Annotated in this window: 52 protein-coding genes and 1 pseudogene (1 of these 53 running past the window's edge); 19 read left to right on the top strand and 34 right to left on the bottom strand. The window is 64.0% G+C overall.

Features of this window, described 5'->3' with window-relative positions:
- Window positions 1-31 precede the first annotated feature (31 nt).
- Both coaD and PF66_RS19280 read left to right on the top strand, forming a co-directional pair.
- Complete coding sequence (gene coaD, locus PF66_RS19275; protein WP_054058399.1) at window positions 32-511, top strand: pantetheine-phosphate adenylyltransferase; 480 nt, start codon at window positions 32-34, stop codon at window positions 509-511.
- Window positions 512-659: 148 nt separating this feature from the next.
- The gene (locus tag PF66_RS19280) at window positions 660-911 is read left to right on the top strand and encodes a YfhL family 4Fe-4S dicluster ferredoxin (protein WP_054058398.1); all 252 of its coding nucleotides are present in this window, start codon (window positions 660-662) and stop codon (window positions 909-911) included.
- Between the two features lie 171 nt (window positions 912-1,082).
- Here the strand turns inward: PF66_RS19280 and PF66_RS19285 are convergent, their stop codons facing one another.
- From PF66_RS19285 to PF66_RS19295, 3 genes are all read right to left on the bottom strand, one after another.
- Window positions 1,083-1,421, bottom strand: a complete 339-nt coding sequence (locus PF66_RS19285; protein ID WP_054063547.1) for a hypothetical protein — start codon at window positions 1,419-1,421, stop codon at window positions 1,083-1,085.
- A 64-nt stretch (window positions 1,422-1,485) separates the two neighbouring features.
- Window positions 1,486-2,298, bottom strand: a complete 813-nt coding sequence (gene mutM / locus PF66_RS19290; RefSeq protein ID WP_054063548.1) for a bifunctional DNA-formamidopyrimidine glycosylase/DNA-(apurinic or apyrimidinic site) lyase — start codon at window positions 2,296-2,298, stop codon at window positions 1,486-1,488.
- A gap of 34 nt (window positions 2,299-2,332) precedes the next feature.
- Window positions 2,333-3,145 carry an HDOD domain-containing protein gene (locus PF66_RS19295; protein WP_192842705.1) on the bottom strand — a complete coding sequence of 271 codons (813 nt, stop codon included), beginning with the start codon at window positions 3,143-3,145 and terminating at the stop codon, window positions 2,333-2,335.
- Window positions 3,146-3,343: 198 nt separating this feature from the next.
- On the opposite strand from PF66_RS19295, the gene PF66_RS19300 reads away from it, so the two are divergent.
- The 5 genes from PF66_RS19300 to ilvD all read left to right on the top strand — a co-directional run bounded on the left by PF66_RS19300 (window position 3,344) and on the right by ilvD (window position 10,772).
- Window positions 3,344-4,540, top strand: coding sequence for a class I SAM-dependent rRNA methyltransferase (locus PF66_RS19300; protein WP_054063549.1), 1,197 nt, complete (start codon window positions 3,344-3,346; stop codon window positions 4,538-4,540).
- Window positions 4,541-4,922: 382 nt separating this feature from the next.
- A complete protein-coding gene (locus PF66_RS19305) occupies window positions 4,923-6,014 on the top strand; it encodes a SagB family peptide dehydrogenase (protein WP_054063550.1) in 1,092 nt (363 codons plus the stop codon).
- The gene (locus PF66_RS19310) at window positions 6,014-7,195 is read left to right on the top strand and encodes an MFS transporter (protein WP_054063628.1); all 1,182 of its coding nucleotides are present in this window, start codon (window positions 6,014-6,016) and stop codon (window positions 7,193-7,195) included. Before PF66_RS19305 ends, PF66_RS19310 begins: the two co-directional genes overlap by 1 nt.
- Window positions 7,196-7,475: 280 nt before the next feature.
- Window positions 7,476-8,678 (top strand): MFS transporter, encoded by a 1,203-nt coding sequence (locus tag PF66_RS19315; protein ID WP_054063551.1) that lies wholly within the window; start codon window positions 7,476-7,478, stop codon window positions 8,676-8,678.
- Window positions 8,679-8,924: 246 nt separating this feature from the next.
- On the top strand, window positions 8,925-10,772 hold the full coding sequence (gene ilvD, locus PF66_RS19320) for a dihydroxy-acid dehydratase (RefSeq protein ID WP_054058392.1): 1,848 nt from the start codon (window positions 8,925-8,927) through the stop codon (window positions 10,770-10,772).
- A gap of 70 nt (window positions 10,773-10,842) precedes the next feature.
- Here ilvD and PF66_RS19325 read toward each other — a convergent pair whose 3' ends face one another.
- Window positions 10,843-11,898, bottom strand: a complete 1,056-nt coding sequence (locus tag PF66_RS19325) for a phosphorylcholine phosphatase (RefSeq protein ID WP_054063552.1) — start codon at window positions 11,896-11,898, stop codon at window positions 10,843-10,845.
- Window positions 11,899-12,141: 243 nt separating this feature from the next.
- On the opposite strand from PF66_RS19325, the gene PF66_RS19330 reads away from it, so the two are divergent.
- Window positions 12,142-13,533, top strand: coding sequence for an L-cystine transporter (locus tag PF66_RS19330; protein ID WP_054063553.1), 1,392 nt, complete (start codon window positions 12,142-12,144; stop codon window positions 13,531-13,533).
- A 107-nt stretch (window positions 13,534-13,640) separates the two neighbouring features.
- Here PF66_RS19330 and PF66_RS19335 read toward each other — a convergent pair whose 3' ends face one another.
- Window positions 13,641-14,153: a dihydrofolate reductase gene (locus tag PF66_RS19335; protein WP_054063629.1), complete on the bottom strand. Its 513-nt coding sequence runs from the start codon at window positions 14,151-14,153 to the stop codon at window positions 13,641-13,643.
- An 83-nt stretch (window positions 14,154-14,236) separates the two neighbouring features.
- Between PF66_RS19335 and PF66_RS19340 the strand changes: the two genes are divergently transcribed.
- Together PF66_RS19340 and PF66_RS19345 are read left to right on the top strand one after the other, a co-directional pair.
- Entirely contained in the window at window positions 14,237-15,616 is a 1,380-nt protein-coding gene (locus tag PF66_RS19340) for a DUF2868 domain-containing protein (protein WP_054063554.1), read from the top strand.
- Window positions 15,609-16,973: a GTPase/DUF3482 domain-containing protein gene (locus PF66_RS19345; RefSeq protein ID WP_054063555.1), complete on the top strand. Its 1,365-nt coding sequence runs from the start codon at window positions 15,609-15,611 to the stop codon at window positions 16,971-16,973. Before PF66_RS19340 ends, PF66_RS19345 begins: the two co-directional genes overlap by 8 nt.
- A 7-nt stretch (window positions 16,974-16,980) precedes the next feature.
- Here the strand turns inward: PF66_RS19345 and PF66_RS19350 are convergent, their stop codons facing one another.
- From PF66_RS19350 to PF66_RS19400, 12 genes and pseudogenes are all read right to left on the bottom strand, one after another.
- Window positions 16,981-18,378 carry an efflux transporter outer membrane subunit gene (locus PF66_RS19350; protein WP_054063556.1) on the bottom strand — a complete coding sequence of 466 codons (1,398 nt, stop codon included), beginning with the start codon at window positions 18,376-18,378 and terminating at the stop codon, window positions 16,981-16,983.
- Complete coding sequence (locus PF66_RS19355; protein ID WP_054063557.1) at window positions 18,375-19,376, bottom strand: hypothetical protein; 1,002 nt, start codon at window positions 19,374-19,376, stop codon at window positions 18,375-18,377. Before PF66_RS19355 ends, PF66_RS19350 begins: the two co-directional genes overlap by 4 nt.
- Entirely contained in the window at window positions 19,373-21,538 is a 2,166-nt protein-coding gene (locus PF66_RS19360; RefSeq protein WP_054063558.1) for a peptidase domain-containing ABC transporter, read from the bottom strand. The genes PF66_RS19355 and PF66_RS19360 overlap by 4 nt, the downstream gene beginning before the upstream one ends.
- Complete coding sequence (locus PF66_RS19365; protein WP_241494404.1) at window positions 21,535-22,794, bottom strand: HlyD family secretion protein; 1,260 nt, start codon at window positions 22,792-22,794, stop codon at window positions 21,535-21,537. Before PF66_RS19365 ends, PF66_RS19360 begins: the two co-directional genes overlap by 4 nt.
- A 224-nt stretch (window positions 22,795-23,018) precedes the next feature.
- Window positions 23,019-23,174, bottom strand: coding sequence for a hypothetical protein (locus PF66_RS33060; protein ID WP_160319861.1), 156 nt, complete (start codon window positions 23,172-23,174; stop codon window positions 23,019-23,021).
- Between the two features lie 228 nt (window positions 23,175-23,402).
- Window positions 23,403-23,969, bottom strand: a complete 567-nt coding sequence (locus PF66_RS19370; RefSeq protein WP_054059378.1) for a phosphonate degradation HD-domain oxygenase — start codon at window positions 23,967-23,969, stop codon at window positions 23,403-23,405.
- Complete coding sequence (locus PF66_RS19375; protein ID WP_054063559.1) at window positions 23,966-25,105, bottom strand: TIGR03364 family FAD-dependent oxidoreductase; 1,140 nt, start codon at window positions 25,103-25,105, stop codon at window positions 23,966-23,968. Before PF66_RS19375 ends, PF66_RS19370 begins: the two co-directional genes overlap by 4 nt.
- 158 nt (window positions 25,106-25,263) lie before the next feature.
- Window positions 25,264-26,286 carry a putative 2-aminoethylphosphonate ABC transporter substrate-binding protein gene (locus PF66_RS19380; protein WP_054063560.1) on the bottom strand — a complete coding sequence of 341 codons (1,023 nt, stop codon included), beginning with the start codon at window positions 26,284-26,286 and terminating at the stop codon, window positions 25,264-25,266.
- A 41-nt stretch (window positions 26,287-26,327) separates the two neighbouring features.
- Window positions 26,328-28,048 (bottom strand): annotated as a pseudogene (locus PF66_RS19385) (putative 2-aminoethylphosphonate ABC transporter permease subunit).
- Between the two features lies 1 nt (window position 28,049).
- A complete protein-coding gene (locus PF66_RS19390; RefSeq protein WP_054063561.1) occupies window positions 28,050-29,126 on the bottom strand; it encodes a putative 2-aminoethylphosphonate ABC transporter ATP-binding protein in 1,077 nt (358 codons plus the stop codon).
- A 307-nt stretch (window positions 29,127-29,433) separates the two neighbouring features.
- Window positions 29,434-30,297 carry a LysR family transcriptional regulator gene (locus tag PF66_RS19395; protein WP_054058655.1) on the bottom strand — a complete coding sequence of 288 codons (864 nt, stop codon included), beginning with the start codon at window positions 30,295-30,297 and terminating at the stop codon, window positions 29,434-29,436.
- Window positions 30,298-30,313: 16 nt separating this feature from the next.
- Window positions 30,314-32,752: a heavy metal translocating P-type ATPase gene (locus PF66_RS19400; RefSeq protein ID WP_425357906.1), complete on the bottom strand. Its 2,439-nt coding sequence runs from the start codon at window positions 32,750-32,752 to the stop codon at window positions 30,314-30,316.
- 85 nt (window positions 32,753-32,837) lie between these two features.
- Between PF66_RS19400 and cadR the strand changes: the two genes are divergently transcribed.
- Window positions 32,838-33,287, top strand: coding sequence for a Cd(II)/Pb(II)-responsive transcriptional regulator (gene cadR, locus PF66_RS19410; protein WP_054063563.1), 450 nt, complete (start codon window positions 32,838-32,840; stop codon window positions 33,285-33,287).
- 125 nt (window positions 33,288-33,412) lie between these two features.
- Here cadR and PF66_RS19415 read toward each other — a convergent pair whose 3' ends face one another.
- The 3 genes from PF66_RS19415 to PF66_RS19425 form a co-directional block, all read right to left on the bottom strand.
- On the bottom strand, window positions 33,413-34,384 hold the full coding sequence (locus PF66_RS19415; RefSeq protein ID WP_054063564.1) for a thymidylate synthase: 972 nt from the start codon (window positions 34,382-34,384) through the stop codon (window positions 33,413-33,415).
- 48 nt (window positions 34,385-34,432) lie between these two features.
- The gene (gene lgt, locus PF66_RS19420; RefSeq protein ID WP_054058652.1) at window positions 34,433-35,254 is read right to left on the bottom strand and encodes a prolipoprotein diacylglyceryl transferase; all 822 of its coding nucleotides are present in this window, start codon (window positions 35,252-35,254) and stop codon (window positions 34,433-34,435) included.
- Between the two features lie 127 nt (window positions 35,255-35,381).
- A complete protein-coding gene (locus PF66_RS19425; protein WP_054058651.1) occupies window positions 35,382-36,164 on the bottom strand; it encodes a sulfite exporter TauE/SafE family protein in 783 nt (260 codons plus the stop codon).
- Between the two features lie 109 nt (window positions 36,165-36,273).
- Here PF66_RS19425 and PF66_RS19430 point away from each other — a divergent pair, with 109 nt between their 5' ends.
- Window positions 36,274-37,020: an NRDE family protein gene (locus tag PF66_RS19430; protein WP_054063565.1), complete on the top strand. Its 747-nt coding sequence runs from the start codon at window positions 36,274-36,276 to the stop codon at window positions 37,018-37,020.
- A gap of 163 nt (window positions 37,021-37,183) precedes the next feature.
- On the opposite strand, the gene ptsP is transcribed toward PF66_RS19430, so the two are convergent.
- Together ptsP and PF66_RS19440 are read right to left on the bottom strand one after the other, a co-directional pair.
- Entirely contained in the window at window positions 37,184-39,457 is a 2,274-nt protein-coding gene (gene ptsP, locus PF66_RS19435) for a phosphoenolpyruvate--protein phosphotransferase (protein WP_054058649.1), read from the bottom strand.
- Window positions 39,458-39,478: 21 nt separating this feature from the next.
- Entirely contained in the window at window positions 39,479-39,958 is a 480-nt protein-coding gene (locus PF66_RS19440; RefSeq protein WP_026145062.1) for an RNA pyrophosphohydrolase, read from the bottom strand.
- Between the two features lie 143 nt (window positions 39,959-40,101).
- Here PF66_RS19440 and PF66_RS19445 point away from each other — a divergent pair, with 143 nt between their 5' ends.
- Window positions 40,102-40,758, top strand: a complete 657-nt coding sequence (locus PF66_RS19445) for an HAD family hydrolase (RefSeq protein WP_054063566.1) — start codon at window positions 40,102-40,104, stop codon at window positions 40,756-40,758.
- A 147-nt stretch (window positions 40,759-40,905) separates the two neighbouring features.
- Here the strand turns inward: PF66_RS19445 and PF66_RS19450 are convergent, their stop codons facing one another.
- From PF66_RS19450 to ilvA, 4 genes are read right to left on the bottom strand one after another with little or no spacing between them, the layout of a single operon-like run.
- Window positions 40,906-41,373 (bottom strand): DUF2269 family protein, encoded by a 468-nt coding sequence (locus PF66_RS19450; RefSeq protein ID WP_054063567.1) that lies wholly within the window; start codon window positions 41,371-41,373, stop codon window positions 40,906-40,908.
- Window positions 41,370-42,626: an SDR family oxidoreductase gene (locus tag PF66_RS19455; protein ID WP_054063568.1), complete on the bottom strand. Its 1,257-nt coding sequence runs from the start codon at window positions 42,624-42,626 to the stop codon at window positions 41,370-41,372. Before PF66_RS19455 ends, PF66_RS19450 begins: the two co-directional genes overlap by 4 nt.
- A gap of 16 nt (window positions 42,627-42,642) precedes the next feature.
- The gene (locus PF66_RS19460; protein ID WP_054063569.1) at window positions 42,643-43,071 is read right to left on the bottom strand and encodes a DUF2269 family protein; all 429 of its coding nucleotides are present in this window, start codon (window positions 43,069-43,071) and stop codon (window positions 42,643-42,645) included.
- Between the two features lie 54 nt (window positions 43,072-43,125).
- A complete protein-coding gene (gene ilvA, locus PF66_RS19465) occupies window positions 43,126-44,640 on the bottom strand; it encodes a threonine ammonia-lyase, biosynthetic (RefSeq protein WP_054058645.1) in 1,515 nt (504 codons plus the stop codon).
- Between the two features lie 159 nt (window positions 44,641-44,799).
- Between ilvA and rpiA the strand changes: the two genes are divergently transcribed.
- The gene (gene rpiA / locus PF66_RS19470) at window positions 44,800-45,471 is read left to right on the top strand and encodes a ribose-5-phosphate isomerase RpiA (RefSeq protein ID WP_054063570.1); all 672 of its coding nucleotides are present in this window, start codon (window positions 44,800-44,802) and stop codon (window positions 45,469-45,471) included.
- Between the two features lie 64 nt (window positions 45,472-45,535).
- Here rpiA and PF66_RS19475 read toward each other — a convergent pair whose 3' ends face one another.
- The 4 genes from PF66_RS19475 to PF66_RS19490 all read right to left on the bottom strand — a co-directional run bounded on the left by PF66_RS19475 (window position 45,536) and on the right by PF66_RS19490 (window position 49,769).
- Entirely contained in the window at window positions 45,536-46,447 is a 912-nt protein-coding gene (locus PF66_RS19475; protein ID WP_054063571.1) for an SdiA-regulated domain-containing protein, read from the bottom strand.
- Between the two features lie 107 nt (window positions 46,448-46,554).
- A complete protein-coding gene (locus PF66_RS19480; RefSeq protein WP_054063572.1) occupies window positions 46,555-47,481 on the bottom strand; it encodes an SdiA-regulated domain-containing protein in 927 nt (308 codons plus the stop codon).
- Between the two features lie 188 nt (window positions 47,482-47,669).
- Complete coding sequence (locus PF66_RS19485) at window positions 47,670-48,335, bottom strand: fumarylacetoacetate hydrolase family protein (protein ID WP_054058641.1); 666 nt, start codon at window positions 48,333-48,335, stop codon at window positions 47,670-47,672.
- Between the two features lie 39 nt (window positions 48,336-48,374).
- Window positions 48,375-49,769: an FAD-binding oxidoreductase gene (locus PF66_RS19490; protein ID WP_054063573.1), complete on the bottom strand. Its 1,395-nt coding sequence runs from the start codon at window positions 49,767-49,769 to the stop codon at window positions 48,375-48,377.
- 202 nt (window positions 49,770-49,971) lie between these two features.
- Here PF66_RS19490 and serA point away from each other — a divergent pair, with 202 nt between their 5' ends.
- A complete protein-coding gene (gene serA, locus PF66_RS19495; protein WP_017903268.1) occupies window positions 49,972-51,201 on the top strand; it encodes a phosphoglycerate dehydrogenase in 1,230 nt (409 codons plus the stop codon).
- A 64-nt stretch (window positions 51,202-51,265) separates the two neighbouring features.
- Here serA and PF66_RS19500 read toward each other — a convergent pair whose 3' ends face one another.
- On the bottom strand, window positions 51,266-51,706 hold the full coding sequence (locus PF66_RS19500) for a DUF4399 domain-containing protein (protein WP_054063574.1): 441 nt from the start codon (window positions 51,704-51,706) through the stop codon (window positions 51,266-51,268).
- A 139-nt stretch (window positions 51,707-51,845) separates the two neighbouring features.
- On the opposite strand from PF66_RS19500, the gene PF66_RS19505 reads away from it, so the two are divergent.
- Window positions 51,846-52,619, top strand: a complete 774-nt coding sequence (locus PF66_RS19505) for a transporter substrate-binding domain-containing protein (RefSeq protein WP_054063575.1) — start codon at window positions 51,846-51,848, stop codon at window positions 52,617-52,619.
- 9 nt (window positions 52,620-52,628) lie between these two features.
- Here the strand turns inward: PF66_RS19505 and PF66_RS19510 are convergent, their stop codons facing one another.
- Window positions 52,629-53,123, bottom strand: coding sequence for a DUF523 domain-containing protein (locus PF66_RS19510; protein WP_054063576.1), 495 nt, complete (start codon window positions 53,121-53,123; stop codon window positions 52,629-52,631).
- Window positions 53,123-53,755: a 2OG-Fe(II) oxygenase gene (locus tag PF66_RS19515; RefSeq protein WP_054063577.1), complete on the bottom strand. Its 633-nt coding sequence runs from the start codon at window positions 53,753-53,755 to the stop codon at window positions 53,123-53,125. Before PF66_RS19515 ends, PF66_RS19510 begins: the two co-directional genes overlap by 1 nt.
- Before the next feature lie 108 nt (window positions 53,756-53,863).
- On the opposite strand from PF66_RS19515, the gene PF66_RS19520 reads away from it, so the two are divergent.
- A complete protein-coding gene (locus PF66_RS19520; RefSeq protein WP_054058635.1) occupies window positions 53,864-54,622 on the top strand; it encodes a DUF2059 domain-containing protein in 759 nt (252 codons plus the stop codon).
- Window positions 54,623-54,724: 102 nt separating this feature from the next.
- Window positions 54,725-55,219: a GNAT family N-acetyltransferase gene (locus tag PF66_RS19525; protein WP_054058634.1), complete on the top strand. Its 495-nt coding sequence runs from the start codon at window positions 54,725-54,727 to the stop codon at window positions 55,217-55,219.
- Window positions 55,220-55,327: 108 nt separating this feature from the next.
- On the opposite strand, the gene PF66_RS19530 is transcribed toward PF66_RS19525, so the two are convergent.
- Window positions 55,328-56,503: a tetratricopeptide repeat protein gene (locus PF66_RS19530; protein WP_054063578.1), complete on the bottom strand. Its 1,176-nt coding sequence runs from the start codon at window positions 56,501-56,503 to the stop codon at window positions 55,328-55,330.
- 36 nt (window positions 56,504-56,539) lie between these two features.
- On the opposite strand from PF66_RS19530, the gene PF66_RS32800 reads away from it, so the two are divergent.
- Window positions 56,540-56,653 carry the 5' portion of a hypothetical protein gene (locus PF66_RS32800; RefSeq protein ID WP_152973058.1) on the top strand. It continues 75 nt past the right edge of the window, so the window shows 114 of its 189 coding nt (coding positions 1-114); it begins with the start codon at window positions 56,540-56,542; its stop codon lies off the right edge, out of view.

Here is a 56,653-nt window from a genome sequence, read left to right on the forward strand (position 1 = left end):
TTCCCCAACGGACTCCCACCAGGACGACGCGATGAACCGAGTGTTGTACCCAGGTACCTTCGACCCGATTACCAAGGGCCATGGCGATCTGGTCGAACGCGCCGCGCGCCTGTTCGACCACGTGATCATTGCCGTGGCCGCCAGCCCGAAGAAAAACCCGCTTTTCCCGCTGGAACAGCGTGTGGAGTTGGCCCGCGAGGTCACCAAGCACCTGCCCAATGTCGAAGTGATGGGTTTTTCCACGCTGCTGGCGCAGTTTGCCAAGGAGCAGAACGCCAACGTGTTCCTGCGTGGCCTGCGTGCCGTGTCGGACTTCGAGTACGAATTCCAGCTGGCGAACATGAACCGTCAACTGGCACCGGAGGTGGAGAGTCTGTTCCTCACGCCGTCCGAGCGCTACTCGTTCATTTCCTCGACGCTGGTTCGAGAAATCGCCGCATTGGGCGGAGATATCAGCAAGTTCGTCCACCCGGCGGTGGCCGACGCCCTGACCCTGCGCTTCAGGAAGTAACCCCGCCTGGCAGCTCCCGGGAGCTGCCACGGACGGCGCAGCTGACGCCAGCCCTGACGTACCCGCGTGCACTGCGCGCGTCAATGCGGCACAATTGGCACATCAAGTTTTCACGTTGCCCGGGCCTGCCGCCCGGGCCGGAGTGCCCATGTCCCTGATCATTACCGACGATTGCATCAACTGCGACGTCTGCGAACCCGAGTGTCCGAACGCCGCCATTTCCCAGGGCGAAGAGATCTACGTGATCGACCCGAACCTGTGCACCCAGTGTGTCGGCCACTACGACGAGCCCCAGTGCCAGCAGGTCTGCCCGGTGGATTGCATCCCGCTGGACGAAGCTCATCCGGAAACCCAGGAAGAGCTGATGGCCAAGTATCGCAAGATTACGGGCAAGGCCTGATATCCCGCGCCCCGTGGAGGATTCCATGGTGGTAGGCAAGCTGTGCGGGCCTCTTCGCGAATAAATCCGGCCCCCATAAGTGCTCGCGCCGTGCATGAGTCCTGCGAACGACGCTGACGCTGTGGGAGCTGGACTTTTCCGCGAACAGGTCGCCGCGAAGCCCCCCGCAGATCACTGATCGCCGTCGAAACCTTCCGCCGTGCAACCCAGGCACCGGGCGAAGGCCGCCTTGCCCGGGTCGACCACCAGCGCCTTGCCGGCCTTGCCCACACCGTCGACCCCGCCAAACACGGTAAAAGGCAGCGAAACCACGAACACCGCCGTGCCGACCAGGGTCGCGCCCACCAGCAGCGGCCGGGCAACCAGCAGGTCACCGATCATCGCGTAGGCTGGCGGGTTCTGGATCCGGTAGGTCGGGTCGCCGCTGGTCCCGTCTTCGGCCAGGGCCGGCAGTGACTGCAGGCCAAAGGTCAGGGCCAGCAACAAGGCCAGGGTACGAAACGGTGTCATGGCGCTATCCTTGGGCTAAGCAATGGGGGCAAAGACTCACTATAGCGCCTGCCGGCAACTCGGGTCAGCTCTGACAACGCGGGCAATACACGCTGGCACGCTGCCCCAGGCGAATCTCGCGCAAGCCGCTGCCGCAGACCTTGCACTGCTCGGCGCCACGACCATAGACGAACAGCTCCTGCTGGAAATAGCCGGGCTGGCCGTCACCGCCGATGAAGTCGCGCAAGGTGGTGCCGCCACGCTCAATGGCATGGGCCAGCACCCGCTTGATCTCGGTCGCCAGCTTCAGGTAGCGCGCCCGGGAAATACCGCCGGCCTCGCGCCGCGGGTCGATCCCGGCGGCGAACAGCGCTTCGGTCGCATAGATGTTACCCACGCCGACCACCACCGCGTTGTCCATGATGAACGGCTTGACCGCCATCGAGCGCCCACGGGACAGCTGGAACAGCCGCTCGCCGTCGAACAGGTCGGTCAGCGGTTCCGGCCCCAGCCGCGCCAGCAATTCGTGCTTGAGCGGGTCGAGACTCCAGAGCATGACCCCGAAACGGCGCGGGTCGGTATAACGCAGGGCCAGGCCCGACTCCAGCTCGATATCCACATGCTCATGCCTGGCCGCCGGCAGGCCGACCTCGACCAGGCGCAGGTTGCCCGACATTCCCAGGTGGCTGATCAGCGTGCCGACCTCGGCATTGATCAGCAGGTACTTGGCCCGCCGCTCGACCTGGACGATCCGCTGCCCGGACAGCCGCACATCCAGGTCTTCCGGGATCGGCCAGCGCAGGCGCCGGTCGCGGACGATCACGCGACTGACCCGCTGCCCTTCCAGATGAGGCGCGATACCGCGCCGGGTGGTTTCGACTTCGGGTAGTTCAGGCATGGAGATTCCCGTTCAGGAAATGGCGTGCGCCCGATCAGTGCGCACCCAGTTCGCGGATGTTTTCCCTGAGTGTCTCGAAGTCGTAGTCGGACAGGCCGACGTAGTCGAGCACCAGGTGGCCGATGGCATTCCATTCGCGGTCCTCGGTCTGGTTGCCCAGTACCCGGTGGGACTCACAGATATGCTCGGCCATTTTCAGGATCGCCAGCAGGTTCTTCAACTGGCTGTTGCGGGTCGATTCGTCGCTGAAGATCGCCAACGCGTTGTGGTGGTTGGCGATGGCGTTGGTCACGTGCTCCGGCAGGCGCCAGGACTTGGCCGTGTAGTAGCCGACCACCGCATGGTTGGTGTTGAACGCATCGTTCTCGGTGTCCACCACCCGCTTCTCGGGACCGGCATCGGCGTAGGCCCGCTCCAGCACCGTCATGTAGTCGGGGAAGCGCTTGAGCATCAGCGGGATCCCGCAATCGTGAAACAGCCCCAGGGCATAGGCCTCGTCGATGGCCTGGGAGCCGGTGCGCTTGGCCAGCGTCAGGCTGGTCATCGCCACGTCCTGGGCGGTGTCCCAGAAGCGGTTGAGGGTCACGATGGTTTCATCGGCCATCTCGCCCTTGATCGACTGCGCGTTGATCAGGTTGATGATCGAACGGCTGCCCAGCAGGGTCACCGCCCGCTGAATCGAGGCGATCTTGTTGGTCAGCCCGTAGTAGGGCGAATTGACGATCTTGAGCAGCGCACCGGAGAGCCCGGGGTCCTGACTGATCAGCCGGGCGATCACATCCAGGTCCGGATCAGGCATGTACTGCTCCATCTGCAGATCCACCATGATCTGCGGTTGAGGCGGCACGCTGATGCCTTGCAAGGCCTGCTGGATCTGTTCGGCTGAAAGTTCTTGGGACATTGGTACACACTCCGGGCGAGTCGCCGATTCTAGCGGAAAAGTGGTTCAGGATGGGTGATATGTGAACTCAATCACATGAAACTTGACGAACCGGTGAACGCCAACTCCCGTTATAATTCCGCTCTTTTTTCCCGGAGCGACGTCATGTCCCTGCCCAGCCTGCGCCTCAAAGCCAATGCCGACCGCCGCCTGCGCGCCGGCCACCTGTGGGTCTACAGCAACGAAATCGACGTGGCCGCAACCCCGCTGCACGGCTTCAAGGCCGGTGACCAGGCCATTCTCGAGGCCGCCGGCGGCAAGGCCCTCGGTATCGTCGCCATGAGCCCGAACAACCTGATCTGCGCCCGCCTGCTGTCGCGCGATGCCCGCCTGCCACTGGACAAGTCGCTGCTGGTGCACCGCCTCAACGTCGCCCTGTCGCTGCGCGAACGGCTGTTCGACAAGCCGTTCTATCGCCTGGTGTACGGCGATTCCGACCTGCTGCCGGGCCTGGTGGTCGACCGTTTCGGCGATATCCTGGTGGTCCAGCTCGCCTCGGCGACCATGGAACAGCACAAGGCCGACGTGATCGCCGCGCTGGTCCAGGTACTCAAGCCCAGCGGCATCCTGTTCAAGAACGACTCGGCGGCGCGTGATGCCGAGGGCCTCGAGCGCTATGTCGAGACCGTGTTCGGCCTGGTGCCGGAGTGGGTTGCCCTGGAAGAGAACGGCGTGAAGTTCGAGGCGCCGGTGATGGAAGGCCAGAAAACCGGCTGGTTCTACGACCACCGCATGAACCGCGCGCGCCTGGCACCCTACGTCAAGGGCAAGCGGGTGCTCGACCTGTTCAGCTACATCGGTGGCTGGGGCGTGCAGGCCGCGGCCTTCGGCGCCAGCGAAGTGTTCTGCGTCGACGCCTCGGGCTTCGCTCTCGACGGCGTCGAGCGCAACGCCGCACTGAACGGTTTCGCCGAGAGGCTGACCTGCATCGAAGGCGACGTATTCGAAGCCCTCAAGGAGCTGAAGTCCGCCGAAGAGCGTTTCGACGTGATCGTGGCCGACCCGCCAGCGTTCATCAAGCGCAAGAAGGACCTGAAGAACGGTGAGGGCGCCTACCGTCGCCTGAACGAACAGGCCATGCGCCTGCTGAGCAAGGACGGCATCCTGGTCAGCGCCTCATGCTCGATGCACCTGCCGGAAGACGACCTGCAGAACATCCTGCTGACCAGCGCCCGCCACCTGGACCGCAATATCCAGCTGCTGGAACGCGGCGGCCAGGGCCCGGACCACCCGGTGCATCCGGCGATCCCGGAAACCCGCTACATCAAGAGCATCACCTGCCGCCTGCTGCCCAACAGCTGAGTGGCTGGCGCCCCGCCCTGTACCCAGGGCGGGTGGCGCCTGGCCGGCCACTTTCCGCCCCAGTTGAAACTCCTGCGGCACTCGCCCTCCCGAAAGTGCTCGCCCACCGCAATTAACTGGATATGACCGACATATAACTCGGACATAACCTACACAACTGCTCATTGCCAACTTTCTTCATGAGCCTATTATCTGATTAATCGCCCACTATCGAGGCGATATAAACAGAAAGGAGGCACAAGCATGGAAAAGATAAAACTTGAACATAAAGTATCCGCAGGCCATCACGCGATGCTCGGAACGTCGAAATAAACCCGAGACAGGCTGGGTCGATTCCCCCATCTTCGATCCAGCCTGAAAACCGAAAAGCGGGCACAGACTCATGCATATCAATCCCGACCTGTTCATCCTGATAAAGCCACCTGCACTTGTCATCTGGAACTACAAGTCCCATGAACAGTACTCGATGGATAAACACCATGCCGACCGGCTGACCGAACTGGTCGAGAAGCCCTCCCGCTTCGATCCGCACCATCCAGTCGATTCGACCTTCGTGAGCACCGGCATCATCAGCGCAAACCCCTTTCCCAACGACCACTGGGGCTGGGACGACCTGTCGAGAATCTTCCATGTCGGCACCCGCGACCTGCCGCAGGCGAACACCCCGGACAACAGTGTCCAATGGGCACGGGACTACCTTGCCCACTGCCGGGAAGTCATGCAGCGCCAGCAGCCACCGCCCCACCGCCATGCCACCGTTCTGCACCAGGACATGATCCACCTTCCGCCGCCATTGCCGGGTCATGGCGAGAGCAACAGCGTCGACTTCACCAGCGTGCTCCTGCAACGCAAGACCTGCCGCAAGTTTTTCGACTGGCGTATTTCCCTCGAACACCTCAGCACGGTTCTTTATCTTTCCCTGGGTTATCTGAGGGAACGCGAACTGGATACTGACCCTTGCATACCGGAAGACTTTCGTGCACGTCGCAGCAGCCCATCGGGCGGCGGCCTCAATTGCAGCGAAGGTTATCTTTATATCCGTAATGTCGACGATATCGGACCGGGTTTTTATTATTATCACCCTGACAAACATGCACTGACACTTATAAGAGGCCTCGGCGTGCCATTGGCCACTTTAGTGCAAGGCCAGCACTTTATCGAAAACTTGCCATTCGGCATATTCATTACTTGCCGATTCGACAAAATGTGGTGGAAGTATCCGCATTCCCAGGGTTATCGCGTCGCCCTGCTGGAAGCCGGGCATATATCGCAAACCTTCCAGCTTACCGCCACCGCCCTGGGCCTGAAGACCTGGGTAACCGCCGCCCTGTGCGAACAGAAGATCGAGCAGGCACTGCGCCTGGAGGACCTGAGCGAACAGCCACTGCTGTTCGTCGGTGCCGGCTACAGCCATGGCGAATCGATCTGCGACGAACTTCAGGAACTGCTCAAGACCCCATCGGGAAGCCAATGATGGCGTCGACCGACACAAGCATCCGGCAATCGAGCCGCCCCCAACTGCTGCTGGTCACCGGCATATCACTGATCAGCTTTTTCCCGCTCAATGTTCTGTTGCCGGCGTTTCCAGCCCTGGCGGAGCAATTCGCCACCTCGACCGCCGACATCGCCCTGACGGTCAGCCTGTTCACCCTGGTCTTTGTCGTCTCGCAGTTGGTGATGGGGCCACTTTCCGATCGGTTCGGACGCAAGCAGGTGCTGCTGGCCTGCCTCACCCTCTCCTGCATCGGTGCCATCGGCTGCACCCTGGCCACGGACTTCGTCGCCTTCCTGTTCTTTCGCAGCGTCCAGGCACTGGGTTGCGGCTTCTTCGTCCTCGGCCTGGCGCTGGTCGAAGACCTGTTCGAGCCGCAGGAACGCATCCCTGTTCGCATTTTCTACATGAGCTTCAGCGGCCTGTTCGTCGCCCTCTCACCCCTGCTCGGCTCCTGGCTGCTGGACAGCTTCGGCTGGAGGAGCAGCTTCCATGCCTTTACCCTGGTCGCTGCCGGCCTCTTCCTGCTGGCCTTGCGGGCGCTGCCTCGGCGCTCCGCAACCGGGACCACGCAAGGTCCGGCGCCGCGCCAGTCGATGCGCAAGATCCTCGGCCATGGCGACTTCCGTCGTTACTGGCAGATCGCGGCGCTGGTGTTCTGCCCCTACTTCGCCCTGACCAGCGTCTCGCCGCTGATCTTCATGGACGGCTTGCGCCTCTCCGAATACCAATACGCCATCGTGCTGCTGATCTATGGTGCTGCCTACCTGCTGGGTGGCGTGCTGGCCACCCGGTTGCAGAAGCGCCTGGGCGTGCGTGCGCAGATCGATATCGGCCTGCTCCTGCTGGGTGCCGCCGGCCTGGCACTGCTGCTGACCCTGCAACTGGGGCTGGTCTCCACCGCCAGCCTGCTGCTGCCGATGTGCCTGAGTGCCGCGGCGGTCAGCATCACCCGCCCGACGGCGATCTCCGCAGCGATGCTGCTGTTCCCGGCGAACGCCGGCACCGCGGCGTCGGCGGGCAACACCCTCATGTTTCTGGCAGCCGCCGCCAGCAGCGCATTGCTGGCCAGGAGCGACGTCCTGCTGCTGCCGACCCTCGGCATGGGCTTCGTCATTTGCAGCCTGCTCGGCCTGCTGAGCAGCGCCAAGGCTGAACACTGAGCGCTCTCATCGACCCACCACTGCGCACATCGAGGACTGGGTGCTTGAAGCTCCTGGAATTAAACCCTCGCTGCAAAACCTCTACAGATAATCTTTATTAAATAAACATAATACCCACCGCCAAAAACAGCTATCAACGCAACCCTCTACTTCACAGCGATCATGCCTACAAAACTCATAGAAACACCCTACCAAATTACTCCGCGTGGTTAATCACCAAAAAAATCTGGCGCCTTCCAAAATAGAAAATAAAATTGACTTTAAAAAATAGGACTACTAGATGACTGACCAAAAAACGATCACAGAAAACACCAACAAGAAATCTGTCATCTCGCTACTTTTACTCATGGTATTGCTTGGTGTCTTTCCGATTGATGTTTTGCTGCCCTCCGTTCCCGCGATGGCGCTACACTTCAATCGGCCATCCGCCGACATTGCTCTCTCCATAAGCCTGTTTGCCATCGGAATATCTTTTTCCCAGCTACTCATTGGGCCCTTATCGGACAGAACCGGTCGGAAAAACCTCCTACTCTTGGGAATGATCGCATCAATGATAGGAGCCATGGGGTGCGCGCTTTCCAGCGATTATAAAATTTTCATTCTATTTCGTATAATTCAGGCACTGGGATGTGGCTGTTTTGTTCTCTCTCAGGCGCTGGTTCAAGATCTGTTTGAAGGGAAAGAACGGGACAGCCTGAGAATTATGATTGTCACCGCCAGTGGAGTGTTCATATCCATCTCACCGCTGGCTGGCAGCATTCTCCAAGAATTACTAGACTGGAGAGGCAGCTTCTATCTTTTTTTTGTTGTAGCCGCCGTTGTTTTTATTAAAACCTGCTCAACCCTAAAAGACGACTCAACGAAAAAAAACACTCAGTACTCGATCTTAAGATCTTACAGCCATATTTGCAGGGATAAATTATTCTTCGGTTATTGGCTTATAGCCGCCATTGCGTTTTCCTGTCACTTTTCCTTTATAGTGGTTTCGCCACTGATCTTCATGGAGCAGCTGCAGCTTTCCCAATATCAATTTTCAGCAATCCTTCTATTATACGGAGTCGCCTATGCAGTAGGTGGAACTCTGGCTAGAGTTGTTAGCAATCGCACAACTATCAGCACCCAGATCGCCATAGGTTTTTGTATGGTGTCCACTGCCGGACTGCTACTGATCTATATACCAAGTCGATTCAGCACATCTCCGTTAGACATACTATTACCAATGGTCATTTGCACAGTGGGAATTACGACAACCAGACCCGCAGCGACCTCCAAGGCAATGGAGCGTTTTCCCAACCATTCGGGAACCAGCGCCTCCGTTGGCAACACGCTGATTTTCATCTGTGGGGGGCTGATCAGCATGCTAATCAATTTCAGCGCTACAGATTTGCTATCGACTCTGGGTTGGACTTTTCTACTCTTGAGCATTGTCGGTTTAGGCCTGAATGCTCTGGTCCAACGCCCTGCACAAGCAATCATGGAGTGAAAAGCAACGCTTGCTCGTATACCACTCTCAACACCGCGCCCCATTCCTTCCAGCCGCCAGCGGTGTAGAATCGTCCTATTCATCGCCAGTCATCCCCCGGCGGGTTTATGAGCTCAGGCTGAGACGCACGGCGATCCCGTGCCGTTGTCGGCAGCTTTCGGACACACGGCCATTTTCCAGGTGTTCCCGAGGGTCAATAGAAGCTCACTCCCCACTTGTTACCTGATTAGCCGCCCGGAGTGCTCCATGCCTGATTACCGCTCGAAAACATCCACCCACGGCCGCAACATGGCCGGTGCCCGCGCCCTGTGGCGCGCCACGGGGATGAAAGACGCCGACTTCAAGAAACCGATCATCGCCGTCGCCAACTCCTTCACCCAGTTCGTACCCGGTCACGTCCACCTCAAGGACATGGGCCAACTGGTCGCCCGCGAAATCGAACGCGCCGGTGGCGTCGCCAAGGAATTCAACACCATCGCCGTGGATGACGGCATCGCCATGGGCCACGACGGCATGCTCTATTCGCTGCCGAGCCGCGAGATCATCGCCGACTCCGTCGAGTACATGGTCAACGCCCACTGCGCCGACGCCATCGTCTGCATCTCCAACTGCGACAAGATCACCCCCGGCATGCTGATGGCCGCCCTGCGCCTGAACATCCCGGTGATCTTCGTCTCCGGCGGTCCGATGGAAGCCGGCAAGACCAAACTGGCCTCCCACGGCCTGGACCTGGTGGACGCGATGGTCATCGCCGCCGACTCCAACGCTTCTGACGAGAAGGTTGCCGAGTACGAGCGCAGCGCCTGCCCGACCTGCGGTTCGTGCTCCGGCATGTTCACCGCCAACTCGATGAACTGCCTGACCGAAGCCCTGGGCCTGGCCCTGCCGGGCAACGGCTCGACCCTGGCCACCCACGCCGACCGCGAACAGCTGTTCCTGCGCGCCGGTCGCGACATCGTCGCGCTGTGCCAGCGCTACTACGGCGAGAACGACGACTCGGTACTGCCGCGCAGCATCGCCAACTTCAAGGCGTTCGAAAACGCCATGACCCTGGACATCGCCATGGGCGGTTCCACCAACACCATCCTGCACCTGCTGGCCGCCGCCCAGGAAGCCGAAGTCGCCTTCGATCTGCGCGACATCGACCGCCTGTCACGCAAGGTGCCGCAGCTGTGCAAGGTCGCGCCGAACATCCAGAAGTACCATATGGAAGACGTGCACCGTGCCGGCGGCATCATCAGCATTCTCGGCGAGCTGGCCCGTGGCGGCCTGCTGCACACCGACCTGCCGACCGTCCACAGCAGGAGCCTGGCCGAGGCCATCGCCCACTGGGACATCACCCAGACCGACGATGAAGCGGTGCACACCTTCTTCAAGGCCGGCCCGGCCGGTATCCCGACCCAGACCGCTTTCAGCCAGGCGACCCGTTGGGAGACCCTCGACGACGACCGCGAGAACGGCTGCATCCGCAGCGTCGAGCACGCCTACTCGAAGGAAGGCGGCCTCGCCGTGCTGTACGGCAACATCGCCCTCGACGGTTGCGTGGTGAAGACCGCCGGTGTCGACGAGTCGATCCTGGTGTTCGAAGGCAACGCGAAGATCTTCGAAAGCCAGGACAGCGCCGTGCGCGGCATCCTGGCCGACGAAGTGAAGGCCGGCGACATCGTGATCATCCGCTACGAAGGCCCGAAAGGCGGCCCGGGCATGCAGGAAATGCTCTACCCGACCTCGTACCTGAAGTCCAAGGGCCTGGGCAAGGCCTGCGCCTTGCTGACCGACGGCCGCTTCTCCGGCGGCACCTCGGGCCTGTCCATCGGCCACGCTTCCCCGGAAGCCGCTGCCGGCGGCGCGATCGGCCTGGTGCAGGATGGCGACAAGGTACTGATCGACATTCCGAACCGCTCGATCAACCTGCTGGTCAGCGACGAGGAACTGGCGGCCCGCCGTGTCGAGCAGGACAAGAAAGGCTGGAAACCGGCCGAACAGCGTCCACGCAAGGTCACCAGCGCGCTGAAGGCCTACGCCCTGCTCGCCACCAGCGCCGACAAGGGCGCGGTGCGCGACAAGGCGATGCTCGACAAGCTGGTGCCGTAAGCACCGTCGTCCAACAAAAAGCCCGGCCAAAGTGCCGGGCTTTTTACTGCCTGCTCGGAGCAACCCGGTCTTACTGGATCTCTTCCGGCTTGACGATCACCCAGTTCTGGTCCGCCGTCACCGTCAGACCTTCCTTTTTCTGGGCTTCGGCATTGCTCTTGATCATGCCGTTGAGCTGGTTCATGTACTTGTCCTTGCGGTTGACCCACAGGTGTACGCCACCCTTGGCCACGTCGACGCTGTGGAACAGCATGTAGCCATCGCTGGACGGGGTGTCGCCACCGACCAGTACCGGTTTTTTCCACTGGTCGATATAGGTCAGGATGGCCGCCTGCTTGCCGGCCATCCAGGTCGCCGGGGTCCACAGGTACGGAGTCAGTTCCAGGCCGAGGTTGGCCTTCTCGTCATACTTGCCGGCGCTGATCTGCTTGCGCGCGGTGGTCAGCTCGCCGGTCTTGCGGTCCTTGAGCAGGGTGGTCACACCGATCACGTTCTGCGGCTTGACGTTGTAGCCATACTTGGGATCGGCCGCGACCATGCGCACCAGTTCCTCGGAGGCGGCGGTCATCACGTAGACCTCGATACCGTTCTCCATCAGCTTGTTGTACAGCTCGACCTGGCCGGCGAAGACCTTCGGCGGCTGCACCTCGATGTTCTTCACCACATCGCCATCGTAATAGGTGCTCGGCACCGGCTTGCCCGACGCCATCAGTTCGTCGACGTAGCCCTTGAGCTCCTTGAGGGTGAAACCGGAGAACACCTGGGCCACCCACGGGTAGCAGACCATGTCGTCGATTTCGCAGAGGCGGTAGTAGTAGCTGAACAGGCTTTCCTTGTGGTCGGCGGTGTCCTTGAACGGGATCAGCTTCAACGACGGGTCCAGGGTATCGCGGGTGATCAGCCCCTTGTTCTCCATGTACGGCAGCAGCGACTCTTCCAGGTCGTAGCGGTAACTGGTGTTGTCCATGTCGAACACCGCGAAATTACCCTTGTTGGCATTGGCGGCGATCATCGCCTCCAGTTTCTTGGCCTGATCCTGCGGCCAGTGCTTGAGCTCGGTGGCATAGGCCTGGCCGGCAAGGCCCAGGCAGAGTGCGGCGGCGAGGAGTTTGGGGGCGAATTTCATGGGCGGGATCTTCCTGGATGAAAGTCTGTGACGCTAACAAATCCGTATGACAGTTCTCATCCGAGGACGACCGCCCGCGTCCTGATCCCGCCACCGGCATACGCCCCAGCGTCATCGGCTTATTCCAAAAGCGACAGTCGACATTCCATTTAGATATTAAATCTATATATATCAAGCTGTTAGGCTGAACGGTTCACAATCACCGCCCCAGAGTGATTGGCACTCATTGTTTCCGGAGTCTTCATGAACCTGCCGCTGATTCTCAATCTGCTGGTGTTCCTCGCCCTGTTGCTGGGCCTGGCACAAACCCGCCATACCTCCTGGAGCCTGGCCCGCAAGGTGTTGTTCGCCCTGGCCCTGGGCGTGGCGTTCGGCATTGGCCTGCATACCGTCTACGGCGACGGCAACCCGGTGCTCAAGGCCTCCATCGCCTGGTTCGACCTGGTGGGCAACGGCTACGTGCAGTTGCTGCAGATGATCGTGATCCCGCTGGTGTTTGCCTCGATCCTCAGCGCCGTGGCCCGCCTGCACAATGCCTCGGCCCTGGGCCGGATCAGCTTCCTGACCATCGGCACGCTGCTGTTCACCACCGCCATCGCCGCGCTGATCGGCATCCTGCTGACCAACCTGTTCGGCCTGAGCGCCGAAGGCCTGGTGGCCGGTACCCAGGAGATGGCCCGCCTGCAGACCATCCAGAGCGACTACGCCGGCAAGGTCGCCGACCTCAACGTGCCGCAGCTGCTGCTGTCGTTCATTCCGCAGAACCCCTTCGCCGACCTGGCCCGGGCCAAGCCGACCTCGATCATCAGCGTGGTGATCTTCGCCGCCTTCCTCGGCATCGCCGCCCTGCAACTGCTCAAGGATGACGTGCAAAAAGGCCAGAAGGTGATCAACGCCATCGACACCCTGCAGGCCTGGGTGATGCGCCTGGTACGGGTGGTGATGAAGCTCACCCCCTACGGCGTGCTGGCCCTGATGACCAAGGTGGTGGCCGGCTCCAACCTGCAGGACATCATCAAGCTCGGCAGTTTCGTGGTGGTCTCCTACCTCGGCCTGGGGCTGATGTTCGTGGTCCATGGCCTGCTGCTGTCACTGGCCGGGGTCAACCCGCTGCGCTTCTTCCGCAAGGTCTGGCCCGTGCTGACCTTCGCCTTCACCAGCCGCTCCAGTGCCGCGAGCATCCCGCTGAACATCGAGGCGCAGACCCGTCGCCTGGGAGTTCCACAGTCGATCGCCAGCTTTGCCGCCTCGTTCGGTGCGACGATCGGCCAGAACGGCTGTGCCGGCCTGTACCCGGCAATGCTGGCGGTGATGGTGGCACCGACTGTCGGCATCAACCCGCTGGACCCACTGTGGATCGCCACGCTGGTGGCCATCGTCACCCTGAGTTCGGCGGGCGTGGCCGGCGTCGGTGGTGGCGCGACCTTCGCCGCGCTGATCGTGCTGCCGGCGATGGGCCTGCCGGTGTCGCTGGTGGCGCTGCTGATCTCGGTGGAACCGTTGATCGACATGGGCCGCACCGCGCTGAACGTGAGCGGCTCGATGACCGCCGGCACCCTCACCAGCCAGATGATGAAGCAGACCGACAAACGCCTGCTGGATGCCGATGAGCATGCGGAGCTGGCACAGGCCTGAGCCCTGCATCGTCTTAGCAGAGGCTATCGCCAGGCATCGCAGTGCAGAGGGTCGTTCCCACGCTCCGCGTGGGAAACCTGCCGGGTGGTGACGCTCGGCACAATCCCTCAGACCCGCTCCCACACCTCGAAGCTGAACGCCGGCTTGTCGCCCTCCGCCGGATGCGGCTCGTCGGAAACCCGCTGCCACAGGTTCAGGTCGAATTCCGGGAACCAGGCATCGCCCGCCGGGCTCAGGCCGACCCGGGTCAGGTACAGGCGATCGGCCTGCTCCAGCCCCTGGGCATACAGCTGCGCCCCACCGATCAGCATCAGTTCACTGACGCCCTGCTCCAGCGCCCACGCCTCGGCCCGCACCAGCGCGGCCTCCAGCGACGGGAACACCTCGGCACCTTCCAACTGCAGTCCGGCCTGGCGGCTGACCACCAGGTTCAACCGCCCCGGCAACGGCCGACCGAGGGAGTCCCAGGTCTTGCGCCCCATGATGATCGGCTTGCCCAGGGTGGTGGCCTTGAAATACTTGAAATCCGCCGGCAAATGCCAGGGCATGCTGTTGTCGACGCCGATCACGCGGTTTTCCGCGAGGGCCGCGATCAGGCTGAGGGGAAGTTTGGTTTTCATGCCGAAGAGGATACCCGACACGCGGGTGCAGGCACTAGCCGCAGCGGTTATGCTTCTGGCACTCCCCCGCAACAGGATGGCGCGTGACTGAACCGACTCCCCTGCAACGCCTCTGGCTGACCGAAACCGTGCGCCTGCGCGAAGAACAGGCCGGGCCACTGGAAGACCTCGAAGCCAATCGTCGCGCCCGCGCAGCCGGCGGCGACCTGGCGACCCGCATCCAGCACCGCGCGCTCTGGCTCGCCGAGCGCGACGGCCAGCTCGCCGCCCTGCACCACTGGTTGCAGGGTGCGCGCCTGGCCCTGCTGCTGCTCGCCGTACTGGTGATCCTCAGCGGCGCCGGGCTGGCCTTCGCCGCCCTGGGCAACGGCCAGTTGCCGGTCAACGTGTTCTGGGCCCTGGGCAGCCTGCTCGGGCTGAACCTGCTGCTGTTGGCGAGCTGGGCCCTGGGCCTGTTCTTCGCCGGTGGTCACGGCGCCAGCCTGGGCCGACTGTGGCTGTGGCTCAGCGAAAAACTCGCCCGCGATGCCCAAACGGTACAACTGGTGCCGGCACTGGTGCTCCTGCTGCAACGCCGACGCCTGAACCGCTGGGCCATCGGCGTGGTCGTCCACGGCCTGTGGCTGCTGGCCCTGGCCTGTGCGCTGGTGGTGCTGCTGACGCTGCTTGCCACCCGGCGCTATGGCTTCGTCTGGGAAACCACCATTCTCGGCGGCGACACCTTCGTCGGCCTGACCCAGGGCCTCGGCGCCCTGCCCGCGCTGCTGGGTTTCAGCGTACCCGGCGAGGCCATGATCCGCGCCAGCGGCAATGCCGCTCTCGACCTGGAAAACGCCCGCCAGGCCTGGGCCGGCTGGCTGGTCGGGGGGCTGCTGGTCTATGGCCTGCTGCCCCGCCTGCTGCTGGCGCTGCTGTGTCTATGGCGCTGGCGCAGCGGTGTGCGTGCACTGGCACTGGACCCGAACCTGCCCGGCTACGCCCACCTGCGCGAACGCCTGATGCCCAGCAGCGAACGCCTGGGCATCCACGATGCCGCGCCCGCACAGTTGCCCAATGCCGAGGCCGGAGTGACCGACCAGGACAGCGCCGGCGCCTTGCTGGTGGCCGTCGAACTGGACGACCAGCGCCCCTGGCCGCCCGCCCTGCCGAAGGATGTCCGCGACGCCGGAATTCTCGACAGCCGCGAATCCCGGCAGAAACTGCTCGAACAATTGACCCGTTTCCCGCCGGCCCGCCTGGCGATCGCCTGCGACCCACGGCGCTCGCCGGATCGCGGCAGCCTTGCGCTGATCGCCGAACTGGCCCGCAGTGCCGCCGCCACCCGCGTCTGGCTGTTGCAGGCACCGCCCGGCCAGGCGCTGGACGCCGACCGCCTCGGCGACTGGCACAACGCCCTGCGACAGCTCGAGCTGCCGTTCGCCGACAGCGCTCCGCTTATGTGGCTGGAGACCGGCCATGACTAAGCCGCTGAAACTGGCCGTGGTCGGCCACACCAATGTCGGCAAGACCTCCCTGCTGCGTACCCTGACCCGGGACGTCGGCTTCGGCGAAGTCTCCCATCGCCCCAGCACCACCCGCCATGTCGAGGGTGCGCGGCTGTCGGTGGACGGCGAACCGCTGCTGGAGCTGTACGACACCCCCGGCCTGGAAGACGCCATCGCCCTGCTCGACTACCTCGAACGTCTTGACCGGCCTGGCGAGCGCCTGGACGGCCCGGCCCGCGTCAACCGTTTTCTCGACGGCAGCGAGGCCCGGCAGCGTTTCGAACAGGAAGCCAAGGTGCTGCGCCAGTTGCTGGCCTCGGATGCGGGACTGTACGTGATCGATGCCCGCGAGCCGGTACTGGCCAAGTACCGCGACGAACTGTCGGTGCTGACCAGTTGCGGCAAACCGCTGCTGCCGGTGCTCAACTTCGTCGGCAGTGCCGCCCAGCGTGAGAACGACTGGCGCCAGGCCCTGGCCCGCCTGGGGTTGCACGCACTGGTGCGCTTCGACAGCGTCGCACCGCCGGAGGACGGCGAGCGCCGCCTCTACGAAAGCCTCGCGCTGTTGCTGGAAGGTTCCCGGCCGCAGCTGGAACGCCTGGTCCATGACCTGCAAGCGCAACGCCAGGCACGCCGGCAAGGCGCCAACCGGCTGATCGCCGAATTGCTGATTGACTGCGCCGCCTGCCGGCGCCAGGTGGCCGGCGATGCCACGGCAGAAAGCAACGCCATCGCCGAACTGCGCCAGGCGGTGCGTCAGCGCGAGCAACGCTGCGTCGAGGCGCTGCTCAAGCTCTACGCCTTTCGCAGCGACGACGCGACCGCCAGCGACCTGCCGCTGCTCGACGGGCGCTGGGGCGACGACCTGTTCAACCCGGAAACCCTCAAGCAACTGGGCGTGAAGGTCGGCGGCGGGATTGCCGCCGGCGCCGCAGCGGGAGCCGGCGTCGACCTGCTGGTCGGCGGCCTGACACTCGGGGCCGCCGCCCTGGCCGGCGCCATCGCCGGCGGTGCCCTGCAGACCGCCCGCGGCTACGGCAACCGCCTGCTCGGCAAGCTCAAGGGCCAGCGCGAGCTGACGCTCGACGACAGCGTGCTGCGCCTGCTCGCGCTACGTCAGCGGCAATTGTTGCTGGCACTGGAGGCCCGGGGGCATGCGGCGCTGGAGCGCATCCAACTGGCAGCGCCCGCCGACACGACCTGGCGCGAAGGCAAGCTGCCGCCCGCCCTGCACAAGGCACGGGCCCACCCGCAGTGGTCATCGCTGAACCCGCAACCGAAGCTGAGCCAGGCGGAACGCCAGGAGCAGATCGAGACGCTGCAGCAAGACCTGTAACGGCGGCTCACTCGGGCGCCACCGACGGCCAGCCACCCCCCAGGCTCTTATACAGGGCGATGCGGTTGGTGGTCTGCGACAGGCGCACGCGGACCAGCGTCTGCCGCGCGCTGTTCAAGCCGCGCCGGGCGTCCAGTACTTCGAGATAACTGCTCAACCCGCCTTCGTAGAGCCGTTGCGCCAGCTCGGCCCGCCGCGCCTCGTTGTCCACCAGACGTTGCTGCGCAGCGAGCCGGGCCGCCAGCGGGCGATTCGAACCCAGAGCATCGGCGACCTCGCGAAACGCCTGCTGGATCACCCGCTGATACTCGACGAGGGCAATCTCGCGCTGGGCCCGGGAAAGATCAAGCTGGGAAAAGCGTCGCCCCATGTCGAAGAGCGGCAGATCCAGCTGCGGGCTGAACGACCACTCCCGGGCCTGACCGGAAAACAGCTGGCCCAGTTGTGGACTGCTCAGGCCGAACAGCCCGGTCAGGCTGATACTCGGCAGAAAGGCCGCGCGGGCCGCGCCGATATGCGCATTGAACGCCCGCAGGCGGGCCTCGGCGGCACGAATATCGGGGCGCCGCAGCAACAGATCCGAGGGCAGCCCCGGCGCGACTTCACTCAGCATCGATGACGTATCGCCCGCCCGGCCCGCCAGCCGGTCGCCATCGACGGCCGCACCCACCAAAAGCTCCAGCCTGTTCAGCGACAGGCTCAGCTCCCGTTGGGTCTGGGCCAGCTCGGCCTCCAGGCTCAGCACCAACGCATCGGCCTGGCGCAGCTCCAGTTCGTTCGCCAGGCCCAGCGCCTGGCGACGACCGATCAGACGCGCTGCGGCCCGGGCCTGCTCCAGGGACGCCTGGCTCTGTCCGCCCAACTCGACGTGGGCCAGGTATTCGTAAAACGCCGCCGCCACCTCGCCCACCAGGCCGAGCTGGGCACTCAGGACATCTTCCCGGCTGGCCGCCAGACGCTGGCCGGCCGCCTCGCGCAGGGCCCGGACCCGCCCCCACAGATCCAGCTCGAAGGCCGTGAGCCCAAGCCGGAAATGCCCCTGCTCGCGCACCAGCGACTGACCGCTGGGCGAATCGAGCGCCGAAACACCACGCCTCTGCGTCCCCGCATTGATGCCCAGTGCCGGCCACTGATCGGCCCGGGCCACACCGTGCAGCGCCCGCGCCTCATCGACACGCAACACCGCCAGACGCACCTCGCGGTTATGCTCCAGGGCCTGCTCGATCAGCCCCTGCAACTCGACATCGGCGAACATCACCCGCCACGGCGGCAACTGCGCCTCGTCATCCGTAGACTCCCGCCAGCGCTCGGCCACCGGCAATACGGGTGGCTCCTGCTCGGGGACCAGCGAGCAGCCAGCCAGCCCCACGACCCAGGCCGCCAGCAGTGCTCTGCCGATATTCACCGGGAACCACGCCGAAGCAGTTCGGCGGGCAGGCTCGCCAGCCTTTGCGCCGGGCCCTGCTGCCGCTGGAAAAATGCCTCCATGCGTGACAGGTAGAACCAGTCTTGCGGTGACTCCAGCAGAAAGCGCTCGATCGCCCTGGCCCACGACACCTGCATCTGTGCCGCCGGCGCACTGGCAACCCATTCGATCAGGTGCAACTGCCCCGGTCCGCCCAACTGCACCCGATGCCCCGCCAACAGCACATCGCAACCCAGCTTCGCGGCGAGGAACATCGGCCCCTTGACGAACTGCGCCGCGCGCCCGAACAGGTGGCCCCCGGTCGGCTCGCCGCTGCGCAGGCCTCCCATGCTCACCGGCAGGTCGGCGAAGATGATCACCCGGTCGCCGCGGCGGATCGCCCGGGCCAGCGCCAGCGCCGTGCCCGGGGCCCGGCTGTCGAGAATATCCACCTGGTGCCCGAAGGCCTCCAGGCTCTTGAGCGATGAGCGGGTGAGTTCGTCGTTGAAATTCCAGATGGGAATGACGAACCGCGTCGCCTCGGCGTGACGCTCCACCAGGCAGGCCACCGCCATCCAGTATTCGCCGGTATGGGCCAGCACCAGCAACGGAGCCGAGCGCGCCCAGAGCCCATGGGGATCGACCCAGGCGATCGAACGAATCCACGCCCGCAACCGAACCGGCCGATGACGCGGGTACAGGTGCTCCACCAGCGCACATTGCAGCCTGATCGCACTGTGGCGACAGGCCCGCTCCCGGCATTCGTCCGGCTCCAGCCCGAACAGGGCCAGGTTCTGCAGGCTGCGCGGGTAGGCGGGCCCCCGCCAGGCCACCGGCAGCCGCGCCAGCAGTGCCGGAACGACCGGCAAGCCCATGCGCACGCCCCATCGTCCCAGGCAACGGGCAGCCCCCCTGAGCAGCGCTTCGCGCAAGCGCCTGCGCAGGCCCAGCCACAGCAACCAACCGCGCATCGACCAACGCGACCGCCATTGCGTCATGTCCGACGCCTGCCCAGGGGCCGCAGGCTGCCCTGGCGCATCAGCCAGATCTGGTCGCAGGCCAGGGCCACCGCACGGTCATGGGTCACGATCACGCACAACATCGGCAAACGGCGGATGGTCTCGATGATCACATCCCGGGCGCCGGGGTCCAGATGCGAGGTGGGTTCGTCGAGCAGCAACAGCTCCGGCCGCCGATAGAGTGCCCGGGCAATCAGCAGGCGCTGTTTCTGCCCGGACGACAATTGCACCCCCATGCTCCCGACCAGGGTGTTGAAGCCATTGCTCAGGCCGAGGATACTGTCGAGCAGCCCGGCCTGTTCGACGCAAGCCTTCAGGTGCGCGGCGTCGCTGCCGTCGCTGTCCATGACGATGTTCTCCAGTACCGAGCCGGCAATGATCTCGTCATGGGCCGTGACATAGGCCACACATCGGCGATAGCGCCGCAGGCCGAACTGGCGCAGGCTCAGGCCATTGATGCGCAGTTGCCCGGCATCCAGCGGATAGAACCCGGCCAGTACCTTGAGCAGGGTGCTCTTGCCGCAGCCCGAAGGGCCGAAGATGGCGATCCGCCGGGCAGCCCCCGCCAGTTGAAAATGCAGGTGCTCGAAGGTCGGCCGGTCGAACGAGCTGTAGCGAAAGCACGCGTCGTCCAGGCGAACCCTGCGCAGGGCCTGGCCCGACTCCAGGGGGCCTGCGCTGTAGACGCTGGACTCGGTCGGTTCGGCCGCCTCGTCGACGATATCGTCGATCCGCCGCAGCTCCACCGTCACCAGGCGCAGCCCCATATAGCGGTCGACCACCTTCAGCGCGCAGCCCATGAACATGTCCTTGTAGAGCACGAAGGCGAACAGGTCGCCGACGCTGTTCTCGCCGTTGAGCACCGCCAGTGCGCCCAGAGCGCTGACCAGCAGCGAGTGCCCATGGGAAAGACCCTCGTGCACCACCTGGTTCATCGCCTGCAGGCGTTGGACGCTGGCCCGGGCGATCTCGGTGTCGGTGTGCTGGTTGCTCCAGTTCGCCAGGCGTACCGCTTCCTGGTTGTAGAGCTTGACCGACTCGATGCAGTCGAGGGTCCCCAACAGGGTCACGTTGCGCGCCGTCTCGGCTTCGATGGAGCGCTGGTGGTCGCGCTCCATCATCGGCAGGGTCAGGCCGCGTACCATGAAGAACAGCAGGCACAACAACAGCGACAGCAACGCCAGTTGCACATTGACCAGCCCCATCAGCAGCAGGAAGGCCAAGCCGAACGCCAGGTCGATGGCAATGTCCATCCAGCCGGCGGTGAAGGTCAGGAAAACCTTGTCGGTCGCCTGGGTACGCCGCAGGATATCGCCCGCCGCACGGCGCTCGAAGTAACTGGCCGGCAGCCGCAGCAGCCAGGCGATCACCCCGGTGGAGAGGTCCTGACTCAGGGCGATGCGCAGGCGGGTGTCGAGCACCGCCCGCAACCAGGCGGCGACCGTCTTGAACAGGAATATCCCGCCGAACACGTAGAGGATCAGGAACAGCAGGTCCTGGTCGTTCTTCGTCACCACCTCGTCCACCGTCAGCGAGAACAACTTCGGCGCGGCGATCGCTCCCAGATAGCCGAGCACCGACAACAGTCCCATGGGCAGCAGGTAGCGCCACAGCCAGGGGTTGCGGGACAACACCCCGGCGACACCGAACACCGCCGGCGGACGGGCCTCGATCCGCGTGGTGAAGGCCAGGCCGGGGACCATCTCCAGGGCGACGCCACTGAACATCGACAACGCCTCCTCCCAGCGGTAGAAACGCCGCCCCACCGCCGGGTCGACGATGTGTACGCCCTTGGCGCCAGCCGACTGCAGCACCACGAAGTGCATGTTGTGCCAGAACAGGATCGAGGGCGTGCGCAACTGCCGGAGCCCCTTGAGCGGGAGCCTGAGGGGGCGACAGGCGAAGCCCAGCGCCTCGCCGACCCTGATCATCTGGAACAGCGACATGCCATCCCGGGCGACCCGATAGTCCCGACGCAGTTGCCTCAGGCTCAGGGCCTTGCCGTGATAACCGGCGACCATGGCGATGGAGGCCAGGCCGCATTCGGATATTTCATCCTGGAAAATCACCGGGACCCGCCCACGCCAGCCATGCCGCGCACGGGCCAGGGCATCACGCAGCACCTGGGTGAAGCGGCTCATGCCGCCTTGTCCGCTTGACGCAGGTAATCCGGGTTGCCTTCAAACCCGCGCAGCACCGGCAGGAACAGCCACTGCATCAGGCTGAGCCGTTCCAGGCGCAACGAGCCGCTGAGGGTCATGCCGTCCTTGAGCCACTCGCGATGGATACGGGTACGCGGGTCGCTGAAGTCCAGTTGCACCTCGGCCAGGTAGGCCGGCCCCGGGTCACGATCCTCGCCACCGGCACCGGGTGCGGGCTCCAGATAGGTACTGGCACTGCTGTGAACGATATGCCCGCGGATCACACCATAGCGGGCATAAGGAAAGGCATCGACCCTGACGATGACCTCGGTGCCGGCGGTAGCGAAACCGATCGCCGCCGGGCTCACCGACAACAGCACCCGGGGGGCCTCCTGCGCCCCACCGGCGATGCGCAGCAGCATCATCGGCTGGCCGCCCTGGGCGCGCGCGCCGGGGAACACCGAAACGGCATCGACCACGCCGTCGACCGGGGACAACAGTACGTACTCCTGGCTCTTGCCCAAGGCTTCCAGGCGTTCGCTGAATTCATGGCGCTGGCGGGCCAGTTCGCTGAGCCGGCGTGTCAGCTCGTGCTCGGCCTCCTGGGCACGCTGCTCCAGTTCCAGTATGCGCTGACGGGCGCTGGCCCGGGCGAGGTCGTTGTTGGCCAGGTCCTGGATCGCCGCCTCGTGCCGCACGATCGCCTCGTTCAGTGCCGCTGCGGACACCGCACCCTCGGCACTCAGGCGCTCGTGGCGCTGCTGGTTGTCCAGGGCGATGCGCACGCGCCGCTGGATCGAGCGCTTGATGGTTGCCGTCAGTTGCAGATCCTTGTGCAGTTGCGCGATCTGCAACTGCAACGAGCGCTGGCCGGCCTGATGGGATTCGCGCGCCCGGGTCTCGTCGCGGGCGACGTCCCGCAGCAGGTTGTCCAGGCGCTCCGCACTCTGCCGGGACATGGGCCGGGTGCCGTCTTCATCGAGGTTTTCCGGCTCCAGGGCGCGGATGCGCACCAGCGGCTGATCCTTGCTCACCGACTCGCCGGCCTGCACCAGCACCTCGCGGATATGGGCCGGTCGTTCGCTGGTGATACGCACCACATCGCGGGTCTGCACCCTCCCCGGCACATCCTCCTTGCGCGCATAGTTGCCCAGCAGCAGCAACGTGATGGCGGCCATGAAGAACACCGCGACCAACCAGGCGAACAGCAGTGGCGCTAAGGCTCCCCGGGGCGCCACCTTTCCCAACTCAAGCATGACAGGACCCGTGCGGATCGCGGCGCATGCGGCCGCGTCAGAAAGAACGGCAAGGCCCAGTACAGAACCGGGCCTGGCCCACTGCCAAAAGCCGTGGTGCCGTGACGTAGGGGGTGACACAAGGAGCGGTAGGGATCGCTGGCGACCGAACGGCCAGTCAATCTTCATCCGCCCCGTTCAGGAGCCAAGCCTCGATCATTCGGCGATGCCCAAGACAGGCTTGCTCAGTTGCTGTATTTCTCCGTGACTCCCTTGAACGACTCATAGGCCACATCGATCAACAAGCCGAGCTCCGCGAGAAGACCCGAACCACGAACCTCCTCCGTCTGCTCAAGGGTCATTTCCTGCACGGTGACATCTTCAGTTTGAGTATTGCTCATGAGTAACCTCGACTTGTTTGAGAATGAGGCGGCATGGGGCGACAGGAAAGGCCTCCTGCCTGCCCGAATACCGCAAGGCCCGCGGGTCTGGAACCTTGGCAGGCCATGGGCACATTTTCAGCGAGGCGACTGCGGCGGGATATCCGAAGGTTCAACCATCTAACAGAGCAAAGACCTACACATACCTACAGACACATCTTCCATCCAAGTAGGAAGCAAGGCAAAGCCCTACAGTCCCAGCAGACTGGCCGCCTTGGCCCGCAGGATTTGCAGATCCAGCACAGGCACGCCTTCGAGCTTGGCCTGTTCATCCCACTGACGCATGCGCAGGCTCAAGTCGCACAGGGGGTCCTGCGCGAAGTCGGTGGCCTCCTGCAGGGTCATCATCCCACCCTGGTACTCCAGCGTTCGCCGACTGGCCTGGCTCAGACGCTCGTAGTACCCGGGCTCGACCAGGGTCAGATAACGCTTGGCCTGTACGTGATACTCCACCAACCGCGCCAGCCGCTCGCTGAACCCGGCACGACGCAGATAGTCCGCGCCCAGGCGTTCGTGGCTGGCGATGCCATAGCCGCCCATGCTCCGGTCCGCCGCCGTCGGCCGTGGGCAGATATGCCCGATGTCGTGGAAGAACGCCGCCAGTACCACTTCGTCGTCGCAGCCTTCGGCCATCGCCCGCTGTGCGGCCTGGGACATGTGCTCCAGTTGCGAAACCGGCTCGCCGATGTAGTCGGCGCTGCCGAACTGCCGGTAGAGGCCGAAGACCTCGTCCAGCACCTGTTCGACCCGGCTCATCGGCTCTCTCCCAGCAAGGTGGCGATATTGGCCTCGGCCATGGCCGGGCCGACGCTCATGCCGACACCGGTGTGCATCAGCGCCGCGTGCACGCCGGGCGCGGCCTGCAGGAACGAGAACGGGCCCGGCCCCTTGGCACCGTAGACGCCCTGCCAGCGCTCGAGCACCTGGACCTTGCAACCGAGGGTGTGCTCGGCCAGTTCCAGCATCCAGTTATCCACCTTTTCGGCATTGAACGGCGACGGATCGCTGCCGTAGTGATGGGAATCGCCGATGATCAACTCGCCATGGGGTGTCGGGCTGATCAGCAGGTGGATGCCGTGCTCCTGCAGGTGCGGGCTTTCGTGCTGGATCTGCGCCCGGATCGCCGCCGCTTCCGGCAGATCGGCGAAGGCGCCGTAGTGCACGCAACTGAGACCGGTCAGCACGGCGTGTTGCAGGTCCAAACCGCTGGGCAACGGGCGGGCGCGGAGCATCTGCAGGCGGCAGATGCTCGGCTGCAGGGTCGCCAGCGACTCGGCCAGCAGGGTCTGGTAGTCGTGGCCCGAACAGACCACGATCTGCGTGCCGCGGAAGGTTCCCGCGGTGCTGTGCAACTGGCCGGACTCGACCTCGCGGATCAGGGTCGAGAAGTGGAATTCGACGCCCAGCTCGCGACGCAGGTAGTCGATCAGCGTCGGGATCGCCTCGCGGGAATACAGTTGCTGGTCATCCAGGCCGTGCAGGGCGGCGCGATGATGGCTGAACTGGCCGCCGTGCAGGTCGGCCAGGGCCCGCCCCTGCAACAGTTTCACCCGGTAGCCGTGCTCGCGGGCCCGGCCGGCGCAGAAGGCTTCCAGCAGGTGTTCCTCGGCTTCGCTGCGGGCGAACAGGTAGCTGCCGTTGCGCTTGAGTTCGAAACCGGCGTGCTGCGACCAGTGGCCCCAGATCTCGCGGCTGGCGCGGGCCAGGTCGAGCATGACGCCTGGCGGCTGGCCGGTGACCAACGCCTGGCCGAAATTGCGGATCGACGCGCCCAGGGGCGTGGCGCTGCGCTCGAAGACCCGGACCTTGAGGCCGCGGCGGGCGGCGGCATAGGCGTGGGACAGGCCGAGGATACCGGCGCCGACGATGAGGATGTCGCTGTGATAGGTCATGAAGGGTCCTGAAGCAATGGCCAGGTTGATCGCTCCCACGCTCCGCGTGGGAATGCAGCCCGTGACGCTGTGCGTCACAAGAGCGGACGCCGAGCGTCCAGAGAGGCGTTCCCACGCGGAGCGCGGGAACGATCGAAGGTTCGGGCTCGGCCAGGGACTTACTGGGCAACCTTCTCCGACTTGCCGTCATAGCGCTTGCGCCATTCGGCCAGGATCTCGTCGCGGTGCTTCGAGGCCCAGGCGAAGTCGTTCCTGATCAGGCGCTGTTCGTAGTCGGCCGGCAACTCGGTCTGTGGCCTGGCGATCCCCGGCTGGGCCAGCACGGCGAAGTTTTCCTTGTACAGCGCCATGGCCGCCGGGCTGGCGGAGAAGTCGGCCAGTTTCTTCGCGGCCTCTTCATGGGGAGTGCCCTTGATCACCGCCGTCGCTTCGATCTCCCAACCCAGGCCTTCCTTCGGCAGGACGATGTCCAGCGGCGCCCCCTGGCGCTTGAGTTGAATGGCCGGGTATTCGAAGGAAATGCCGATCGGGAACTCACCCGCCGCCGCCAGTTTGCAGGGCTTGGAACCGGAGTGGACGTACTGGCCGATGTTCTGGTGCAGGTCATCCATGTACTGCCAGCCCTGCTTCTCGCCGAAGGTCTGCAACCAGGCGCTGACATCGAGAAAACCGGTGCCGGACGAGGCCGGGTTGGGCATGACGATCTTACCCTTGTACTCGGGTTTGGTCAGGTCCTGCCAGCTCACCGGCTTGTTCAGGTGCTGCTTCTGCGCCTCGACGGTGTTGAAGCAGATAGTCGCGGCCCAGACGTCCATGCCGACCCAGGCCGGCGGGTTGGCCGGATCGCGGTAGTGGTCGCCGATCTTGCCCAGGTCCTTCGGTGCATAGCTCTGCAGCATGCCCTGCTGGTCGAGGGTCGCCAGGCTCGACGCGGCCAGGCCCCACACCGCATCGGCCTGTGGCCGGGCCTTCTCGGCCAGCAGCTTGGCGGTGATGATGCCGGTGGAATCACGCACCCACTTGATGCCGATATCCGGGTTGGCCTTCTCGAACGCGTCCTTGTAGCTCTTGAGCTGCTCGGCTTCAAGGGCGGTATAGACGGTCAGTTCGGTCTTCGCCGCGAAGGCGTTGAGACTGAACAGCGAGAGGACGGCAGCGGCAAGAGTTAATGGCTTGAACATGATGCGGTTCCTTGAGGTGTAGGGCTGGGCTGGTGGACGGATCAATGGCCGGGCACGCTCTGCCGCCAGGCCTGGGTACGGCGCAGCAAGCCGCGCGAGGCCCAGGCCAGCAGCAGGGACACGCCCGCCGAGGTGAACAGGATCAGGGTCGACATGGCCGCCGCGCCGCCGACGTTGCCGGCGTCGTCCATGTTCAGCACGGCGACCGCGGCGAGGATGGTGTCGGGGCTGTAGAGGAAGATCGCCGCCGACACCGTGGTCATCGCCGAGACGAACAGGTAGCGGATGATGTCCAGCACGGCCGGCAGGCAGATCGGCAGCGTGACCCGCAGGTAGTGCCGGTACAGCGGCGTCCCGAGCGACAGCGCGGCGGCCTCGAACTCGCCGTCGAGCTGGCGCAGGGCGGTGGTCGCGGTCATCTGCGCGGTGGTCAGGTAGTGGGCGATGGTGCATACCACCAGCAGGGTCATGGTCCCGTAGAAGACATGCAGCGGGTTGCCGACGAGGTTGAAGAAGAACACGTAGCCCAACCCCAGGACCAGGCCCGGCACCGCCATCGGCACGAAGCTGAGCAGGCGCAAGGCCACGTTCAGGCCGCGCTGGCCGCGGGTCTTTTCCATCAGGTAGGCACCGCTGAAGATCAGCGCGCTACCGATCAGCGCGGTGCACAGGGCCAGGGTCAGGCTGTTGCGATAGGCCAGCCACCACCCGCCGTCTCGTCAAAGCGGTAGTGGCTAAGGGACAACGACAGGTTGTACGGCCAGAATTTCACCAGCGACGAATACACCGCCATGCCGAACACCAGCAGCAGCGCGGCGCAGATCAACAGCACGATCACCAGGTAACACGAATCCCGCGCCGGGCTGCGCAACGGCTGGAACACCTGGGCCCGACCGCTCATGGCATCGCCCTGGCGCCGTCGCAGCCAGGTATCGACGGCAAAGCTCAGCAGCGCCGGTAGCAGCAGGATCATGCCGATCAGCGCGCCACGCCCGAACTGCTGCTGGCCGACCACCGCCTTGTAGGCTTCCAGCGCCAGCACCTGGTAATCGCCACCCACCACCACCGGCACGCCAAAGTCGGTGATGGTCAGGGTGAACACCAGGCACAGGGCGGCAAACACCGCCTGCCGGGTCGCCGGCCAGGTGATGCTGCGGTAGGCCTTCCATGGGCTGGCCCCCATGCTCGAAGCGGCGTCGAACAGCCGCGCATCGGCCAGTGACAGCGCCGACAGCAGGATCATCAGCGCATGGGGAAAGGTGTAGATGACTTCACCGAGGACGATGCCCCAGAAACCGTAGATGTTGTCCGCCAACAGGCCGCGTAGCAGGCCCTGGTTGCCGAACAGGTAGACCAGGGCGATCCCCGGCAGCATCGAGGGCGCCATCAGCGGCAGCAGCGACAGGCCGCGCCAGAGGGTCTTGCCGGGAATCAGCGTGCGTTGCAGGGCATAGGCGAACAGGTAGGCCAGCGGTACGACGATCGCCGCGACGCTGATGGAAACCTTGAGGCTGTTGCCCAGCAGCCAATGGAAGTTGTCGCTGCCCAGCAACTCCCGCGCGGCGAGCCAGCCACCGCCCTGCCCGGCCTCGTTGCTGAAGCCGCGCCAGAAGATCGCCAGCAGCGGCAACAGCACCGCGACAGCCAGCAGGCCGAGCCAGAGCAGTTTGCCGCCGACCACGAACAGTCGATCCCCGAGGTCGCCGCGCCTGGCCGCCGGGGTCGATTGGCGCGGCAGCGCCAGGCCGATTGGCGCGGCCATCTCAGGCGAACACCTGGAGGCTGCGCGGGGGCAGCGCGACCCAGATATCCGGCGAGCCCAGGCGCGGCATGTCCTGCGGACCGACTTCGGCCAGCAGCGGATGGCCGGGCAGTTCGTTGAGTTCGAAGCTCATGCGGCAGCGATTACCGAGGAAGGTGATTTCCCGCACCCGCGCGGCGAACAGGTTTTCCTCATGCACCGGCGGGTTGACGCTGATCGACTCGGGGCGGCAGAACAGCCGACCGGAGCCGGCCCGCGGAGCCCCGTCGGCCAGGCGCAATTGCAGGGTGCCGACCTGGGCATGCCGGGTGCTGCGCTGCTGGAACGGCAGCCAGTTGCCCTGGCCGACGAACTCGGCGACGAACGGGGTGGCCGGCCTGTCGTAGATGTCCTGGGGCGTGGCGTACTGCTCGACCTTGCCGTTGTTCATCACGGCGATGCGGTCGGCCATCAGCATGGCCTCATCCTGATTGTGGGTGACCATCAGCGTGGTCACGCCGAGGCTGCGCTGCAGCTGGCGCAACTCGCTGCACAGGTGCTCGCGCACCCGGGCGTCGAGGGCCGACATCGGCTCGTCGAGCAACAACAGCGACGGTGCCGGCGCCAGGGCGCGGGCCAGCGCCACGCGCTGCTGCTGACCGCCGGAGAGCTGGCCGGGATACTTCTTCTCGCTGCCGGCCAGGCCGACCAGTTCGAGCATCTGCGCAACACGCTGACGCACTTGGTCACGGCTACTGCCGCTCAGGCCGTAGGCGATGTTGGCCTCCACGGTCAGGTTGGGGAACAGCGCGTAGGACTGGAACAGGATGCCGTAGTCACGGGCCTGGGGCGGCAGTTCGGAAACATTGCGCTCGCCGAGGAACAACTCGCCATCGTCCTGGCGCTCGAGGCCGGCGATGCAGCGCAGCAGAGTGGTCTTGCCGCAACCCGACGGCCCGAGCAGGCATACCAGCTCGCCGGCGGCGACGTCGAGGGAGACGTTCTCCAGTGCGGCAAAGGCGCCGAAGCGCTTCTGCACACCACGGACTTTCAGCGCGGCGCCGGGGTTGACCGGGGCGTGGGCAATCGGGTGGTTCATGGACAGACCTCATCAAGCAGATGAAGGTCATGCTAGGCAGCCAATGCGTACGTCATGTGGCAATAAGGCAAAAGCTGCCGATAGTGGTATTGGTGGATTTGGGTAGGATAAGGACTACGCAGATCTTGATCGTTCCCACGCTCTGCGTGGGTATGCAGCCCGTGGCGCTCCGCGTCACAAGAGCGGACGCCGAGCGTCCTCGCAGGTGTGCCCACGGGGACCGAGGGAACGATGGGATAGTGATGGGGTGTCTGGGCTGGCCCTTTCGAGGATAAATCCGACTCCCTCAGTTTCCGGCGCCCCTCAGTCAGAGCGGCGCCATCTCCTGCGCCAGGCCCAGGAAGGCCGCCGGCAGGCGCGCCGACTTGCGCTCCTTGAGGCAATACAGGTACTCCGGGATCTGCGGCGCGTTCTCGATGGTCAGCACCCGCAACTGTGGGTCATGGGGCACCTCCTGGCGGGCAATGATGCTGATGCCGATGTTGCGCAACACCGCCTCGCGGATCGACTCGCGACTGCCGATTTCCAGCAGCGGCCCATGACTGACCCGTGCCTCGCGCAACAGCTCTTCGGTCAGTTGCCGGGTGGTCGAACCCGCCTCTCGCATCAGCAGGCAGTACCCGGCCAGCGCGCTCAAAGGCACATGGTCATGAATCGCCAGCGGATGATTGCGATGCACCGCCAGCACCAGCGGGTCGCTGCCCAACACCCGGCGGATCAGCCGCGGGTCCTCGAGCAGTTGCGACGAGGCGGCGACATCGACCCGGTATTCCTCCAGCGCCTCCAGGACCTGCTGGGAATTGCCGATCTCCATCGACACCTCGACCTGGGGCAGGCGCTCGCGAAACGCCTTCACCAGATCGAGGATGTAGTACGGCGCGGTCGCGGCGATGCGCAAGGCGCCCTGCACCTGGCCGCTGTTGCGCAGGAAGAACTCGATATCGGCCTCCTGCTGCAGCAGCGCCTTGACCATCGGCAGCAGCCGCGCGCCGTCCTCGCTGACACTCAGTCGGCGGCCGCCGCGATAGAACAGCTCGACCGAGTACTGGCTCTCCAGGTGACGGATCTGAGTGGTGACCGTGGGCTGGCTGAGGCCGAGTTTCTTCGCCGCCAGGGTGATGCTGCCCAGGCGGGCGACCATGTAAAACGCCTTCAGCTCCGCACTCAGCACATCACACTCTCACCATCTATTTGCGCAACAGGCGCAAGCCATTGAATACCACCAACAGGCTGACGCCCATGTCGGCGAACACCGCCATCCACATGGTCGCCATACCGAAGAAGGTTACCGCAAGAAAGACCGCCTTGATGACCAGCGCCAGGGCGATGTTCTGCCTGAGGATACCCGCAGTCTGCCGTGACAGGCGAATGAAAGCAGGAATCTTGCGAAGATCGTCGTCCATCAGGGCGACATCGGCGGTTTCGATGGCGGTATCGGTGCCGGCCGCCGCCATGGCGAAACCGATCTCGGCGCGGGCCAGCGCCGGCGCGTCGTTGATGCCGTCACCGACCATGCCGACCCGATGCCCCTTGGCGTACAAGGCCTCGATGGCCTGCAGCTTGTCGGTCGGCAACAGGTCGCCGCGGGCCTCGTCGATGCCCACCTGGGCGGCGATCGCCTTGGCCGTGTGCGGGTTGTCACCCGTGAGCATGAGGGTCTTGATACCCAGCTCGTGCAACTGACGAATGGCTTCGCGGCTGCTGTCCTTGACCGTGTCGGCCACGGCGAACAACGCCAGCGGGCCGGAGCGGTCGAGCAACAGCACGACCGTCTTGCCCTGCTCTTCCAGGGCAAAGAGTTTTTCCTCCAGTGCCGGTGAGCACAGGCCCAGCTCCTCCACCAGCCGATGGTTGCCCAGGTGATAGCGCTGGCCGCCAATGTCGCCACGGACGCCACGCCCGGCCAGGGCTTCGAAGGCCTCGACCTCACGCAGTTCGAGCTGCCGGTCCCGGGCATCGCGGGCGATCGCCAGGGACACCGGGTGGTCGGAGCGCGCCGCCAGGCTGGCGGCGATCGCCGGGGCCGTCTCGCGGTGCGGCGCTTGCAGCGGCAGGAAGTCTGTCAGTACCGGCTTGCCGTGGGTGATGGTGCCGGTCTTGTCCAGCGCCAGATAGTCGAGTTGATGGCCGCTTTCCAGATAGACTCCGCCCTTGACCAGGATGCCCTTGCGCGCTGCCGCTGCGAGGCCGCTGACGATGCTCACCGGCGTCGAGATCACCAGGGCGCAAGGACAGGCCACCACCAGCAGAACCAAGGCCCGGTAGATCCAGTCGAACCAGGCACCCGCCATGAACAGCGGTGGAATCACCGCCACGGCCAGGGCCAGGGCGAATACCGCCGGGGTGTAGACCTTCGAGAAGCTGTCGACGAAACGCTGGGTCGGTGCCCGCGCGCCCTGGGCCTGCTCCACCGCATGGATGATCCGCGCCAGGGTCGAATTGCCCGCTGCCGCCGTTACCCGATAGTCCAGGGAACCGGCCTGGTTGATGGTGCCGGCGAACACCTTGTCGCCAGGATTCTTCTCGACCGGCAGGCTTTCGCCGGTGATCGGCGCCTGATCGACACTGGAAGTCCCATAGACCACCTCACCGTCCAGGCCGATGCGCTCACCGGGCCGGACCCGCACCAGAGCCCCGGGTTCGACGCGCTTGACCTCGACCTCCACCCAGTTGCCCTCCGCCTGGCGCACCGTGGCCGTTTCCGGGGCCATCTGCATCAGGCCGCCGATGGCGTTGCGCGCGCGGTCCAGCGAACGCGCCTCGATCAGCTCGGCAATGGTGAACAGGAACATCACCATCGCCGCTTCCGGCCACTGTCCGATCAGTACGGCGCCGGTCACGGCGATGCTCATCAGCGCATTGATGTTCAGGTTGCGGTTCTTCAGGGCGATCCAGCCCTTCTTGTAAGTGCCCAGGCCGCCGCTGAAGATCGAGACCAGTGCGACGATGGCCACCACCCAGGTGGGCGCGGCGTTGGTGAAGTGGATGACTTCGGCAGCGAGGGCGCCCACCCCGGAAACCACCAGCGGCCACCAGGGTTTCCTTGCCGGAGGCTGGCTGGCGGCCTGCTCGTGCGCACCCTCTTCCAGTGGCTCGGCCTGCATGCCCAAAGACTTGATCGCCTCGACGATCGGGGTGGTCGACGGCAGGTCATGGGTCACGCCGAGAATCCGGTTGATCAGGTTGAACTCCAACTGCTGGATGCCCGCCAGCTTGCCCAGCTTGTTCTGGATCAGCGTCTGTTCGGTCGGGCAATCCATGGCTTCGATGCGGAAGCGGCTCAGGCGGCCATCGACACGGGTGCCATTGCCGAGCGTGACCAGGGCCGGGGCTTCGGCGGCCGAACAGCAGCTGTGGGAATGTCCGCCGTGATCGTGGGCATGGCCGGCTTTCACTGGCTGCAGCGGCTTGCAGGCGCCCTGAGCCGGTTTATCGGCATGGCCGTGATCGTGATCGTGATCGTGATCGTGATCGTGATCGTGATCGTGATCGTGATCGTGATCAGCATGCTGATGGCCAGTGCCGGAGGTGGGCTCGAAGGTGCTCGAACAGCAGGAGCCGCCGTGCTCGTGCGTGTGCGGGTGGTCGTTGCCAGGCTGGCGCGGGGTGTGGATGGAGTCGCTCATGGGATACGTCCCTGAAAGGTGCCTGTTGCCAAGTGAACACCCTGTAGCCACTATAGGGTCAAGCACCCTTTTGGGAGATCCGGCGATGAAGATTGGCGAACTGGCGAAACTCACCGACTGCCAGGTGGAAACCATCCGTTACTACGAGAAGGAAAACCTGCTGCCGGAACCGGCGCGCAGCGAAGGCAACTACCGCCTGTACACCCAGGCTCATGTCGAGCGCCTGACCTTCATCCGCAACTGCCGCAGCCTGGACATGACCCTGGAGGAGATCCGCAGCCTGCTGAGCCTGCGCGACAGTCCGCAGGACCAGTGCGAGAGCGTGAACGCGCTGGTCGACGAGCACATCCACCACGTCAAGGCGCGGATCGACGGACTCCTGGCGTTGCAGGCCCAGTTGCTGGACCTGCGCCAGCGCTGTGGCGGCGGGCCGGAGGCGGAGCAGTGCGCGATCCTGCAGCGGCTGGAGGTCAGCGGCAGCGTGGTGCCGACCGAAGTGGAGCACTCACATGTGGGCAGGAGTCACGGGCACTGACCACCCACACCGGCGCTTTCGCGGATACATCCTGTTCCCACGGTGTCGTGGCGCACCCAGGATCTGCCTGAAGCACGATCATCGTAGGAACAACAGGGAGCGCCAGCCGCAAAGCCAGGCGCTGCTTAGACCGCCATCGGCGCCGTCAGGGGCGCATGGTGCTGATAGCCTTCCAGGCTGAAGTCGCTCGGTTCGACCTTCTCCAGCCATTCAGGCTCGTACTTGCCGGTCCTGGCGAACTCCGGCACCCGCTCGGCAATCACCAGCTTCGGCATCGGGAACGGCTCGCGGGCGAGCTGTTCGTTGAGCATGTCCAGGTGGTTTTCATACACATGGGCATCGCCGATGAAATAGGTGAACCAGCGCGGCGTGTAGCCGGTCAGGCGGCCGATCAGGCTCAGCAGGGCCGCGCCCTCGGTCAGGTTGAACGGCGTGCCCAGACCCAGGTCATTGGAGCGGATATAGAGGGTCAGGGAGATTTCCTTCGTCTCGACATTCGGGTGGAACTGGTACAGCAGGTGGCACGGCGGCAGGGCCATTTCATCCAGTTGCGCGCAGTTCCAGCCGTGGAACAGGATGCGCCGGCTGCCCGGGTCCTTGATGATGGTGTCGACGCACTGGCGTACCTGGTCGATCGCCTTGTACAGCACCACATAGGCCTGGCCGTCCTCCTCGCCCTGGGCGATCTGCCGGTAGCCCTGGGCCAGGGTCTGCTCGATGGCCGCGCGATTGCTCGCCGGAATCTGCTTGTAGGCCGGCCACTTGCGCCACTGCACACCGTAGATCTCACCGAGGTCGTCATCGCCCTGGCGGAACGGGTTGGCCAGCCACTGGGCGTTCTCGTTGGCGTTCTGGTCCCAGACCTTGCAACCCAACGCACGGAACTCGGCGGCGTTGTTCACCCCGCGCAGAAAGCCGCACATCTCGCCGATGGCGGACTTGAAGGCCAGCTTGCGGGTGGTGATCGCCGGGAAACCTTCCTTGAGGTCGTAACGCAGCATCGCGCCGGGAAAGCTGATGGTGTTCACACCGGTACGGTTGGCCTGCTTGGTGCCGTTCTTGATGACATGGGCGACCAGATCGAGATATTGCTTCATGAGTTACCTGCATCCTTGAATACGGGGCCCGCGGGCCCCGATTCGAATTTAAAGCGCGGCGTCTTTCGTTGCCGGAGTGGTCGGGTTGCGGCGATAGGCGAACCACAAAAGCGCCAGGCCACCGATGATCATCGGCAGGCTGAGAATCTGCCCCATGGTCACCCAGCCGAATGCCAGATAGCCAAGCTGCGCATCCGGCACCCGGACGAACTCGACGATAAAACGGAAGATCCCGTAGAACAACGCGAACATGCCGGAAACCGCCATGGTCGGCCGCGGCTTGCGTGAGAACAGCCAGAGGATGATGAACAGTGCCACACCCTCGAGGGCGAACTGGTACAACTGCGACGGATGGCGTGGCAACTGCGCCGGGTCGCTGAACGGCGGGAACACCATCGCCCACGGCACGTCGCTCGGCTTGCCCCACAGTTCGGCGTTGATGAAGTTGCCGATCCGCCCGGCGCCCAGGCCGATCGGGACCATCGGTGCGACGAAGTCCATCAGTTCGAAGAACGACTTGCCGTTACGCCGGCCGAACCACCAGGCCGCCAGCATCACGCCGATGAAGCCGCCATGGAAGGCCATGCCGCCCTTCCAGACCTCGAAGATCAGCATCGGATTGGCAATGTAGGCCGGCAGATCGTAGAACAGCACGTAACCCAGGCGCCCGCCGACGATCACGCCCATGGCCAGCCAGAACACCATGTCGGAGAGTTTCTCCTTGGTCCAGGTCGGGTCGAAACGGTTCAGGCGCCGGGAGGCCAGCAGCCACGCACCGCCAATGCCGACCAGGTACATCAGGCCGTACCAGTGGATTTTCAGCGGGCCGATGGCGACGGCCACCGGGTCGATCTGCGGGTAAGGCAGCATTGCGACTCCTTGGTAGAGTAGAAAATTCGGGGCCCGTTCACCCAGGCGGCAAGCGGGCCAGCGGGTCATGATGAAGACCCGCGATTAAGCCAATATTGCGCCCGGTCCGCTGAACCGGGCCTGAGGTTCAGATCAGGAACTTCATCCCGACACAGAACAATAGCCCGGCAAACAGTCGCTTGAGCAGCAACGGCGAAAGCCTGTGCGCCAGTTGCACACCGAAGCGGGCAAAAAACATACTGGTCAGGGCAATGCCGAGCAAGGCCGGCAGGTAGATGAAGCCCAGGCTGTGCTCCGGCAGCAACGGGTCATGCCAGCCCAGCAGCATGAAGCTGATGGCGCTGGCCACGGCGATCGGCAGGCCACAGGCCGACGAGGTCGCCACCGCCTGCTGCATCGGCAGGCTGCGCCAGGTCAGGAACGGCACGGTCAGCGAACCGCCACCGATGCCGAAAATCGCCGAAGCCCAGCCGATCACCACACCCGCCAGGCCCAGGCCGGCCTTGCCGGGAATCTCCCGACGACTTTTGGGCTTGAGGTCCAGTGCCATCTGCACGGAGACGATCAGGGCGAAAACGCCGATGATCTTCTGCAGGTTCGGCCCGGCAATCGCCTTGGCCGTCAGTGCCCCGAGTCCCGAGCCGAGCAGGATACCCACGGCCATCCAGGCGAAGATCGGCCAGCGTACCGCGCCCCGCCGATGATGACCGCGAATGGTGTTGATCGACGTGAAAATGATGGTGGCCAGGGAAGTGCCGACCGCCAGGTGCGTCAGGATCGAACTGTCGAACCCCTGCAGAGTGAAGCTGAACACCAGCACCGGGACGATGATGATCCCGCCACCGACGCCGAACAGCCCGGCCAGTACGCCCGCACAGGCACCCAGCAGCAAATAGAGCAGAAATTCCATGCAACCCCCGAAACAAGTCCGGCATGGTAACGGATGCATGCCGCTCGTCTCTACTGGATGACGAACGGCACCCTGCGTAAAGTGTGGGAAACCACAGAGGGATCACCTGATGTGCCTGATTGTCTTCGCCTGGCGCCCGGGCCATGCCCAGCCGCTGATCGTTGCGGCCAACCGCGACGAGTTCTACGCCCGGCCGAGCCTGCCGCTGGGGCAGTGGCCGGAAAACCCGCAAGTCTACGCCGGACGCGACCTGGAAGCCGGCGGGACCTGGCTGGGCGTCGGCGCCCGGCGGCGCTTCGCCGCGCTGACCAATATCCGTAATCCGCATCAGCCGCCGGCACGCCGCTCACGAGGCGAGCTGGTGGCGCGATTTCTCGGCGCAAACACCCCGATTGCCGATTATCTCCAGGATATCGTCGCACGATCACCGGAGTACGCCGGTTTCAACCTGCTGCTGGGCGATGCCGAGGAACTCTGGCACTTCAATTCCCATGAAGGGCAGCCACGTCGACTGCCGGAGGGGATCTACGGCTTGTCGAATGCCGGACTCGACACGCCATGGCCGAAACTGCTGAAGGCCAGGGGGGCACTGGAGCAGGCACTGGAACGGCCCTCGCCGGAAAATCTGCTGACCCTGCTGGCCGATCCGACCATCGCGCCATTCGTCGAACTGCCGGATACCGGCGTGGGCCTGGCGACCGAGAGCCTGTTGTCGAGCATTTTCATCGCCAGCCCCAGCTACGGCACGCGGGCGAGCACGGCGCTGATCGTTGGGGCTGATGGCACGCGGCATCTGGTCGAACGCAGCTTCGGCCCCCATGGCGGGCATCTGGGCGAGGTGGAGTTGACGGTCTGAGGGGACGCGGAGTATCCCGAGATGCCTGCCCACGCGGAGCGTGGGCAGGATCGGAGCGGGCCACGGAGTGCGGGGATGATCGAGATGGGTTGCGAAGACTGATCGTTCCCACGCTCCGCGCGGGAATGCCGCCAGTGACGCTCCGCGTCACACCTACCGATGATCAGTGCTTGACCACCGGATTGGCCATCCGCCCCAGCCCGAGGTTCTTCAGGGCCAATTGCAGGGTGCTGTGGATAACTTGCGGGTTGTCGATGGTCATCACCTGGGCCAGCAATTCCTGCGACTTGCTCAGGCTGATCTGGCGCAGCATCCATTTCACCTTCGGCAGGTTGGTGGCGTTCATCGACAGGCTGTCGAAGCCCATCGCCATCAACAGCACCGCCGCCGCCGGATCGCCCGCCATCTCGCCGCAGATGCTCACCGGCTTGCCTTCGGCATGGGCATCGCGCACCACGTTCTGCAGGGCCTGCAGCACCGCCGGGTGCAGGTAATCGTACAGGTCGGCGACCCGTGGGTTGTTGCGGTCGACGGCCAGCAGGTACTGGGTCAGGTCGTTGGAGCCGACCGAGAGGAAATCCACCTGACGCGCCAGTTCGCGGGTCTGGTACACCGCCGCCGGAATCTCGACCATCACCCCCACCGGCGGCATCGGCACGTCAGTGCCTTCGTCGCGCACTTCGCCCCAGGCCCTGTGGATAAGATGCAGTGCTTCTTCCACCTCGTGAGTGCCGGAGATCATCGGCAGCAGGATGCGCAGGTTGTTCAGGCCTTCACTGGCCTTGAGCATGGCCCGGGTCTGCACCAGGAAGATTTCCGGGTGGTCGAGGGTCACGCGAATGCCGCGCCAGCCGAGGAACGGGTTGTCCTCGACGATCGGGAAGTACGACAGCGACTTGTCGCCGCCGACGTCCAGACTGCGCATGGTCACCGGCTGCGGATGGAACGCCGAAAGCTGCTCGCGGTAGATCGCCAGCTGTTCCTTCTCGCTCGGGAAGCGCTGGTTGATCATGAACGGCACTTCGGTGCGGTACAGGCCCACGCCTTCCGCGCCACGCTGTTGCGCGCGGGCGACGTCGGCGAGCAGGCCGGTGTTGACCCACAGCGGCATGCGGTGGCCATCGGTGGTCACGCAAGGCAGTTCGCGCAGGGCATCGAGGCCCTGGGACAGCTGGCGCTCCTCCTCCACCACGCTGACGTACTGCTTGCGCAGCAACTCGCCGGGGTTGGTGAAGACTTCGCCGCGGGCTCCATCGACGATCAGCTCGATGCCATCGACCTTGGAATACGGCAGGTCGACCAGGCCCATCACCGTCGGGATGCCCATGGCCCGGGCCAGGATCGCAACGTGGGAGTTACCCGAACCGAGTACCGACACCAGACCGACCAGGTTGCCCTCCGGCACCTCGCCGAGCATGGTCGCGGTCAGTTCCTCACTGACCAGGATGGTGTTCTTCGGGTAGACCATGTTCTGCTGGCGCTCGGACTGCAGGTAGGCCAGCAGGCGGCGACCCAGGTCCTTGACGTCCGAGGCGCGCTCGCGCAGGTAGTCGTCATCCATCAGTTCGAAGCGGTTGACGTGATCGGTGACCACCTGGCGCAAGGCGCCCTGGGCCCACTGGCCCGTCTTGATGACGTTGGTGACTTCGCTGCCCAGCGAGGCATCGTCGAGCATCATCAGGTAGACGTCGAACAACGCCCGTTCTTCCGGCCGCAACTGGGTGGCCAGCTTGGCCGACAGGGTGCGCATGTCGTTGCGCACGCCCTCGATGGCCGTCTTGAACAGCGCCAGCTCGGCGTCGATATCGGTGATGGCCTTGTCCGGCACCACATCCAGGTCCGCTGGCGGCAACATGACCACCGCGGTACCGACCGCCGCGCCAGGCGAACCCGGTACGCCGACGAACTTGGTTTCCTGGATGCCCTTGCCTTCACGGCCCAGGCCACGGATGGAGCCGGTCGCCTCGGCATGGGCGATAACCCCGGCCAACTGGGCGCTCATGGTCACCAGGAAGGCTTCTTCGCCCTCGTCGAACTGGCGACGTTCCTTCTGCTGGATGACCAACACGCCGACGACGCGACGGTGGTGGATGATGGGCGCGCCGAGGAATGACGCGTAACGCTCCTCGCCGGTTTCGGCGAAGTAGCGATAGCGTGGGTGATCGGCGGCATTTTCGAGGTTCAGCGGTTCCTCGCGCGTGCCGACCAGGCCGACCAGGCCCTCGTTCGGCGCCATGCTGACCTTGCCGATGGAGCGTTTGTTCAGGCCTTCGGTGGCCATCAGTACGAAGCGATTGGTCTCGGGGTCGAGCAAGTAGACCGAGCAGACCTGGCTGCCCATGGCCTCTTTGACGCGCAAGACAATAATCCCCAACGCCGTCTTGAGATCCTTGGCGGAGTTAACTTCCTGGACGATCTTGCGCAGCGTATTGAGCATGGCTCGGGGTCGAACTCCGTGTCAGTCGCGCGTTAAAAGGCGCGGGGCAAGCTCTTTGAGCGCGCGACGATAAACCTCGCGCTTGAATGTCACCACCTGGCCCAACGGGTACCAATAGCTGACCCAGCGCCAGCCATCGAACTCCGGTTTACCGGTCAGATCCATCCGCACCCGCTGTTCGTTGGACAGCAGGCGCAGGAGAAACCATTTCTGCTTCTGGCCGATGCACAGCGGTTGGCTGTGGGTACGCACCAGACGTTGCGGCAAACGATAGCGCAACCAGCCCCGGGTACAGGCCAGAATTTGCACATCCTCTCGTTCAAGGCCGACTTCTTCGTTCAATTCGCGGTACAAGGCCTCTTCAGGCGTCTCGTCAGGATTGATCCCACCTTGCGGAAACTGCCATGCATCTTGATTGATGCGCCGGGCCCATAAGACCTGACCAGCATCATTCGTCAGAATTATCCCGACATTAGGACGGAAACCATCGGGGTCGATCACGGCAACCACCTCGTAAACGCATGTCATCGCATTGTTCCACAAAGGTTGTGAAAGCAGCAACGCACCGCCATACCTTATGTGCACTCTTGTGAAAAGACCGTATTCTGATCGCCTTTTTACAGGCTTTTCAGCGAGTAACTGCAATGCGTCTGGCTTTATTCGACTTGGACAACACACTTTTGGGCGGCGACAGCGACCACGCCTGGGGCGATTACCTGTGCGAACGGGGCATTCTCGACCCGGTGGCCTACAAAACCCGCAACGACGAGTTCTACCAGGACTACCTGGCCGGCAAGCTGGACAACGCCGAGTACCTGAACTTCTGCCTGGAAATTCTCGGTCGCACCGAGAGGGCGCAACTGGATGAATGGCACCGCGACTACATGCGCGACTGCATCGAGCCGATCGTCCTGCCCAAGGCCCTGGAACTGCTGGCCCGGCATCGCGATGCCGGCGACAAGCTGGTCATCATCACCGCGACCAACCGTTTCGTGACCGGACCGATTGCCACACGCCTGGGCGTCGAGACCCTGATCGCCACCGAGTGTGAAATGGTCGACGGCCGCTACACCGGGCGCAGCACCGACGTGCCGTGCTTCCGCGAAGGCAAGGTGACGCGCCTGAACCGCTGGCTGGACGAGACCGGGCACAGCCTGCAGGACAGCTACTTCTACAGCGATTCGATGAACGACCTGCCACTGCTGGAGCAGGTGAGCAATCCGGTCGCGGTGGACCCGGACCCGAACCTGCGGGCCGAGGCCGAGCGGCGTGGCTGGCCGGTGATCAGCCTGCGCGGCTGACCCCCTGGAGCCAGGCAAGACCTGGCGGCCTCTTCGCGGGCAAGCCCTGCTCCTACAGGACCGTGTCGTACACAAGAGCCAGTACGCCTCGAATCTGTAGGAGCAGGGCTTGCCCGCGAAGAGGCCCGCAAGACCACCACAAGGCGCTCAGGCCGGCTTGGCCACCATCAGGTAGAAGATCGCCATGAACGCCAGGAACGCCGGCCAACCCAGCGCAAACCACCAACGCATATACGTTTGCGCCTTCAGCGGCATCGGCGAGCCTTCACGCAACGCCTGATCGGCCATCCGGTGCACGCGGATCTGCAGCCACACCACCGGCAACCAGCAGATCCCCGCCAGCACGAACAAGCCCATGCTCCACAGCAGCCAGCCCTGGGTCAGCGGCCAGCCCGCCAGGTGCGCCAGCCCCAGGCCACTCAACGGCTGGAACACCGCCGTGGTGGTGGTGAAGGCCCAATCGGCGAACACCAGATGGCGGAACGTTACGGCGATCACCTCGACCCTGCCGGTACGCCAGGCACGCAAGGCGTAATAGGCGGAGCCGGCGCCGAGGCCGAAGAGAATGGTGGAAGACAGGATATGCAGGGTCTTGAGTATCAGGTAGGCGCTCATCGACGCGGTTCAGTCCATAACAGCCAGAGAGTCGCGACCATCAGCACCAGGTTCTTGGCGACGGCAGCGTAGGGGTCAAACCAGTAGTGCGGCAGCACCAGGGTGATGATCAGGGTGTAGCCGGCCATCAGCAGCAACTGGGCCTGGAACGCCCGGCGGCGCCAGCGCCGCAGCAGCATGCCCAACCCGAGCAGGGCATCGCACAACGAACCGAGCCACACGGCGAAACGCGCAGCCTCGCCCGTCACGCCGGATTCGGCCATGATCCGCAGGCTCCAGTCGTAACCCGGCCCCAGACAGACCGCGGCCGTGCCGAACCAGATCAGCAGCATCACCGCCAGCATCAGCGGGCGCAGGGCCGCCTGGACGCTTTGCGCGGCGTTCGGCCAGTCGACCAGATGGGTCGCCAACAGCGCCGCCCGGTAGCCGCACAGCGCCCCCAGCAATTCGGGATCGGCGACATTGTCGCGCCGGGCCATGCGCAGGCACTGGCGATTCCACGCCAGCCAACCCAGACGCTCGCCACACCAGGCACCTGCCGTCGCCAGCCATGAGGGGATCCTCAGGTAACGTGCCGGCGCCCAGCCCTGGGCCGCGCGCAAGTGATCGAGCAGTTGCGCCAGGGTCAAGGCTTGCGGCCCGACCAACGGCAGCACCCGCGAGGAAGACGGCCAGTGCCGCAACAACGCCAGCACCGCACCGGACAAGTCATCGATATGCACCGGCTGCAAGCGGGCCTCAAGATCGAGCAGGGGAATCAGCGGCCAGGGCGACAGGCGCGTCAACCAGCCACTGCTCGTCCCGCCCGCGCCCACCAGCAACGACGGCCGCAACACCACAGCGGATACGCCCAGTTCCATCAGGTGGGCATCGGCTGCCGCCTTGCTGGCCAGGAAAGGCACGTCCGGCTGCTCGCCGGCGCCCAACGCGGAAATATGCAGGACCCGCAGCCCCCGCGCCGCCGCCAGGTCGAACAGCGCCCGCGTGCCGCGATCCTGGGTGCGCTGCAAGGCCTGGCGATCGACACTCATCAGGCCCGCCGCGTTGATCAGCAGATCGACGCCCGGGGGGATCACGAAGTGCTGGGGATCGCTGGCCAGCAGATCCAGATCGAGAACCTGCCACTCGACTTCGGACAAATCCCGGGAATGGCGACGCCGGCTGGTAGCGATCACCTCATGACCGTTGGCGGTCAGCGCGGCAAGCAGGTGGCGACCCACGAAACCCGTGGCCCCCACCAGAAGAACTTTCATGACGATCCCTGGCGGACTAAACCGGTTTGGCGCCCATCAGGGCAGCGATCCCGACGAAACACAGCGTACTGAAGATCGCCAGCGTCAGCGTGAATTTCCAACGGCCGCCCGCCTCGCCCCGGCGCAGGCGATTGAGCCGCACCACGAGCCAGGCCCAGGCCAGGCAACCGAAAGTGTAGAGCACGCTGGAGCCGAGCAGCCAGGTCTGGCCCAGCGGGAAACCACCCAGGTGCACCAGCCACCAGCCGCTGACCGGCTGCACCACCAGGCACAGGGCCATCAGCCACCAGGCCAGTACCCAGGGCATCTTCAGGATCCGCCCCGGGATTGCCAGGTCGCCGGCCCGGCGCCCGCGCCAGAACCAGAGGGCCACGGCCAGCATGCTGCCCAGAAGCAGCACCGTAACCGTGCTGTGCAGCACTTTCAGGGCGGTGAAGGTTTCCATCTCGCTCTTTTTCCTTGGTGGTTGCCCATCAGCGTAGCAGTCATCCGCCCCGTTTCAGCCCAGAAACAGGCGATAGGCCGGGTTGTCGCTTTCATCCCAGTACGGGTAGCCGATTTCCGCCAACGCGGCGGGAACCAGGTGCCGCTCCTCGCTCGGCACCTGCAGGCCGGCAACCACCCGTCCATCGGCCGCGCCATGGTTGCGATAGTGGAACATCGAGATATTCCAGCGCCCGCCGAGCTTGTTGAGGAAGTTGAACAGCGCCCCCGGACGCTCCGGGAACTCGAAGCGCAACACCATTTCGTCGCTGACCCGTGCCGCATGGCCGCCCACCATGTGGCGGATATGCAGCTTGGCCAGTTCGTTGTCGGTCATGTCCAGCACCGGGAAACCCTGGCTGGTCAGGCTTTCGATCAGCACATTGCGCGGGTCGCTGTCGGGGTGAGTCTGCACGCCGACGAAGATGTGCGCTTCGCTGCCGGTGTGGTAGCGATAGTTGAATTCGGTGATCTGGCGCTTGCCGATGGCCTCGCAGAACGCCTTGAAGCTGCCCGGCTGCTCGGGAATGGTCACGGCGATGATCGCCTCGCGGCCTTCACCCAGCTCGGCGCGCTCGGCGACATGGCGCAGGCGGTCGAAGTTGACGTTGGCGCCGGAGTCGATGGCCACCAGGGTCTGCCCGCTGACCTTGCGCTGCTCGACGTACTTCTTGATCCCGGCGGCGCCCAGCGCGCCGGCCGGCTCGGTGATCGAACGGGTATCGTCGTAGATGTCCTTGATCGCCGCACAGATCTCGTCGGTGCTGACGGTGATCACCTCATCGACATGGTCCTTGCAGATATCGAAGGTGTGCTGGCCGATCTGGGCCACGGCGACGCCGTCGGCGAAGATCCCCACCGAAGGCAGCACCACCCGTTCACCGGCGGCCATGGCCTGTTGCAGGCAGTTGGAGTCGTCCGGTTCGACACCGATCACCTTGATCTCCGGGCGCAGGTACTTCACGTAGGCCGCGATCCCGGCGATCAGCCCGCCACCACCGACCGGCACGAAGATCGCGTCCAGCTGCCCGGGGTGCTGGCGCAGGATCTCCATTGCCACGGTGCCCTGCCCGGCAATGGTGTGGGGATCGTCGTAGGGGTGAATGTAGACGTAGCCCTTTTCCTCGACCAGTTTCAACGAGTAGGCCAGTGCTTCCGGGAAGGAGTCGCCATGCAACACCACCTTGCCGCCACGGGAACGCACGCCCTCGACCTTGATTTCCGGCGTGGTCTTGGGCATCACGATCGTCGCCTTGACCCCCAGCACCTTGGCCGCCAGGGCCAGGCCCTGGGCATGGTTGCCCGCTGACGCGGTGACCACGCCACGGGCGCGCTCGGCATCGCTGAGCTGGGTCAGCTTGTTGTAGGCGCCGCGAATCTTGAAGGAAAACACCGGCTGCAGGTCCTCGCGCTTGAGCAGGACCTGGTTGCCCAGCCGCTCGGAAAGCTGGCGGGCGCTCTGCAACGGGGTTTCCACGGCGACGTCGTAGACGCGCGAGGTGAGGATCTTCTTGACGTACTGTTCGAGCATCGGAAAGCATCACTGGCGGGTTGGGCAGGGACCGAGGAGTCTAACCCAGCGCTCGCGGCAACGACCACAGGGTTCCTGAGGTTTTGATCGCCCCTTTTGCCGGCCCGACGCTTATAATGCCGGCCTTTCGCTCACACCTTGCCCGCTTCCGGAGCCCGCATGACCCAGGATCAACTCAAACAGGCGGTGGCCCAGGCCGCTGTCGACTTCATCCTTCCCAAGCTCGATGAGAAAAGCATCGTCGGCGTGGGCACCGGCTCCACCGCCAACTGCTTCATCGACGCCCTGGCCAGGCACAAGAGCGCCTTCGATGGCGCGGTCGCCAGCTCCGAGGCCACTGCGGCGCGACTCAAGGGCCATGGCATTCCGGTGTACGAACTCAATACCGTCAGCGAGCTGGAGTTCTACATCGACGGCGCCGATGAAAGCGACGCGCACCTGAACCTGATCAAGGGCGGCGGCGCGGCCCTGACCCGCGAGAAGATCGTCGCGGCCGTGGCCAAGACCTTCATCTGCATCGCCGACGGCAGCAAGCTGGTGCCGGTGCTCGGCGCGTTCCCGCTGCCGGTGGAAGTGATCCCGATGGCCCGCAGCCATGTGGCGCGCCAGTTGGTGAAACTCGGCGGCGACCCGGTGTATCGCGAAGGTGTGGTGACCGATAACGGCAACATCATCCTCGATGTGCACAACCTGCAGATCACCAACCCGGTGGAGCTGGAAACGCAGATCAACGCGATCGTCGGCGTGGTCACCAACGGCCTGTTCGCGGCGCGCCCGGCGGACCTGCTGCTGCTGGGCACCCATGAAGGCGTAAAGACGCTCAAGACCTGAGTTGGCCGGAGCAGACGCGCAGCCCGGGCTGCGCGTCATCGTTCATCGCCAGCAAGCCCGGGGTTTACTCTGTAGTGCGCTTGAAGACGTAGAACAGATTCGGCTCGCTGATCAGGTACAGCGTCCCCTCATCATCCATGGCAATGCCTTCGGCCTGGGGCACGCTGGCGCCGAGCCCCTGCTGGCCCTTGAGCAACGACAGGCTGCCGACTGGACGCCCATCGACATCGAGCTCCAATACCAGCCGCGACTCATCGGAGAGCGCCAGCAGATGCCCGCTGCGCTCGTCGAACTGCAGGCTGGAAAGATCACGCACGAAAAGTCGGGCGTCGCGGCGAGGATTGCTGGCCACATGCACGGCGGATGATTGCGCAGGTTCAGGGTAGGGAAAACCATGGATCTCGTAGATCAGCAGGGGATCGCGCTCCTTGGCCACGAACAGTCGCCTGCCGACCGAGTCGTAGGCCAGCCCCTCGAAGCCCTTGTTCCCCGGCAGATTCACACCGAGGGTCAGTTGCTCGGCGTCGGCCGCATCGAGAAACCGCGTGCCGTCACCCAGGCGAACCTTGATCAGCCGCTGGCCGCGCTCATCGGTGATGACGTAGGTATCGGCGCTGATGAATTCGATGGCCTCGGGATCACCGAAGCCACGCAACGGAATACGCCGCAGGATACGCCCATCGAGCGACAGCTCGATCAATTCGGCATTCTTGTTGGTCACGGTGAACAGGCTTTTTCTGACGGGGTCGAAGGTCAGGGCAGAGACATCATCCTCCAACCCGTCGATCGCCTGCGCCTCGATGACCACACGGTAATCCGCCAGGCCGATGCTTGCCTCGCTCGGTTGCCACCAGGCATGCCAGTTGAACCAGGCCCGCTCGAACAGCCGATAATGCTGGCCGACGAGCCCCATCAATAGCAGAGCACAGAGACCGACCCACGGGATCAGGGAGTTCAGGCGCAAAGTCTGATACATATGTGCAAGCTCGAAGACAGGACCGGTGACGAATTAACCACGACGGCATGAATTCAAGCTTAATCCTGCGGCACCACGCTTGCCCCAGGCGCTTGCTGCGCTGAGACCTACTGCTTCTCGAAACGGTAGAACAGGTTCGGCTCGCTGACCACGTACACGACCCCTTCCTCGTCAATGGTCACGCCCTCGGCACGCGGAATGGTGTGTTTCAAACCGTTGAAACCACCGAGCAGGGTCATGAAACTGACCTGGTTGCCCTTCTCATCCAACTCCAGCACCAGATGCGACTCCGCCGACAACACCAGCGTATGCTGGGTGCGCGGGTCGATCGCCAACGCTGAAAGATTGCGCACATCCAGCTGGTCGCCAGCCAATCTGCGCTTCTCGCCCAGAAACCGGGTACCGTCGCTTTGCAGGCCGAACAGCGCCGGTGGGCGCTCTTCGCCGAGCAGGATCTGCTGGTTGCGGGCATCCCAGACCACCGCCTCGAACGCCTTGTTCTGATCCTTCGAGGGACCGAGGTCGTACTGCGGAAAGTCCTTGATATTCAGCTCACGGGTATTCGCATCCACAGTGACGATGGTCAGGAGATGCATGCGCTCATCGACGATCGCCATCCTGTCGCCTTCCAGCACCGTGACGGCCTCGGGATTGTTCCAGCCGACCAGGGGAATCTTGCGCAACACGTCGCCCTGCAGGGTCAGCTCGGCGAGGAACGGATTCTTGCCCATCACCGCGAACAGGGTTTTGGTCCGCGGGCTGTAGCTGACGTCAGAGGCCTCGTCCTTCTCCATGCCCGCCAGGGGCTTGGCGTCGATCACCGCCCGGTAGCCGGGCAGCCAGACGCTCTGCTGGCGCTCGGCAGGGGTTTCGAAACGCTCCTTGAGCCACAGCAGGCCGCGATCGTCCCAGTGCATGAACCTGGACAACCCTACCCCGATCACCAGCGCCGCCAGCAGCAGCCAGTAATACCAGCGTCGGGCGAAACGGGAGCGAACAGCGGTAGACGGAGAGGAAAAGGTTTGACCACTCATGCGAAGGCACTTTCCTGATCTTTATGGCATTCAGACAAACACTCTAGGCAAGGCCCAGCGCCAGATCGGGAAATTATCCAGACGGAATGTGAAAAAAACGGCAAAAGCCGGGAAGTCACGCAGATGGAAACAGGGGGGAAGATGCCCTCTTCGCAGCAACCTGACGCGAAGAGGGCTACGGCCAGGTCTCAGCGAACGCAGCTTTCGAACCGGCTGACGCCCGGCAATTCCAGCACCAGTTCGTCACCGACGTTCAGCGGTCCCACGCCTACCGGCGTACCGGTCAGAATCACGTCGCCGGCCTGCAGCGAGAAACACGCGGCCATGTGCTGGATCATCGGCACGATGGGGTTGAGCATGTCGCTGCTGATCCCGTCCTGGCGGACCTCGCCATTGATGGTCAGGCGAATGCCGATACGGGTCAGGTCGGGGAAAGTGCTGCCGACCACGAATGGAGCGAGCACCGCCGCGCCGTCGAACGACTTGGCGATTTCCCAGGGCAGGCCCTTGGCTTTGAGTTCCGCCTGCTTGTCGCGCAGGGTCAGGTCCAGCGCCGGGGCGAAGCCGGAAATCGCATCGAGCACCTCTTCCCGGCTCGGCTTGGTCGACAACGGCTTGCCGATCAATACGGCGATTTCCGCTTCGTAATGCACCGAACCCCGGTCGACCGGAATCTTGAAACCGTTCTCGATCGACACCACGCAACTGCCCGGCTTGATGAACAGCAAAGGTTCGGTAGGCACCGGGTTATCCAGTTCCTTGGCGTGTTCGGCGTAGTTGCGGCCGATGCAGACCACCTTGCCCAGCGGGAAGTGAATGGGGGTACCGTCGACATACTGGTGCTGATAGCTCATTGAGCGTCTCCTGGTCTGCTTGTCATCGTGACGCGGGGTTCAAACCGCGAAGATCTTGCCCGGGTTCATGATCCCGTTCGGGTCGAACACCGCCTTGATCGCCTTCATGTATTCGATTTCGGCCGGGGAGCGGCTGTAGGCGAGATAGTCACGCTTGGTCATGCCCACGCCGTGTTCGGCGGAAATCGAGCCGTTGTACTTCTCGACGATCTCGAACACCCACTTGTTGACCGTGGCGCACTTGGCGAAGAACTCGTCCTTGCTCAGGCTGTCCGGCTTGAGGATGTTCAGGTGCAGGTTGCCATCGCCGATGTGGCCGTACCAGACGACTTCGAAATCCGGGTAGTGTTCACGGACGATCGTGTCGATTTCCTGGAGGAACGCCGGAACTTTCGACACCGTGACCGAAATGTCGTTCTTGTACGGCGTCCAGTGGGAAATGGTCTCGGAGATGTATTCGCGCAGTTTCCACAGGTTCTGCAACTGGGTTTCGCTCTGGCTCATCACACCATCGAGCACCCAGCCCTGCCCGACGCAATGCTCGAAGGTCTCCAGGGCGAGGTTGGCCACCTCCTCGGTGGTCGCCTCGAACTCCAGCAGCGCGTAGAACGGACACTCGGTTTCGAACGGCGCCGGCACGTCGCCACGGCCGAGGATCCTGGCCAACGCCTTGTCGGAGAAGAATTCGAAGGCGGTCAGGTCCAGTTTGCCCTGGAACGCGTGCAATACCGGCATGATCGAGTCGAAATCGGGCGTGCCGAGCACCATGCAGGTCAGGTTCTTCGGCGCACGGTCCAGGCGCATGGTGGCCTCGACCACGAAGCCCAGGGTGCCCTCGGCACCGATGAACAGTTGGCGCAGATCATAGCCGGTGGCGTTCTTGATCAGATCCTTGTTCAGCTCCAGCAGGTCGCCCTTGCCGGTGACGACCTTCAGGCCGGCTACCCAGTTGCGGGTCATGCCGTAGCGAATCACCTTGATTCCGCCAGCATTGGTGCCGATATTGCCGCCAATCTGGCTGGAACCCGCCGAGGCGAAATCCACCGGGTAGTACAACCCATGTTCCTCGGCGCGGTTCTGCAACTGCTCGGTGACCACCCCCGGCTCGCACACGGCGGTGCGGTCGGTGAGGTTGATGTCGAGAATCCGGTTCATGTAGTCGAACGACACCACCACCTCGCCATTGGCCGCGACGGCGGCGGCGGACAGGCCGGTACGGCCACCGGATGGCACCAGTGCGACCTGGTGGCGGTTGGCCCAGCGCACGATGGCCTGGACCTGCTCGATGGTCCTGGGAAACACGACAGCGCTGGGCGCAGGGGCGAAATGTTTGGTCCAGTCCTTCCCGTAGGCATTCAGGGAGTCGGCGTCGGTCAGGACCTTGCCGGGTTCAACCAGGGTTTTCAGTTCATCAATCAGGACGGCATCGGTCATCGACAGAACTCTCAAACATTTCATGGTCACCCTGAGAACGCTTCACGTCGCAGAATGAGTGTTTGCGGGTCGCATATGCTAGCATACGCCCCCCGCAGAAGCGTGCTATGAGGCCGACCTGCGGAGCCGGCGAATACGCCGTGAGGTCAGCTCCAGCTGTCCATTTTCCTGCCATTTTTCTCCGGGACACAGGTTTACGCAGATGAGCAAGACTTCTCTCGATAAGAGCAAGATCAAGTTCCTTCTTCTCGAAGGCGTCCACCAATCCGCAGTCGACGTCCTCAAGGCCGCCGGGTACGTCAACATCGAGTACCACACCAAATCCCTGCCGGACGCCGAACTGAAGGAAAAGATCGCCGATGCCCACTTCATCGGCATCCGCTCGCGCACCCAACTGACTGAGGAAATCTTCGATCACGCGAAGAAACTCGTCGCCGTGGGCTGCTTCTGTATCGGTACCAACCAGGTCGACCTCGACGCGGCTCGCGAGCGCGGCATCGCCGTATTCAACGCCCCGTACTCCAACACCCGCTCCGTTGCCGAGCTGGTGCTGGCCGAAGCGATCCTGCTGCTGCGCGGCATTCCCGAGAAGAACGCTTCCTGCCACCGGGGTGGCTGGATCAAGAGCGCGGCCAACTCCTTCGAGATCCGCGGCAAGAAACTGGGGATCATCGGCTACGGCTCGATCGGTACGCAGTTGTCGGTCCTGGCCGAAGGCCTGGGCATGCAGGTGTTCTTCTACGACACCCTGACCAAGCTGCCACTGGGCAATGCGACCCAGGTGTCCAGCCTGCACGAACTGCTGGGCATGTCCGACATCGTCACCCTGCACGTTCCGGAAACCGCCGAGACCCAGTGGATGATCGGCGAGAAGGAAATCCGTGCGATCAAGAAGGGCGGCATCCTGATCAACGCCGCCCGCGGTACCGTGGTCGAGCTGGACGCCCTGGCGGACGCGATCAAGGACCAGCACCTGATCGGCGCGGCCATCGACGTGTTCCCGGTGGAGCCACGCTCCAACGACGACATCTTCGAAAGCCCGCTGCGTGGCCTGGACAACGTGATCCTGACCCCGCACATCGGTGGTTCCACCGCCGAAGCCCAGGCCAACATCGGCCTGGAAGTGGCGGAGAAGCTGGTCAAGTACAGCGACAACGGTACCTCGGTGTCGTCGGTCAACTTCCCGGAAGTGGCCCTGCCGGCTCACCCGGGCAAACACCGCCTGCTGCACATCCACCAGAACATTCCGGGCGTGATGAGCGAGATCAACAAGGTCTTCGCCGAAAACGGCATCAACATTTCCGGTCAGTTCCTGCAGACCAACGAGAAGGTCGGCTACGTGGTGATCGACGTCGACGCCGAGTACTCGGACCTGGCTCAAGAGAAGCTGCAGCACGTCAACGGCACCATCCGTTCCCGCGTACTGTTCTAAGCTCCCGGCGCTGAACGAAAAAGGGAGGCCTTCGCAGGCCTCCCTTTTTCATTTGCGCGACCGCTTACTTCACATTGACGGTGATGACCTTCGAGGCCACCGTCGGCTCGAACTGCATGTGGATCTTGTCGCCCGCTACCAGTTGCAGGGTGTGCTTGCCCGGGGCCAGGGTCAGCTGGGTTTCGGTCTGGGCCTTGCCGTAGTGGATCACCTGCTCGGTCGCCGGAATCGGCAGGCTCGGGTCAGGCAGCTCCTTCTGGTCGACCAGCAGGTGATGGTGGCCGGAGTTCGGGGTGGCATCACCGGCCGGCTTGAGCTCCAGGCCCTTCATGCCAAACTTGACGGTGAAGGTCTTGTCGACCGTGGCGCCGTCCTTCGGCGAGACGATCTCCACCTCGGCGCCCTTGGGCGCTGGCGTGCGCGGAATGCCATCCGCGGCGACGGCGAGGAAGCTGGAACCCAGCAAGGCAGTGGCTAAAGCTACACGAGACACTAAGGTTTTCATTAACTTCTCCGTTTTTTCCACAAAATGTGGCGGGTGATGACAACTTCACGACAAATCGTTGTCCAAACTTGCCCACAAACATAAAGCAAAGCGGGTGGCGGTTGCGCATCGCCCGCTCGATTTCATCTTAGGAGTGACCATGCGTTTGCTGCCTGGCCTGTTGCTGTTACTGCCCCTCGCAAGCCCCTTCGCCCAGGCCGAACTGATCGACGACGTCAATGACCGGGGCGAACTGCGCATTGCCCTGGAGGGCGACATGCGCCCCTTCGGCTTCAAGGATGACGGGCACCTGACCGGCTTCGAAGTCGAACTGGGCGAGCTGCTGGCCCGGGAACTCGAGGTCAATCCGTCCTTCATCACCACCGACTCCGCCGATCTGCTGCAGGGCGTGGAAAGCGGCAAGTACGACATTGCCATCAATCACATAGCACTGACCCCGGAACTCAAGGAACGTTTCGACTTCAGCGAACCCTACAGCTACACCAGCGCCCAGTTGATCGTGCGCAAGGAAGAGCAACGACCGCTCAGCACTCTGGAAGCGCTCAGAGGGGGTGCTTTGGGTGTAGCTCAAGGTAGCCAGTTCGTCGACCAGGCGCGTACGGTCGAAGGCGTCGACCTGCGCAGTTATCCGAATGCCCAGCAGCCGCTCAAGGATGTGGCCGACAAGCAGATCGACGCCGCCATCAGCGATCGTCTGCTGATCCCCTTCGCCATTCGTGACAGCCATCTGCCGGTCAAGGAAGGCGCGCCCGTGGGGCCGACCGTGACCCTGACCATCCCGTTCCAGAAGGGCAACCCGGCGTTTCAGGCGAGCCTGAACCTGGCCCTGCAGCGGATCAAAGCCGACGGAAGGCTGATGGCGTTGTCGGAGAAATGGTTCGGCATGGATGCGAGCGAGCCGCCCAAGCCTTGAGGGCCAGGCTCAGCAGGCGCCCAGCAGCGCCAGGGCGGCAGCGGCTTCGGGAAGTTCCAGTTCGCTGAACACCTGGACGCCGGCCTGCCTGAGCAAGGCCGCAGTCACGCCCTCGCCGGCGACCTTCACGCCACTGAAGGTGCCGTCGTAGGTCTGCAGATTGCCGCAGGACGGGCTGTTGGCCTTGAGCACGGCAATCCGTATGGCGTGGCGCCGCACCAGTTCAAGCGCCTGTCGGGCCCCGTCGATGAACGCCTGGCTGACATCCGCGCCGTCATGGGTCACGACCCGGACAATCCCCTCCAGCACTTGCCCACCCTGGCCGCCGGGAATCTCCGCCGCTGCCCGTGGGGTCGGCAGGCCGCCGGCCACTTCCGGGCACAGCGCCACCACCCGGCCTTCGTCCTGCCAGGCGGCCAGTTGCGCGTAGGGGCCGCTGGCACCGCCGTCATAACGCACCCGATGCCCGAGCAGGCAGCGACTGACCAGGATCTTCTGCGGCATCAGAACGGCTCGTCGCCGCGTCGGCGGAACCAGCCGGTCAGCGACAGGCGCTCGCGGGTCGCCGGCAGCACTTCGTGGGGGACATCGCCGGAGAGGAACACGATCAGGCAACCAGCGGTCGGCAGTACGTCACGCTCCACCTCATCGGCCAGGTACATGCGCAACTGGCCGCCCTCTTGCGGCTGCCACTCGTCGTTCAGGTAGAGCACCGCCGACACCGAACGCCGGTCATCGTCACGAAAACGGTCCAGGTGCCGGCGGTAGAAGGCACCGGCCGGGTACAACGCGAAATGGCACTCGAAATCCTCGAGCCCGAGGTACAAGCCACGGTTCAGCGCCTCGCGCAGGCTGTTCATCAGTTCCAGGTAGCGGTCGCAGGACTCGGCCTGGCCCGGTTCGAGCCACTGGATGTGGTCGCCACGGATGCCCTCGCGCACCTGCTGCGCCGCACCCCGCCCCACACCCGCCGGCGCCAGTTCCCCGTCTGCCGCACGTTTACGGCACTCGGTAGCCAGCTCGCGAGTCAGATCGGCAGGCAGGAACAGTTCCTGTTGCGACCAGCCGCGCTCGGCCAGGTCGTCGACAATGGATAACAGCAACGGATGATCAGAAGGTATTTGCATGGCGCGCATAGTATCCGTACGTCCAGGAATCCGACAGAGCCGCCGGACATGACAATACGAATTCTCGACAAGTCCGGCGCTCGCCGGGAGAATAGTCGGCTGTAGACAGGAGTCCCTATGCGCCGTTTGCTTTTTTCGCTATTGATGTTCTGCACCATGCCCGCCTGGGCAGACAGCCACGACCAGTTGTACAAGGTCGCCGGTTGGCCAGAACAGCGCGCGCATTTCAGCGATGCCCTGGGCGCCGCCCAGCAGAAATACCGCAACAGCCTGCCACCGGCGGTCTACCAGGCCCTGGTCAATAACAGCAACCAGCGCTTCGCCCCCCAGGCCATGGACCAGCGGGCCGAAGCCCAATTGCGCCAAAACCTGGCCAACCCGGCCCCGGCGCTGAAGTTCTTCCAGTCGCCGCTGGGGCGCAAGATCGTCGCCGCCGAACTGCTCGCCACCCGCCGCGACCAACTGGCGAAGAACGCCCAGGGCCTGCCGCATATCGAAGCCAGCGCGACGCGCCGACTGCTGATCAACCACCTGGCCAACGCCCTGCCGGCCCGCGAAGCCGGTGCCGAGGTCAGCCTGGCCATCGCCGGTGTCGCCGCCGACAGCCTCAGTTCGATGATCCCCGGTCTGCTCGGTGCCGGTACCGCCCAGGGCCTGCTCAACGGCCAACGCGAGCGCCTGATGCAGCAGATCGGCAACGACCTGGAAAACACCCTGCTCTACGTCTATCGCGACCTGTCCGATCCGGAACTGGAAGAGTTCTCGAACTTTGCCGAGTCGCCCGAGGGCCGGACCTACTACAAGGCCGCCCTGGCAGCGATCCGCGCCAGCCTGGCGGTGGGGCAGGATCTGGCGCCGGCACAGCCAGGGAACTGAAGATCGACCCCAGTGACCTGTACGAAAATCGACCACCGGGCGTAACCTGAAAGCCCTGGCGCCATCCATGCAGTAGGTTCGCCTCCCTTCAGGAGACTACTCATGTACAGGATCAACCTCGCTACCGCCGCCGATATCGAAGGCATCACCCAACTGCTCCAGGCCAATTCACCTTCCCGGGGTGGATCACTGACCGGAGAGTTTCCGCTCGAAAAAGTCAGGCAAATGGCCCTCGGCAACGCTCCGGTAGTGGTCGCCTGCCGCGACGACCAGGTCGTTGGCGTACTGTTCAGCGCGGCAAAAGACACCCAACCGGCACCACCCTCGATCCAGGCCATGCTGGCGACCTGGCCCGGCAGCCCCGACGCCTACGTCTATGGCCCGGCCTGCATCGCCGCCACGGAACGCGGCCAGGGCCTGCTGGCGCAGCTCTATGCGCAACTCCAACGCCATTACCGGGGGCGCGAGGCGATTCTCTTCATTCGGCGGGACAACGAAGCCTCACGACGCGCCCATGCGCGCCTGGGCATGCACGAAGTCGCCGGCTTCACGCTGGACGGTGATGAGTACGCAGTGCTCAGCGACAGCTCACGCTGACACTCCCAAAGCACGCCAGATGCTCCAAGCCCATTCTTTGCATTCGGCAACCGGAAACGAACAACGCGCCGGAGATGGCGCGTTGTCGAGACTGGACCGGCTGAAGACTCAGCGATTTTTCACCCGCTCGATCGCCGTGTCATACACCGGATTGGCCTTCTGTTCCTTGGCCAGTTCGTAGTGACGCAGCGCGTCGGAGAACTGCCCGGCGTTTTCATAGATGCGGGCAATGTTGTAGTAGGAGCTGGCGCGAACGGTGTTGGCCGAGTTGCCGGATGCCAGCGCGATGGCCTTGCGGTTGGCCCAGATGGCTTCGGCGGTATTGCCGGCCTTCTGGTACGCCAGGCCGAGGTTGCTGTAGGCCTGACCGAAGCTGTTGTTCAGGTCGATAGCCTGGCGGAACAGCGCGATCGACTGTTCCAGGTCACCGGCCTTGTAGGCCGCCTCGCCCTTCACGTTCAGCGCCCGCGCATCGGCCTGGGCCGTGGAGCTTACCGCCACTTCGGCAATCGCCACCTTGTCGTCGAGTAGCGGCGAGACTTCGTTCAGTACATTCGCCGGCTCCACCTTCACACCGCTGAAGGTGTTGATGTCCTGGAAGTCGCCGTTGCCGGTCATGCGGAACACGGTCCACAGGTTGCCGCTGCGGTTGGTCGGCACGTAGTAGGTGCGTACCAGGGACTGGCCCATGTAGACGAACACTTTGGCCTGGCTGTTGGACAGCTGGCGCGAGCCTGGATTTTCGCTGTTGGTGAAGTCATGTACGGCATAGACGTAGCTCTCGCCGTAGTGCTTCTTCTGCAGGGTGATGGTTTCCGGTCCATAGCTGTCGGTGTCATCCACGTCCAGGTCGGCGTCGTCGCCCTGCTTCTGTTCGAAGTAGATGTTGTTGCCGGGGAAGATCATGTGCGAGTCGAGGTCCGCCGGGGTCTTGCCCCAGGTCAATACCACGCGCAGGCCATCGAGGTTCTGCATCACCGGACTGATGGCATAGGTCATGTCCTTGCACGGGCACTTGACCACCAGGTTGGAGTAACCGGCCTTCTTGATGATCAGCAGGCTGCCGGCATCGTCGGCGAAACCGCTCTGGAGGGTAACCTGGCCCTGGGCGTTGGTCTTGCCGACCACATTCTGCTCGCCGTTGCGCTGCAACAGCACGTCGGCGTCGGCGATCTTCTGGTCCTTGACCACGGCGCTGAGCACTTCGACCGGCAGCGACTCGGCCTGGACCGACCAGGCCAGGGCACACAACGAAAATACCGAAGCCATGCGAAGCAAATGCATACTCAACTCCCTTTAAGCTCAAGACGCGGGTGTCGAATGACCCCCGAAAAATTTGCAGCGGAACATACCGACTTTTTGTACGAAACGTCTAATGTTCAGGTGGAAAATTTTGCTTTTGTGGACCAGTCACTGGAGGCAAAAGGCCATCTT

The organism is Pseudomonas asplenii, assembly GCF_001293465.1.
Taxonomy (GTDB): Bacteria; Pseudomonadota; Gammaproteobacteria; order Pseudomonadales; family Pseudomonadaceae; genus Aquipseudomonas; species Aquipseudomonas fuscovaginae_B.

Bases quoted from the DNA above. Each gene is read 5' to 3' on its own strand.
- coaD (WP_054058399.1), top strand. From the start codon at position 32: ATGAACCGAGTGTTGTACCCAGGTACCTTCGACCCGATTACCAAGGGC.
- PF66_RS19280 (WP_054058398.1), top strand. From the start codon at position 660: ATGTCCCTGATCATTACCGACGATTGCATCAACTGCGACGTCTGCGAA.
- PF66_RS19285 (WP_054063547.1), bottom strand. From the start codon at position 1,421: ATGACACCGTTTCGTACCCTGGCCTTGTTGCTGGCCCTGACCTTTGGC.
- mutM (WP_054063548.1), bottom strand. From the start codon at position 2,298: ATGCCTGAACTACCCGAAGTCGAAACCACCCGGCGCGGTATCGCGCCT.
- PF66_RS19300 (WP_054063549.1), top strand. From the start codon at position 3,344: ATGTCCCTGCCCAGCCTGCGCCTCAAAGCCAATGCCGACCGCCGCCTG.
- PF66_RS19305 (WP_054063550.1), top strand. From the start codon at position 4,923: ATGCATATCAATCCCGACCTGTTCATCCTGATAAAGCCACCTGCACTT.
- PF66_RS19310 (WP_054063628.1), top strand. From the start codon at position 6,014: ATGGCGTCGACCGACACAAGCATCCGGCAATCGAGCCGCCCCCAACTG.
- PF66_RS19315 (WP_054063551.1), top strand. From the start codon at position 7,476: ATGACTGACCAAAAAACGATCACAGAAAACACCAACAAGAAATCTGTC.
- ilvD (WP_054058392.1), top strand. From the start codon at position 8,925: ATGCCTGATTACCGCTCGAAAACATCCACCCACGGCCGCAACATGGCC.
- PF66_RS19325 (WP_054063552.1), bottom strand. From the start codon at position 11,898: ATGAAATTCGCCCCCAAACTCCTCGCCGCCGCACTCTGCCTGGGCCTT.
- PF66_RS19330 (WP_054063553.1), top strand. From the start codon at position 12,142: ATGAACCTGCCGCTGATTCTCAATCTGCTGGTGTTCCTCGCCCTGTTG.
- PF66_RS19335 (WP_054063629.1), bottom strand. From the start codon at position 14,153: ATGAAAACCAAACTTCCCCTCAGCCTGATCGCGGCCCTCGCGGAAAAC.
- PF66_RS19345 (WP_054063555.1), top strand. From the start codon at position 15,609: ATGACTAAGCCGCTGAAACTGGCCGTGGTCGGCCACACCAATGTCGGC.
- PF66_RS19355 (WP_054063557.1), bottom strand. From the start codon at position 19,376: ATGACGCAATGGCGGTCGCGTTGGTCGATGCGCGGTTGGTTGCTGTGG.
- PF66_RS19360 (WP_054063558.1), bottom strand. From the start codon at position 21,538: ATGAGCCGCTTCACCCAGGTGCTGCGTGATGCCCTGGCCCGTGCGCGG.
- PF66_RS19365 (WP_241494404.1), bottom strand. From the start codon at position 22,794: ATGCTTGAGTTGGGAAAGGTGGCGCCCCGGGGAGCCTTAGCGCCACTG.
- PF66_RS33060 (WP_160319861.1), bottom strand. From the start codon at position 23,174: ATGAGCAATACTCAAACTGAAGATGTCACCGTGCAGGAAATGACCCTT.
- PF66_RS19370 (WP_054059378.1), bottom strand. From the start codon at position 23,969: ATGAGCCGGGTCGAACAGGTGCTGGACGAGGTCTTCGGCCTCTACCGG.
- PF66_RS19375 (WP_054063559.1), bottom strand. From the start codon at position 25,105: ATGACCTATCACAGCGACATCCTCATCGTCGGCGCCGGTATCCTCGGC.
- PF66_RS19380 (WP_054063560.1), bottom strand. From the start codon at position 26,286: ATGTTCAAGCCATTAACTCTTGCCGCTGCCGTCCTCTCGCTGTTCAGT.
- PF66_RS19390 (WP_054063561.1), bottom strand. From the start codon at position 29,126: ATGAACCACCCGATTGCCCACGCCCCGGTCAACCCCGGCGCCGCGCTG.
- PF66_RS19400 (WP_425357906.1), bottom strand. From the start codon at position 32,752: ATGAGCGACTCCATCCACACCCCGCGCCAGCCTGGCAACGACCACCCG.
- cadR (WP_054063563.1), top strand. From the start codon at position 32,838: ATGAAGATTGGCGAACTGGCGAAACTCACCGACTGCCAGGTGGAAACC.
- PF66_RS19415 (WP_054063564.1), bottom strand. From the start codon at position 34,384: ATGAAGCAATATCTCGATCTGGTCGCCCATGTCATCAAGAACGGCACC.
- lgt (WP_054058652.1), bottom strand. From the start codon at position 35,254: ATGCTGCCTTACCCGCAGATCGACCCGGTGGCCGTCGCCATCGGCCCG.
- PF66_RS19425 (WP_054058651.1), bottom strand. From the start codon at position 36,164: ATGGAATTTCTGCTCTATTTGCTGCTGGGTGCCTGTGCGGGCGTACTG.
- PF66_RS19430 (WP_054063565.1), top strand. From the start codon at position 36,274: ATGTGCCTGATTGTCTTCGCCTGGCGCCCGGGCCATGCCCAGCCGCTG.
- ptsP (WP_054058649.1), bottom strand. From the start codon at position 39,457: ATGCTCAATACGCTGCGCAAGATCGTCCAGGAAGTTAACTCCGCCAAG.
- PF66_RS19445 (WP_054063566.1), top strand. From the start codon at position 40,102: ATGCGTCTGGCTTTATTCGACTTGGACAACACACTTTTGGGCGGCGAC.
- PF66_RS19450 (WP_054063567.1), bottom strand. From the start codon at position 41,373: ATGAGCGCCTACCTGATACTCAAGACCCTGCATATCCTGTCTTCCACC.
- PF66_RS19455 (WP_054063568.1), bottom strand. From the start codon at position 42,626: ATGAAAGTTCTTCTGGTGGGGGCCACGGGTTTCGTGGGTCGCCACCTG.
- PF66_RS19460 (WP_054063569.1), bottom strand. From the start codon at position 43,071: ATGGAAACCTTCACCGCCCTGAAAGTGCTGCACAGCACGGTTACGGTG.
- ilvA (WP_054058645.1), bottom strand. From the start codon at position 44,640: ATGCTCGAACAGTACGTCAAGAAGATCCTCACCTCGCGCGTCTACGAC.
- rpiA (WP_054063570.1), top strand. From the start codon at position 44,800: ATGACCCAGGATCAACTCAAACAGGCGGTGGCCCAGGCCGCTGTCGAC.
- PF66_RS19475 (WP_054063571.1), bottom strand. From the start codon at position 46,447: ATGTATCAGACTTTGCGCCTGAACTCCCTGATCCCGTGGGTCGGTCTC.
- PF66_RS19480 (WP_054063572.1), bottom strand. From the start codon at position 47,481: ATGAGTGGTCAAACCTTTTCCTCTCCGTCTACCGCTGTTCGCTCCCGT.
- PF66_RS19485 (WP_054058641.1), bottom strand. From the start codon at position 48,335: ATGAGCTATCAGCACCAGTATGTCGACGGTACCCCCATTCACTTCCCG.
- PF66_RS19490 (WP_054063573.1), bottom strand. From the start codon at position 49,769: ATGACCGATGCCGTCCTGATTGATGAACTGAAAACCCTGGTTGAACCC.
- serA (WP_017903268.1), top strand. From the start codon at position 49,972: ATGAGCAAGACTTCTCTCGATAAGAGCAAGATCAAGTTCCTTCTTCTC.
- PF66_RS19500 (WP_054063574.1), bottom strand. From the start codon at position 51,706: ATGAAAACCTTAGTGTCTCGTGTAGCTTTAGCCACTGCCTTGCTGGGT.
- PF66_RS19505 (WP_054063575.1), top strand. From the start codon at position 51,846: ATGCGTTTGCTGCCTGGCCTGTTGCTGTTACTGCCCCTCGCAAGCCCC.
- PF66_RS19510 (WP_054063576.1), bottom strand. From the start codon at position 53,123: ATGCCGCAGAAGATCCTGGTCAGTCGCTGCCTGCTCGGGCATCGGGTG.
- PF66_RS19515 (WP_054063577.1), bottom strand. From the start codon at position 53,755: ATGCGCGCCATGCAAATACCTTCTGATCATCCGTTGCTGTTATCCATT.
- PF66_RS19520 (WP_054058635.1), top strand. From the start codon at position 53,864: ATGCGCCGTTTGCTTTTTTCGCTATTGATGTTCTGCACCATGCCCGCC.
- PF66_RS19525 (WP_054058634.1), top strand. From the start codon at position 54,725: ATGTACAGGATCAACCTCGCTACCGCCGCCGATATCGAAGGCATCACC.
- PF66_RS19530 (WP_054063578.1), bottom strand. From the start codon at position 56,503: ATGCATTTGCTTCGCATGGCTTCGGTATTTTCGTTGTGTGCCCTGGCC.